This is a genomic window from Mycobacterium sp. E3305, from assembly GCF_001666785.1.
In the GTDB taxonomy this organism is placed as follows: Bacteria; Actinomycetota; Actinomycetes; order Mycobacteriales; family Mycobacteriaceae; genus Mycobacterium.
This window is the reverse complement of sequence record NZ_LZJA01000122.1, coordinates 1-42,917: the sequence shown is the minus strand read 5'-3', so window position 1 is coordinate 42,917 and position 42,917 is coordinate 1. Positions and strand designations below refer to the sequence as shown.

Below are 42,917 nucleotides of genomic sequence, written 5' to 3'. Positions count from 1 at the left end.
CGGCGCGCCTCGATGCACGCCTGGTACCGGCCGCGCTCACCTGCTGGGTGGTGACCGCCGCCGGCATCTGGTGGCCGATCGGCAGGCCGGTGGCGGCGTGCTGTGTGGTGTTGGCCGCCGTCTCCGGCCTGCTGGCCTGGCGCGCCGCGGCCGATTCGCCGGGGCACGGCTGGTCGTGGTTGTCAGACACGGACCAGGGCGCGCAGCTTCTCCAGGCGCGCCGGGCCGATGCCGTCGACGTCGGCGAGCTGGTCGACGCTGGTGAATTTGCCGTTCGCCTGCCGCCAGGCGACGATCGCCGCGGCGGTGACCGGTCCGACGCCGGGCAGCGTGTCCAAATCCTCCGCGGTCGCGGTGTTGAGGTCGAGCACCGCATCCGCCTTCGGCTTCACCGAACCCGTCCCGGGCCGCGGCGGCTTCGACGTCGGTGTCGAACCGGCAGCCACCGAGCTGCCCAACGCCGTCGGCTGCCCGGGGCCGGGGGCCAGCCCGACGACGATCTGCTCGCCGTCGCCGAGCGGGCGCGCCATGTTCAACCCGACGGTGTCCGCGCCGTTCACCGCGCCGCCCGCCGCCTGCAGCGCGTCCGCGACCCGCGCGCCGGGCGCCAGGGTGACCAACCCGGGGCTGTGCACCAGGCCCACCACGCTCACCACCACGGGCCGGTCGGGCCCGGGGGGCACCGACGGCTTTGGACCGGCCGTCGACCCCTTCTCCACCGGCGGCAGCTTCGCCGACATCACCGGCGCCGGCCGGTCGTGAAGCAGCGTGAACACCGTCACCAGGACGGCCAGCGCGGCCACGATCGCCAATCCGATGGCGCCGGTCCGCCCCGGGTCGGCGCGCAGCCTGGCCATCCAGCCTCGATCCGGGGACGCGTCCGGCAGCCAACGTGGCAGCAGCGAATTCTGGTCCTCGTCCGCCGCCGGTGACATCGACTCCGCGCCGTCGGGCTCGGCGTCGGGTTCGGCACCGAGTCGCCGCTGGAGGCGCTCGGCGGGAAGTTCTGTCCGCATGCGCCGACCGTAGGTGCGGCGACCGCCAGCTGGGCCCCGCCGGGCGGCGCCGCGACCGGCAACTGTGGACTAAACCGAGGCTGTGCACAACCGCTCTACGCGATGGGTCAATATGGAACCAAGAACGCATCGCCAGAACCGGGCATCCATCCGACGCTGGTGGCCACGTTCACCCCCGACGACAGGAGGCCGCCGTGCAACTGGCGCTCACACCGGAGGAAGCCGCGTTCCGCGACGAACTCCGCACGATCTACACCACGAAGATCCCGGAAGAACTGCGCGAGCGGGTGCGCAAGGGCTCGGCAGAGGTGAACCACGACGACATCGTCACCAGCCACAAGATTCTGCACGAGCACGGCCTTGCGGTGCCGAACTGGCCGGTCGAGTGGGGCGGCAAGGACTGGACGCCCACCCAGCACCAGATCTGGGCCGACGAGATGCAGCTGGCGTGCGTCCCCGAGCCGCTCAACTTCAACACCAAGATGGTCGGTCCGGTGATCGCCGAATTCGGTTCGGAGGAAGTCAAACAGCGCTTCCTGCCGCCGACGGCAAGCCTCGACATCTGGTGGTGCCAGGGCTTCTCCGAGCCGGAGGCGGGTTCGGACCTGGCGTCGCTGCGCACCACCGCGGTGCGGGACGGCGACAGCTACGTCGTCAACGGCCAGAAGACCTGGACCACGCTGGGCCAGTACGCGGACTGGATCTTCTGTTTGGTGCGCACCGACCCGCAGGCGCCCAAGCGTCAGGCCGGCATCTCGTTCCTGCTGTTCGACATGAAGACGCCGGGCGTCACGCTGCGGCCCATCAAGACGATCGACGGCGGCCACGAGGTCAACGAGATCTTCTTCGAAGACGTCCGAGTGCCCGCGAATCAGCTTGTTGGAGAAGAGAATAAGGGCTGGACGTACGCGAAGTTCCTGCTGGGCAACGAGCGCACCGGCATCGCGGGCGTGGGCCGGACAAAGGTGCGCCTCGCCGAGGTGAAGAAACACGCCGCCGCCACCGGGGTGCTCGAAGATCCCCTGTTCGCCGCGCGGCTGGCCGAAGCCGAAAACGAGCTGCTGGCACTGGAACTCACGCAGTCGCGGGTGGTCACCGACTCCGCGAACGGACAGCCCAACCCGGCGTCGTCGGTGCTCAAGCTGCGCGGCAGCCAGCTGCAACAGGTGGCCACCGAACTGCTCGTCGAGGTGGCCGGCCCCGACGCGTTGCCGGCCGACGGCGAGGACATCTCGTCGCCGTCCTGGGCACAGCACAGCGCGCCGCACTACCTCAACTACCGCAAGACGTCGATCTACGGCGGCAGCAACGAAGTGCAACGCAACATCATCGCGTCCACCATCCTGGGATTGTGAGGCAGCCATGGACTTTCAGCTGAGCGACGAGCAAGGCCTGCTCCGCGACACGACGCGCGAACTGCTGGCGCGCACCTACGACCCGGAAAGCCGCAACAAAATCATCGACTCCGATCTCGGGTGGAGCCGCGAGGTGTGGAGTCAGCTCGCCGACACCGGCATCCTCGGCCTCGGCTTCGACCCCGACGAGTCGGGCCAGATCGAGATCGCGGTCGTGCTCACCGAAATCGGGCGCCGGCTCGCCCCGGAACCGGTCCTGCATGCCGCGCTCGGGCCCGGCGCGCTGATCGCCGAGTTGGGCAGCGAGGAGCAGAAGCAACTGCTCGACGAGGTCGCGGGCGGACAGCGGTTGCTGGCGTTCGCCCACCTGGAACCGGGCCAGCGCAAACCGTCCGCCGACGTGGCCACCAAGGCTGCGCGCCAAGGCGATTCGTGGACACTGAGCGGACGGAAGAACCCGGTGCTGGCCGGCGACTCCGCCGACACCCTGGTGGTCAGCGCCGCCCTGCCGGACGGCGGCACCGGGCTGTTCCTGGTCGACGCGGCGACGGTCACCAGGCATCCGTACCCGACGTTCGACGGACAACGCGGCGCCCAGATCGATCTGGACTCCACTCCGGCCGAACCCCTGGGGGAAGCGGCGGACGCGGCGCAGGCCATCCGCGGTGCTGTCATCCGCATCCAGTCGGGGCTGTGCGCCGAAGCGGTCGGAGCGATGGAGGAAGCGCTGCGACTCACGACCGATTACCTGAAGACCCGCAAGCAGTTTGGGGTCACGCTCAACAAATTCCAGGCACTCACCCAGCGGGCCGCCGACATGTACGTCTCGCTGGAACTGGCCCGCAGCATGAGCCTCTACGCGTCGATGTCGATCGCCGACGGCAACCTGGACCCGGTGATCGCCTCGCGCGCCAAGTTGCAGATCGGCCGCGCGGGCCGGCACATCGCGCAGGAATCGATCCAGCTGCACGGCGGAATCGGCGTGACCGCCGAATATCCGGTGGCCCACTATGCGGCCCGGCTCACCGCGATCGAGCACACCCTGGGCACCTCCGGCGAACACCTGCACACTCTGATCGACCACATCGGCGACTACGACTTGGTCCGGCTCTAGCCGATGACAGAGCTGTCCGACAGGGTTGTCTCCTTCCTGTCAGCCGGCACCCGCACCGGGATGCTGGGGTACGTCACCGCCGACGGCCGGCCGCTGGTGACGCCGGTGTGGTTCGTCGTCGACGATGGGCAGCTGGCGTTCACCACGGGCCGTGACACGTCGAAAGGCCGTGCCCTGGCGCGTGATCCACGAACGGTGATCTGCGTCGACGATCCTCATCCGCCGTATTCGTTCGTTCAGGTGCAGGGCGTCGCGGCGGTCGGTGACGACCCGGCCGACGTGTTGGACATCGCCACCAGGACCGGCGCGCGGTACATGGGCGCCGATCGCGCCGAGGAATTCGGCCGCCGCAACGCCGTTTCCGGCGAGCTCGTGGTGCGGCTGCGTCCCACCAAGGTGATCGCCGGCTTCGATATCAGCGACTGAGTTTCCACCCGTCAAAGGAGACGCGATGAGCAAGCCACCGACCGACCGTCCGCTCAAGGTGATCCAGTGGACCACCGGGAACATCGGGCGGCGTTCCCTGCACGCCATCATCGGCAGGCCGGACATGGAGCTGGTCGGGGTGTACGCGCACGGGGCGGACAAGGTCGGCGTGGATGCCGCCGAACTGGCCGGCTGGCCGGAACCGACGGGCGTGCAAGCGACCAACGACATCGACGCGCTACTCGCCCTGGGCGCCGATGCCTGTTGCTATAACCCGTTGTGGCCCAACGTCGATGAACTGGTCCGGTTGCTGGAATCCGGCGTCAACGTGTGCTCCAGCGCGGCGTGGATCACCGGGGGCAAGCAGACGCCCGAGGACCGCGAGCGCATCGCCGACGCCTGCAAGCGGGGCGGTTCGACCATCTTCGGCAGCGGCGCCCACCCGGGCATGACCAACATGGTGGGCATGGTCCTGTCCGGCGCCTGCGAACGCGTCGACGAGATCCGCATCACCGAGTCGGTGGACTGCTCGACCTACGAATCGGCGGAAACCCAGACGGCGATGGGCTTCTCGCAGGACCCCGATACTCCTGGGCTGGCCGAAAGCGTGCGGCGCGAAAGCGAGGTCTTCGCCGAATCGGCCGCCATGATGGCCGACGCGATCGGGGCGAAGCTGGACCGGATGACGTTCGACGTCACCTTCACCGCCGCCACCGGCGATTCCGATCTGGGCTTCATGACGATTCCCGCGGGAACGGTGGGCGGGGTTTATGGCTACCACCGCGGCTGGGAGGGCGACCGCAACGTGGTCAGTGTCGGGTTCAACTGGACCATGGGCGATCACGTGGTGCCGCCCAAACCGCTGGAGCACGGCCACGTCATCCAGGTGTACGGGCTGCCCAACATGCGCACCGTCCTGCATTGCCTGCCACCCAAGGATTGGACTGAGCCGGGGTTCATGGGATTGGGAATGATCTACACGGCCATGCCCGTCACGAACGCGGTCCCGGCCGTGGTGGCCGCCGGGCCCGGGATCGTCACGCTGGCCGATCTGCCCCCGGTCACCGGCCGCGTGGCCCGCTAGGCCCGACCCCATATGCAGTTCGCCACATCGAAGGCCCCCGGAGGAACGCTTGCGTGCACTAAGGTTTAGAGTGCTTAGCTGAGCAAATAGTCGAGAAGACAGCGATGTCGTCGACGACGTTGGTGAGCTTTGCGGCAATGCCCGGACGGCGGGTGAGCGGAAGGCGGTCAGGTGGTGGCTGGTCACGACTCGGGTCCACGTACCGGCACCATGACCCGTGTGCTCAAGCGGGCGTGGATACCACTGTTGTTGGTGGTCGTGCTGGCCGTTTCGGCGTTGATCGTTTCACGGCTCCACAGGATCTTCGGCTCTCAAGACCTCAACGCGAACGCCGGCAAGGGGATCGAAATCGTGCAGTTCAATCCGAAGGTCGTCGTCTACGACATCACCGGCCCGCCCGGGGCCACCGCCAACATCAACTACTGGGACGAGAACGCCAACACCCACCAGGTGAACGCGGCACCGCTGCCGTGGTCGACCACCATCTCGACGACCTTGCCATCGGTCAGCGCCAACATCATGGCGCAGAGCGACAGCGGTGAGATCAGCTGCAAGATCACCGTGGACGGCGTCGTGCGCGAACAGCGGAGTTCCGACGGCCACAACGCGCAGACCTTCTGCCTGGTGAAGTCCGCATGAGCAACACGAGCAACGAGACCCAGCGTGACCTGAGCGCGGCCGACACCGGCCCGATCAGCACCAGGGGCCTGTCCAAGGCCGAGCGGGGGCACCGCCCGTACCTGCCGCATGCGATCCGCATCTTCGCGGTGCCGATCATTTTGGTCTGGCTGTTCGTAACGGTCCTGGTGAATGTCATCGTCCCGACACTGGAAAAAGTTGGTGAGGCGCACTCGGCGCCGATGACCCCGCTGGACGCGCCGTCGATGAAGGCGATGATGCGCCTGGGCCACAATTTCCACGAATTCGACTCCAACAGCACGGTGATGATCGTGTTGGAGGGCCAGCAACCGCTGGGCCCCGACGCGCACCAGTACTACGACAAGCTGATTCGGCAACTCCGCCAGGATCCCAAGCACATTCAGCACATTCAGGACTTCTGGGGCGACCGACTGACGGCCGCGGGTGCGCAGAGTGCCGACGCCAAGAGCGCCTATGTGCAGGTGAACCTCGCCGGTAACCAGGGCACGACGCTGGCCAACGAGTCCGTGGACTCCGTCCGCAAGGTGATCGAGGAGAACAAGGCGCCACCGGGCGTGAAGGCCTACGTCACGGGCCCGGCCGCCTTGTCCGACGATATGCACATCATCGGTAACGCCAGCCTGGCCAAGATCACGCTGTTCACCCTGGGCGCCATCGCGATCATGTTGCTGCTGGTCTACCGGTCCATCGTCACTACGCTGGTGCAGCTGTTCATGACTTTTGTCGCGCTGGCGTGTTCGCGGGGGGTCGTCGCGGTTCTCGCGTACCACAACGCATTCGGGCTCACCACCTTCGCCGCCAACATCCTCACCATGCTGGCGATCGCCGCGGGGACGGACTACGGCATCTTCCTGATCGGCCGCTACCAGGAGGCGTTGGCCGCGGGCGAGGACCGAGAAACCGCGTACTACACCACATTCAAGGGCGTCGCGCCGGTCGTCTTGGGTTCGGGCCTGACGATTGCGGGTGCCACGTATTGCCTCAGTTTTTCGCGGCTGCCGTGGTTCAACACCATGGGGGCGCCGGTGGCGATTGGCATGATCGTGGTGGTGCTGGCGGGCGTCACGCTGGGGCCCGCGGTGGTCTTCGTCGGCAGCCGCTTCCACTTGTTCGAGAGGCAGGCGAAGCGTGGCCGGCTGTGGCGCCGGGTGGGCACCGCCGTAGTGCGTTGGCCCGCACCGGTTTTGGCCGTGAGCGCCGCGGTTGTGCTGGTCGGCATGATCGCCCTGCCCAGCTTCCACACGAGCTACAACGACCGCCATTACCTGCCCCTGTCGGCCCCGTCCAATCAGGGACAGGAGGCCGCGAACCGGCACTTCTCCGAGGCACGGATGAATCCCGACCTGCTGATGGTCGAGTCCGATCATGACATGCGAAACCCGGCCGACATGCTGGTGCTGGACCGGGTGGCCAAGAACGAGATGCGCACGCTGGGCATTGCCATGGTCCAGGACATCACCCGGCCGCTGGGCATTCCGATCCAGCACAGCTCGATACCGTTTCAGAACAGCGTCCAGAGTCAGACGACGATGCAGAACATGAGCTTCCTCAAGGAACGCATCGCCGACATCCTCCGGATGGCCGACGACCTGCAGACCCAAATCGAGACCACGCAACGCCAATACGAGGTGTCGCTGGACCTGGCCAACGCCGCCGACGACAGCGCCAAGACCACCGCGGTGACGTCGCAGATCACCGACACCCTGCGCGACCACATCGCGGATTTCGACGACACCTTCCGGCCGATACGCAGCGTCTTCTACTGGGAGCGGCACTGCTACGACATTCCCGTGTGCATCGGGCTGCGGTCCCTGTTCGACACGTTCGACGGGTTCGACCAGCTCGCCGAGCAGTTCCACTACCTGACCACCGACATCGAGCACACCGCCAAAGCCTCACGCGACCTGACTGCGCTGTTTCCCACGCTGATCACCACGCTGAAAACCACCAGGGGCATCACGCTCACCCTGTATCAGACGTTCAAGGCGATGATCGACCAGATGGAGGCGATGAGCAACACCGCGATCGTGATGGGCCAAAGCTTCGACGCGTCGAAGAACGACGACTTCTTCTACCTGCCGCCCGAGGCGTTCGACAACCCGGACTTCCAGACCGGCCTTCGAATGTTCTTGTCGCCGGACGGTAAATCGGCGCGGTTCTTCATCACGCATCAGGGCGATCCGATGTCGCCGGAGGGCATCGCGCAAGTCGACGCCGAACGCACCGCCGCGCAGGAGGGTCTCAAGCAATCGTCGCTGTCCGACGCCCGGGTCTATCTGGGCGGGACCGCCGCAACGTTCAAGGACATGGCCGACGGCGAGAAGTACGACCTGATGATCGCCGTGGTGTCCGCCCTGACGCTGATCTTCATGATCATGCTGCTGCTCACCCGGAGCGTGGTTGCGGCGTTGGTGATCGTCGGCACCGCGGCCAGCTCGATCGCGGCGTCGTTCGGCCTGTCCGTGCTGATTTGGCAGGACCTGTTCGGCATCAGGATCCACTGGATCGTGATGGCGCTGTCCGTGATCATCCTGCTGGCCGTCGGATCCGACTACAACCTGTTGCTGGTCTCCCGGTTCAAAGAGGAGATCCATGCCGGCCTCAAGACGGGAATCATCCGGTCGATGGCGGGTACCGGCGGGGTGGTGACCGCGGCCGGTCTGGTGTTTGCGTTCACCATGGCGGCCATGTTGGGCAGCGACTTGCGGGTGCTGGGGCAGTTCGGTTCGACGGTGTGCATCGGTCTGTTGCTCGACACGCTCGTCGTGCGCACGCTGCTGATGCCGTCGATTGCGACGCTGCTGGGCCGTTGGTTCTGGTGGCCGCAGGTGGTGCATCCGCGGGGTGACAACGCCCGGCGACCGGTGCCCGCCGCCGTTTAGGGCTGCACGACAACCGCGACGGCTCCGGCGCCGACGTGCAGCGCGAGCACCGGCCCCAACGGGGTGATGATCGCCGGCTCACAGGCCGGCAGCCGCCGCGCCAGCGTCGCCGCCACGTCCTTGGCGCCGTCCGGGTTGGCGACGTGATGCACCGCCAGGGCGGCGGAACCGTCGCCGACGACCTCGCAAACCCGGTCGATCATCGCCTCCGTCGCGTGGGTGACGGTGCGTACCCGTTGCGCCAGAACGAGTTTCCCGTCGTCGATGCGCAGCAGCGGCTTGAGCGCCAGCGCGGTGCCCAGCCACGCCTTCGCCCCGCCGATCCGCCCGCTGCGCCGCAGGTTGTCCAGTCGATGCACCACCATGAACGCATGGGTCCGCCGTGCGGCCGCATTCGCCGCCTCGGTGACGGCGTCGAGGTCACCGCCCGCGGCCGCGACCCGCGCGGCCGCCAACGCGACGAAGCCGGTGCCCATCGCGGTCGACTTCGAGTCGACGACCCGCACGTGCGGGTCCAGGTCGGCGGCCGTCCGTTGCGCGGCACCGCAGGTCCCCGACAACGCGGACGAGATGTGCACCGCCACCACGCCGTCTCCGCCGCTGTCGCCCAACGCTTGCTGATACGCGTCGGCCAGTTCGGCGGGTGTGGCCGCTGCGGTGGTCGCGTGGCGCTGGTAGACGTCTTCGGGGATCTCGTCGACTCCGTCACGCAGATCGACGCCGTCGAGCAGAATGTGCAACGGGACGACGCGTATCGCCCATTCGTCCAGCAGCTCGGCGGGCAAGCGCGCCGACGCGTCGGTCACCACAACGACAGTCACGGGGATTACCCGCGCGGCTTGTCGGTCGGCACGCCAGCCTCGGCCAGCGCCTTGAGCATCAGCTCGGCAACCGCTTGGTGCGCTTCGAAGTTCCAGTGGATGCCGTCGGGATTGCCCCGGCCGGACATGATCTGTTCGGCGACGGCGGCTTTCAGGTCGACCAGCGGCACATCGTGGGTCTGCGCCCACTCGGTGATCGCCGCCGCCGTTCCCGGCCGGCCATGGTGGGCGTGGGCGTAGGTGTCGGCGATGTGCACCGAGGGCAATGCCGCCACGATCGGGATCCCCGGGCGATTGAAATCGATTGCGCCGCGGGTCTGTTCGAGGTATTCAACGCTGAGATGTGGGGGCAGCGCCGACCGGGCCACCGGTGACAGCCGGGGCTGCAGCCAGCCGTAACCGTCGCGAACCCAGCGCCGCAAGCGAGGCGGACGCACGTAGCGGATCAGTTCCCGCAGCGCGGTCGGCAGCACCGACGGCAGCGAATCCATGCCGCCGGTGGCGAAGATGACGGCCCCCGCCCTGGGCAGCGCCGCCCACGCGCGCGGGTCCTGGGTGGCCGCCCACCAGATATCGCGACAGGTCCAGCCGATGCGGCCGATGAGCTCGACGTCCCAATCCAGTTGTTTGGCAACGATGTTCGGCCAGATCCGGGGGTCGTCCGCGGGCAGGCCACCGGTGGGCCCGTAGTACGCCAGTGAGTCGGCGAAGATCAGCAGAGTCGGACGCGCCTCAGAGGACATCGTTGGACACCTGCGCCGAAGCGTTCCACACGTCGAGGCGCCACCGGATGGCGTCGAAACCCGCGTCCTGCTCGTCGGAGTGACCGGACAGCTGAACCCAGCTGGCGTTTCCCATGCCGCCCAATACCGGCCAGTTGGCGACCGGGAGTTTCAGCAGGGCGGCCGACAGCGCGGCGATCAGGCCGCCGTGGGCCACCAGCACCACCGGCCGCTCGGCTTGCTGTGGATCACCCCAGTCCGGTTCGCCGGACACCAGTTCGGAGACGAGTGGCACGCTGCGGGCGGCCACATCGACGCGGCTCTCGCCGCCGTGCGGCGCCCAGGTGGCGTCCTCGCGCCAGGCCAGCCGCGCGCCCGGAGCCTGCGCGTCCACCTCGGTATGCGTCAACCCCTGCCAGTCGCCGAGGTGGGTTTCCCGCAACCGTTTGTCCACCCGGATCGGCAGGCCGGTCCGCTCCCCCAGCCTGATCGCCGTGTCGTAGGCACGATGCAGGTCCGACGACACGATCAGCAACGGCTGCAGCTTGCCCAGGACCTCGGCGGCGGCGACCGCTTGGGCGCGACCGAGCTCGCTGAGTTGGGAATCCAGTTGCCCCTGCATCCTGCTGCCGGCATTGAACTCGGTTTGCCCGTGCCGCAACATGATCAGCCGACGAATCGTCATGGCGCGCCCACCGAGCCGTCGGGTTCTTCGGTTAGATCCACGGGCACCACCGGGCAGTCGCCCCACAACCGGTCCAGGGCGTAGAAGTCGCGGTCGTCCTGGTGCTGGATGTGCACGACGATGTCGCGGTAGTCCAGCAGCGTCCAGCGCCCTTCCCGGGTGCCCTCCCGGCGCGCCGGCTTGTAGCCGGCCCTGCGCATCTTCTCCTCGACCTCGTCGACGATGGCGTTGACCTGCCGCTCGTTGGACGCCGAGGCGATCACGAAGCAGTCCGTGATGACCAGCTGGCCCGACACGTCGATCACGATGACGTCGTCGGCCAGCTTCGATGCGGCCGCACCTGCGGCCACGGTCGCCATGTCGATGGCCTCCTGCGTGGCGCTCATGTGTTGTTCCCGGCGGGCAGCGTTGATCGGCTCACGGAGTCCTTCGATTGGTCGCCGGCGCGATACAGCCGGCGCTTGGAGACGTATTGCACGACGCCGTCGGGCATCAGGTACCAGAGGGGCCGGCGTTGTTCGGCGCGCAGCCGGCAATCGGTCGACGAGATGGCCAGCGCCGGAATCTCGACGAGGGTGAGCACATCCTCGGCCAGCTCGCCCAGCACGCCGGTGATGTGTTCGCGCCGCAGCTCGTATCCCGGCCGGCTGACGCCGACGAACCGCGCCAAGTCGAACATCTCCTGCCAGCCCTGCCACGACAGGATTGAGGCGAGCGCGTCCGCGCCAGTGATGAAGTACAGCTGCGAATCCGGGTTGAGGGCGTGCAGATCCCGCAGGGTGTCCTTGGTGTAGGTGGGGCCTGCGCGGTCGATGTCGACCCGGCTGACCGAGAAGCGCGGGTTGGACGCGGTGGCGATCACCGTCATCAGATACCGGTCCTCCGCCGCGGAAACGTGCCGATCCTTTTGCCAGGGCTGGCCGCTGGGCACGAAGACCACTTCGTCGAGGTCGAACAGGTCGGCGACCTCGCTGGCGGCAACCAGGTGCCCGTAATGGATGGGATCGAACGTCCCACCCATCACACCCAGCCTGCGCAGCTCCTTTTGCACGATTTGCCAGCTTACTTGAGGCGACGCCGTCGCCCGATTTCGTCACACCGGCCACAGCAGGTCCACGCGAGAGGCTCCCGCCTGCGGGCGCCACGCTGGCGTGACACACGGCGCTCGCGATCACGCTGGCGTGACGCTCGCGGGCCGTGCCCCGGTGCCCCGTGCGCCGCGACGAGCCGGCCCTACACCGGCAGCAGCTGGTCGATCACCGCGGCCAACTGCTTGGCCGACCGGCATTCGTGCATCGTGATGACCTCTTGATAGCGCGGCACCGCCGAGTCGCCGCTGCCCCACAGGTGCTTGGGTTCGGGATTCAGCCAGTGCGCGTGCCGGCTGGCGGTCACCATGTGGGAGAGCAGCTCGGTCTCCGGATTGCGGTAGTTGGTGCGCCCGTCACCGAGCACCAGCAGCGAGCTGCGCGGCGACAGCACGTTGGGGAACGCCTGCGCGAACGACGCGAACGCGTTGCCGTAGTCGGAATGCCCGTCGCGGCTGAACACACCGGCCTCCCGGGTGATCCGCTGGATCGCCACGGCCAGATCGGCTTCCGGCCCGAACATGTGCGTCACCTCGTCGGTGGTGTCGATGAAGGCGAAGACCCGAACTCGCGAAAACTGTTGGCGCAGAGCGTGTACCAGCAGCAGGGTGAAGTGGCTGAACCCGGCGACCGAGCCGGACACGTCACACAGCACCACCAGTTCCGGCCGCGCCGGGCGGGGCTTGGCCAACACCACATCGATCGGCACGCCGCCGGTGGACATCGACTTGCGCAGCGTCTTGCGCAGATCGATCACACCCGCGCGGGACCGTCGCCGCCGGGCCGCGAGCCGGGTGGCCAGTGTGCGCGCCAGCGGCGCCACCACCCGTTGCATCTGGCGCAGCTGTTCACCCGAGGCCCGCAGGAACTCGACATTCTCCGAAAGCTGTGGGATGCCGTACATCTGGACGTGATCGCGGCCGAGTTGCTCGGCGGTGCGCCGCTTGGTCTCGGCGTCGACCAGCTTGCGCAATTGCGAAATCCGCTGCGCGGCCATGGCTTTGGCGATCTGCTCCTGCGTGGGCGTGGGCTCGTCACCATACGGGGCGAGCAGCCCCGCCAGCAGCTTGCCCTCCAGCTCGTCCAGCGCCATGGCTTTGAGCGCCTGGTACGACGAGAAGGACGGGCCCCGGCTGGAGCTGTACTTCCCGTAGGCCTCCACGATGCGCGCGATCATCGCGACGAGCCGCTCGTCCATGTCGGCGAGGTCGGGGTTCTCGTTGAGCAGGTCCAGCAGCATCTGGCGCATCGCCTCGACGTCGTCGGGCGGCAACGAGTCGTCGCCTTGTGACCCGTCGGCTCCTTCGTCGGTGACCACCGCGCGTGCGCCCAGCGCCGCGGGGAACCACAGGTCGAACATGGCGTCGTAGGTGTCACGGTGATCGGGTTGGCGCAGCACGGCGCAGGCGATGCCCTCGCGCAGCACCTCACGGTCGCTCAAGCCCAGGGTGGCCATCACGCGGCCGGCGTCCACCGTCTCGGACGGCCCCACCGAAATGCCAACTCCGCGAAGCGCTTCGACGAAGCCCACCAGGTGGCCCGGCAGCCCGTGCGGGGCGAGCGGCCGGGTGGGTCGGATGCGGCGGGCGGCCATCAGTTCAGCCGGAGCTCGCCGCTTGCGCGCTGCTGATCGGACTGATGCTTGAGGACGACGCCCAAGGTGGCGGCAACGACGGCGTCGTCGATGGTGTCCAGGCCCAGCGCCAACAGGGTGCGACCCCAGTCGATGGTCTCGGCGATGGACGGCACCTTCTTGAGTTGCATGCCGCGCAACACGCCGATGGTGCGCACCAGCTCATCGGCGAGGTGCTGGGGCAGCTCGGGCACCCGCGACAACAGGATGCGGCGCTCCAGCTCGGGACTGGGAAAGTCGATGTGCAAGAACAGGCAGCGGCGCTTGAGGGCCTCGGACAGCTCCCGGGTTGCGTTGGAGGTCAGCACGACGAACGGCGTCCGCTCCGCGGTGATCGTGCCCAGCTCGGGGACCGTCACCGCGAAGTCGGACAGCACCTCGAGCAGCAGGCCCTCGATTTCGATGTCGGCCTTATCGGTTTCGTCGATCAGCAGCACCGTGGGCTCGGTGCGCCGGATGGCGGTCAGCAGCGGCCGCTGCAGCAGGAACTCCTCGCTGAACACGTCGTCCTTGGTCTGATCCCAGTCCCCGGAGCCGGCCTGAATACGGAGTATCTGCTTGGCGTGGTTCCACTCGTACAGGGCGCGCGCCTCGTCCACCCCCTCGTAGCACTGCAGGCGGACCAGTCCCGAGTCGGTCGCCTGGGCGACGGCGCGAGCCAGCTCGGTCTTGCCGACACCGGCCGGACCCTCCACCAGCAACGGCTTGCCGAGCCGGTCGGCCAGGAATACGGCGGTGGCGGTGGCGGTGTCGGGCAGGTAACCGGTCTCGGCCAACCGTCGCGAAACGTCGTCGATGTCGGCGAACAACGGCTTGGGCCGGGCGGGCACGCTCACTATCTCGGTTCTCCTAAAGCACTTTCGTCGCGGTCAGGCGGGCCGGACTTGCCCGTCACCCCACGCGATCCACTTGGTCGAGGTCAACTCCGGCAGCCCCATCGGGCCGCGCGCATGCAATTTCTGGGTGGAGATCCCGATTTCGGCGCCGAAGCCGAACTGCTCCCCGTCGGTGAACGCCGTCGACGCGTTGACCATCACCGCCGCCGCATCGACCCCGTCGCTAAACCGTTGCGCGGCAGCCATATTGCTGGTCACAATCGCCTCGGTGTGCCCCGTCCCGTACTCGTTGATGTGAGCGATCGCGGCGTCGATGCCGTCCACCACGGCGACGGCGATGTCCATCGACAGGTACTCGCGGCGCAGGTCGTCCTCGGCGGCGTCCGCCGAAACCCCGCCGTGCACGGTCACGCCCGCGTCCTCGAGGGCCGACACCAACCGGGGCAGCGCCTTCTTGGCGATCGTGGCGTCGACCAACAGCGTCTCGGCGGCATTACAGACGCTGGGGCGGCGGGTCTTGGAGTTCAGCAGGATTCGTTCCGCGAGGTCCAGGTCGGCTCCTTCGTGCACGTACACGTGGCAGTTGCCGACACCGGTCTCGATGGTGGGCACCTGCGCGTCGCGAACCACCGCGTCGATCAGGCTCGCTCCGCCGCGCGGAATCACCACGTCCACCAGGCCGCGGGCCTGGATCAGGTGCGTCACCGTGGCGCGATCGGCGGCCGAAAGAAGTTGCACCGCATCGGCGGGCAGGTCCTCACTGACCAGCGAGGCGCGCAGCACCTGCACCAGCGCCTGATTCGACCGCGCCGCCGACGAACTCCCGCGCAACAGCACCGCATTGCCCGACTTGAGCGCCAGGCCGAAGGCGTCGACGGTGACGTTGGGCCGGCCCTCGTAGATCATGCCGACGACGCCGAGCGGCACGCGCTGCTGCCGCAGGTGCAAACCGTTCGGCAGGGTGTACCCGCGCAGCACCTCCCCGACCGGGTCGGGCAGCCCGGCGACCTGGCGCAGACCGGCGGCGATCCCCTCGACGCGTTTGGAGTCCAGCGCCAGCCGGTCGAGCATCGCGGTGGGTGTGCCCGCGGCTTCGGCAGCGCTGAGGTCGTCGGCGTTGGCGGAGAGAATCAGATCGGTGTGAGCCGCTATCGCGTCGGCCGCGGAGCGCAGCGCCTGGTCCTTGGCCACCGTCGGCAACAACGCCAGGACGCGAGAGGCGACCCGGGCGCGCCGGGCGGCATTGTGGACCTCGCGACGCAAGTCAGGAAGCGATGGTGCTTGCAGACTCATTGAACCAGGGTATCGGGCCTTGACCGGCCCAGCGCGGCGGCCCGGGTATTACGCCATCCGCTCCGCACGTAACGCGCCGGGACCGAGATTTCAAGCGTCGGCGAGTCAGCGCCGCGGTTTGGCCGGCTGCTGTCGCTCGACACCGGCATGGCCGGCCCGGTCGCGGCGGCCCGCCTCTCGCACCTTGGCCTGCCGCTCATCGATCAGTCGCCCTAAGTCTTGAAGCAGCAACGGTTTACGCATCACGAGGTGCTCGAGGTGCTCACGCTCGATCTGCAGCGCCGTCACCTCGTCCAGCGCGTAGGCGCCGGCCAGGTTGGGTTGACGGGTCAGCGCCGTCAGGCCGAGGAACGATCCCTCGTCGAGGATGCTGGCAGGCACCACCGACCCGTCCTCGGTCGTCGCCGTCAGCCGGACCCGCCCGGCGACCAGGAAGGTCATGCCCGAGGACACCTGACCGGCGGACTCGATGATTTCGTCGGCACCGTAGCGGACGAGCTTGGCGTACGGCACCAGCGATTGCTGATCGGTGTGACTCAGCCGCAACGCCGGGGCGACCACCGTGCGCAGCGCTTTCTCCACGCGCTGCTTGGTGGAGTAGTTGTCGTCGGCGCCGTCCAGCCGCAGGCGCGACCGCCGCGCGGCGTACCAGACCCAGCGCAGGAAGGTGGCTTCGGTGGCTTCCGCGTCGGCGGGCGACGTCAGCCTGATGGTGGTGCGGTACTGGGCGCCGCCCAGCGCGACGGTGGTCGGCAACACCTCCGGTCTGCGGGCCGGCAGCGCACCGGCGACCCGCGTCAACATCGCGCACACCTTGTCTGGGGCATCGCCGGCCGCGAACTTCGTGGTGATTGCACAGTCGTATGCCCGCGACGGGCGACTCAGGTTCGTGAACGACGTGCTGGCCAGCATCGAGTTGGGCATGATGCGGATGCCGCTGCCGGTGTCGATGTGGACGGACCGCCAGTTCACTTCGACGACGCGCCCCCGCGTGGTACCGGTGTCCAGCCAGTCGTTGATCCGGAACGGCTGCTCGAAGAGCATGAACAAGCCGGACACGACCTGGCCCACGGAGTTCTGCAGCATCAACCCGATGACCACCGAGGTGATGCCCAGCGCCGTGAACAGGCCGCCGATCCGGACGCCCCAGATGTAGGAGAGCATCACCGCGAGCCCGACGCCGATCACTCCGAAGCGGGCGACGTCGATGAAGATGGCGGGCAACCGCTTGCGCCAGCTTTCGTCGGGCGCGCCCTCGAACACGGTGGCGTTCAGGGCCGACAGCACCAGCACCAACACCAACAGGCCGAAGATCGTGGTGAGGATCCGCACCGAGCCATCCCCGGCCGGGATCTGCGACGCCTTGACGACCAACAGCAGCAGTGCGCCCAGCGGCAGCAGATAGTTGCGCAGCAGGCTGACCTGCCTGGCCAGGTGGCTTCTCCGCCGGACCAGCGCGCGGTGCAATTCGGTGAGCAGGATCAAACAGACCGGGAATCCCAGCGCGACCCCGATCGCCCAGTAGAACCACGACGATTCGAACAGGTTCATGATCGCTCCGACAACCGGTAGATCGCCTGGTCCGTTCCGCCGACCGAGATGGTTCCCGCGGGCGCGAACTGGCGCACGTCACGCATCGCCTCGTACACCTGCGATGTGACGTAGATGCCCGATTGGTTTGAGCCGCTCTGCATTTGGTAGGCCAGGCTCACCGCGGCGCCCCACATGTCATACACGAGCCCCGAGCGGCCGACCAGTCCGCTGATGACGTTGCCGGTGCTGATGCCCACTCGAAGGCGCAACTCGTGACCCGTCTGGTTGTTGAACCGCTCGATGATGTGGCGCATTTCGAGCGCGAAGTCGACGCTCCGGTGAATGCTGTCCAGCCGCGGCGTGACCACGCCGCAGCTGGCGAGGTAGCCATTGTGGAAGGTGCGGATTCGCTCGACGCCGAGAGATTCGGCGGCCGAGTCGAATTGCCGGAAGAGTTCGTCGACGATCCCCACCAGCTCGTCGCCGGATATGCCGACGGAGACCTCGTCGAGCCCGACGATTTCGGCGAAGATGACGGCCACGTCCTGGTGTTCCTGCGCGATGGTCTCCTGTCCCTCGCGATATCGCTGCACGACGGACTCGGGCATCAGCGCCAGCAACAGGCGGTCGTTCTCCCTGCGCTGTTCGTTGAGCAACTCCTCCTTGATCGCCAGGTTGCGGCTCATCTCATTGAAAGCCGCAGTCAGCTCGCCGATTTCGTCGCGCGTCTTCACCGGGATGTTGACCTCGTAGTCGCCCGAGGTGATCTTCTGCGTGCCGGCCTGCAGCCGACGGATCGGGCGCAACATCAGCTGGGCCAGCACCATCGACGCCACGCAGATGGCGAAGATCATGATCGACACGGCAAGCACGAGCGTTCTGCTGAACCGGCCGAGGCGAGCGAACGCGTCGGAGTTGTCGCGCGTCGCCAGGATCGACCAGTGCAGATTGGAGTTCGGCACCGTCAGCGGGGCGTAGGCCTCCAGTTCCCTGTTGCCCAGATAGTCGGTGGCGCTGAGGACTCCGGTTTGTCCGCGCTGGGCGGCGCGAAGGCCCGCGGTGGGCACCGGCTGCACCAGCGTCGTGCCACCGAGTCGGATGGCTTGCTCGACGACGTCGGGCGGGGTGCCGGACGCCACGGCCTCGCGTTTGTACTCGGCGGGATCCTCGAGGAAAAGCCTTGAGTCGGAACGCATCAGGTTATCTGGACCGGCGAGGTAGGTCTCGGTGGCCGGGCCCATCCCGGCGGCCTCCCAATGTTTGTCGGCCGTCATGATCTTGTTGATCTTCGAGATCGGCAGCGGCAGCGCCATCACGCCGTTGAATCTTCCGTTCATTCCCACCGGCGACACCACCCACGCCGTCGGGGCGTCGAGCTGCGGCTGGTACGGCTGGAAGTCGGTGATCCAGACGAAGTCGAGATCGTTGGAGCGCAGGGCCTTTTGGTATGCGTCCCGCAGATTGGACTCGCGGTACGGGCCGGTGAGGATGTTGGTGCCCAGATCGGGGCCCTTGTTCACCGAGTACACGACGTTGCCCTGCATGTCCAGCAGCAGCGCATCCGGGTACTCGAAACGGGTGACGATGTCGCGCATGTAGAAGCCGTAGCGGCCGCTGGCCGCCGACCAGGCGCTGCCGTCCCCCGCGTCCTCGACCTTCCTCGCCTCGGCGATCGATGGGTACTGCGCGGTGTAGTTGGCCTGAAGGTACTTCTGCGCGTTGGAACTCGGGAAGATCGCGTTGCGATCGAGCTCCTCACCGGTGATGCGCTTGATCGGCTTGATCATGTTGTTGTCGTAGTAGTTGACGAGGGCCTGCTGTTGGGCCGGGGTGATCGTCGCGTTGGACAACTGCGCGAAGCCATCGGTGAACGCCGTGGTCGCCTCGACGATGCTGAAGCCGCCGCTGTACACGATCAGCGAATTCGTGACCTCTTTGAACAGTGACTGCACCTGCCGCGCCTGGGACTCGCGCAGTTCGGTGAGTCGCTCGGATTCGACCTGGCGCAACGCGTTGCGGCCCGACGACGCCCCGATGAAGGCGATCACCCCGATCGACAGGATGCTGCACAACAGCAGCGTCAGCAGGAGCTTGGATTGCAGGCCGATCCGGAAGAGCCGACGACGGCGGAACTTACGGCCTCTACGGGCCTCGCCCGATTGCGCCACAACCGTTTCGGCCGGGTCGGGTGCCGGGGCGGGCGCAGGTGCGTTCTGGGAAGCCGGCTCAGCGTCTCGTAGCTCGCTCGATGTCACTCGACTTCGCCCTTCCTCGGACAGGCAGCATCGCTCACGCAGCACACTAGCGCGCGCGCCTCGAGATATGGGCGATTGCGGCAAAGCGTTCAAGGCGAAGAACGCTCGGGCCTTCAACAACCCGACTGAGTGCACCTATCCTTGGCGCTATGAGCGACGCCTGCGCGGACGGTTGCGGCTGCGGCCCCAGCGACGTGGCGACCGTCCGGGGCGCCGAGCCCGACGCCGCTTGGACACGCGCCGCGCGCCGGGCGCGATGGCTCGCGTGGGCGAGCCTGTGCTGGATGTGCGCGGAGGGCGCGCTCGGGCTGTGGCAGGGGTTCGCCGTCGGGTCCATCTCGCTGATCGGCTGGGCGCTCGGCAGTGCCGTCGAGGGCTTGGCGAGCGTGATCGTCGTGTGGCGGTTCACGGGTGACCGCACGCTGTCGGAGACCTCGGAGCGCCATGCCCAGCGCGGGGTGGCCGTCTCGTTCTGGCTCATCGCGCCCTACATCGCTCTCGAATCGGTCCGGAATCTGCTCACCGGGGCCCGACCCGGGACGACGGTGATCGGGATCGCCTTGACCGCGGTGGCGCTGGTCATGATGCCGCTGCTGGGATGGGCCAAGCGGCGGCTCGCCGGCCACCTGAACTCGCGGGCCACCGCCGGGGAGGGCACCCAAAACTATTTGTGCGCCGCGCAGTCCGCGGCGGTGCTGCTGACGCTGGCCGTCATCGCCGTGTGGCCGGGCGGCTGGTGGCTGGACCCGGCGGTCGGCCTGGTCATCGCCGGTGTTGCGGTCCGCGAGGGATTTGTGGCGTGGCACGGCGAGGACTGCGGATGCTGATGCAAGAGCCAAAATCGCGGCGCCGCAGACTGTTTGGCGGTTGCAATCGACTGACGTCGGCGTAATGGCGCGAGTCTGCGTGGTCGGCAGCGTGAACATGGACCTGTCGCTGCGCGTCGACACCCTCCCCCGCCCCGGCGAGACGGTGCTGGCGTCGTCGCTGACCTCCGCGCCGGGCGGCAAGGGGGGCAATCAGGCGGTGGCGGCGGCGCGTGCGGGTGCGCAGGTGCAATTCGTCGGAGCGGTCGGCGACGACTCGGCCGCGGCGCGGTTACGCGCCCACTTGCTGGACAACGGGGTGGCTCTGGACGGCACCGCCGCAGCGCCCGGGCCGAGCGGCACGGCGATCGTCGTTGTCGACGCCGACGCCGAAAACACCATCGTGGTGGCGCCCGGGGCGAACGCGCGGCTGACGCTGGACCGCGCCGCCGCGCGCGGCGCCATCAGCGGCTGCGACGTCTTGTTGACGCAGTTGGAGATCCCCGCGCAGGCGGCGGCGACCGCGGCACAGCTGGCCCGTTCGGCCGGCGCGGTCGTCATCGTCAACGCCTCACCGTCCGGGCAGGACCCCGGCTCGTTGTCCGACCTTGCCGCCGCGGCAGACGTGGTCATCGTCAACGAGGCCGAGGCCGACGAATGGCCGTGGCGCCCCGATCACCTGGTCACCACCCTGGGGGCGCGCGGCGCGCGGTACGCAGGTGTCGACGGCGACTTTGTGGTGCCCGCTCCGGCGGTGGCCGCGGTGGACACCACCGGCGCCGGGGACGTGTTCGCCGGTGTGCTCGCGGGAAGCTGGCCACCCCATCCGGGCTCGCCCGCCGGACGGCTGCACGCGCTGCGACGCGCCTGCGCCGCGGGGGCGCTGGCGACGCTGGTAGCCGGTGCCGGCGACTGCGCACCGGATGCCGAAGCGATCGACGCGGCGCTGCAATCGCTGGCCTGACCTGCGGTTGGCAGCAGTTGGCAGCGTCCGGCGTCGATCTGGCAGTGGTTCGCGGGCAACGTCGGTGGCGATCGTTTTCAGCCATCGAGAAAGGAACATCATGTCCGCTACCACGATTGATCGCACGGGCACCCGGGACGGCCTGCTGCGCCTGGCCATGCGCGCCGACGCCGCCATCAGCGGGCTGGTCGGCCTGGCCGGCATCCCGCTGGCCGGCCGGCTCGCCGAGCTCTCGGGTACCACGAAAGCGTTCGAGTACGGGATGGGCGCCTTCTTGCTCGGCTACGGCGTGCTGGTGTTCGGGCTCGCCAACCTGCCGTCGGTGCGCCGCGCCGGCATGGCCGTCATCATCGGCAACCTGCTCTACACCGTGGCCGCCGTGGTGCTGGTGCTCACGGACGTCTTCCCGCTGACCTCGGCCGGCGTCGCGTTGAACCTGGCGGCCGGGGCCTACACGCTGGTGTTCGCGGAGCTGCAATACCAGGGCTGGCGCCGCGCGAGGGCGTGAGCCGGGCCGTTCGTGGCCCGTCCGGCGATCCCGGGCGGGCCCGCAGCACGTTATTCCTCGGGAATCTGGCGGTCGATCTCGTCGAGCCAGATGCGCGCGGACATGTCCGACGGGGCGCGCCAGTCACCGCGGGGCGACAGCGCGCCGCCGTGCGACACCTTCGGGCCGTTGGGCAGCGCCGAACGCTTGAATTGGCTGAACGAATAGAAGCGCTGCACGAAGACCCCGAGCCAATGCCGAATCTCCTTCAGCGAGTAGGTCGGTCGCTTGTCCTCGGGGAATCCCGGCGGCCAGTTGCCCCGCTCGGGGTCGCTCCACGCGTGCCAGGCCAGGAACGCGATCTTCGACGGCCGGAACCCGTAACGCAACACGTGGAACAGTGAGAAGTCCTGCAGCGCATACGGTCCCACCTTGTCCTCGCTGCTCTGCAGCTCTTCCTCTTCGCCCTTCGGGACGAGCTCCGGGGAGATCTCGGTGTCAAGCACCGACTCCAGCACGTCGGTGACGTCGGATTCGAACTGGCCGGACGAGATCACCCAGCGGATCAGGTGCTGGATCAGCGTCTTCGGGACACCGCCGTTGACGTTGTAGTGCGACATCTGATCGCCCACCCCGTAGGTCGACCAGCCCAGCCCGATCTCGGAGAGGTCGCCGGTGCCGAGCACGATTCCGCCGCGCTGGTTGGCCAGCCGGAACAGGTAGTCGGTGCGCAGGCCCGCCTGCACGTTCTCGAAGGTGACGTCGTAGACCTTTTCCCCACGCCCGAACGGGTGGTCCATCTCTTTGAACATCACCATCGCGGTCTCGGTGATGTCGATCTCGGCGAAGGTGACACCGAGCGCGCGGCACAGCTCGATCGCGTTGCGTTTGGTGCGGTCGCCCGTCGCGAAACCGGGCAGCGTGAACGCGAGAATGTCGCTGCGCGGCCGTTCCTCCCGGTCCATCGCGCGCGCGGCGACGATCAGCGCGTGCGTCGAATCCAGGCCGCCGGAGATCCCGATCACGATCTTCGGGTAGTTCAGCGCGCGCAGCCGCTGCTCGAGCCCCGAAACCTGGATGTTGTAGGCCTCGTAGCAATCCTGTTCCAGGCGTTCGCGATTGGCCGGGACGAACGGGAAACGCTCCACGTCGCGGCGCAATCCGAGGTCGCCGGCCGGCGGCTCCAGCCGGAAGTCGACGCGCCGGAACGACTCGGCCGCCCCGCGATGGTGGCGCCGGTTGTCGTCGAACGTCCCCATTCGCAGGCGTTCTGAGCGCAGCAGGTCGAGATCCACATCCGCGACGCTGCGTCGCTCCCCTTTCGGGAAGCGCTCGGACGAGGCCAGCAGTTCGCCGTTCTCCCAGACCATGGTCTGACCGTCCCAGGCCAGGTCGGTGGTCGACTCGCCCTCGCCCGCGGCGGCGTAGACGTAGGCGGCCAGGCAGCGCGCCGACGCCGAGCGGGCCAGCAGGCAGCGGTCTTCGGCGCGGCCAATCGTGATGGGACTGCCGGACAGGTTCGCCAGCACCGTCGCGCCGGCCAACGCCGCCTCCGCACTGGGCGGGATCGGCACGAACATGTCCTCACAGATTTCGACATGCAGGACGAAGCCGGGGATGTCGGAGGCGGCGAACAGCAGGTCGGGGCCGAACGGGACGTCGGCGTCGCAAATCCGGATGGTGCCGCGCTCGTCATCTCCCGGCGCGATCTGGCGTCGTTCGTAGAACTCCCGATAAGTGGGCAGGTACGACTTGGGCACCACCCCCAACACGGCGCCACGGTGAATCACCACCGCGGTGTTGTAGATGCGATGGCGATACCGCAGCGGGGCGCCGACGACGAGGATCGGTAGCAGATCGGTCGAGGACGCGACGAGGCTCTCGATCGCGGCCGTCACGTCGTCGAGCAGGAGGTCCTGCATCACGATGTCCTCGATCGAATACCCGGACAGCGTCAGCTCGGGGAACACCGCCACCGCGACGCCGTCGTCGTGGCACTCGCGCGCCAGCCCCAGGACCGACTCGGCGTTGGCCGCCGGATCGCCGATCGTGGTGTGATGGGTGCACGCGGCAACCCGGACAAAGCCCTGGCTGTAAGCGTTGTAAAAGTCCATCGCCCTTCCATTGTCGCCTGACCGGTGTCAACCCGCGGCCGCCGGGTATCCCCTCCATCATGAGCGATACTGCCGTCGTGGTGGTCGACATGATGAACACCTATCAGCATCCCGACGCTGAAGAATTGATACCCAATGTGGGCAAGATCATCGACCCGCTGGCCGATTTGGTCCGGCGCGCACGGGAATCCGACGACGTGGACCTGATCTACGTCAACGACAACTACGGCGATTTCGCCGCTCAGTTCTCCGACATCGTCAGCTCCGCGCTCGACGGAGCCCGGCCCGATCTGGTGAAGCCGATCGCGCCGTCCGGAGACTGCCGCGTGATGACCAAGGTGCGGCACAGCGCCTTCTACGCGACCGCGCTGGCGTATCTGTTGAACCGGCTGGAGACCAAGCGGCTGGTCATCGCCGGGCAGGTCACCGAGCAGTGCATCCTCTACACCGCACTCGACGCCTACGTGCGCCACTTTCCCGTCGTCATCCCGACGGACGCCGTGGCCGGCATCGACACCGACCTTGCCGAGGCGGCGTGCAAGATGATGGAGAAGAACATGTCGGCCGAGATCACCACGGCCGCCGACTGCCTCGGTTAGTCAGGCGCGCCAGACCCGAAGGCCCGCCCTGGGAGAGCCACCCGGCGCGATCAGGCAACGAATTTCGGTGGCGGAAGCAGCCTGCGGGTCGCGCGCGTCGTCAGCCCCGGAGACGAGCCCCAAGGCCCCATGTCGCTGCAGTCCCAGGCGTAGGCGGGCACACCGTCGCGGAGCAGCGGCGCGAGCTCGGGTATCGACAATTCCCTCGCGGACCAGGAGTACAGCTGGTCAAGTCGTGGCCGGATGACGCCGAGGTCGAGAACACGACCGAATCCGCTTTCCCGGCCGACGTACCAGTCCAGGTCCTCCCGCAGCGGGTAACGGTCCGGCAGCACCCTCGACAGCTGCAAGAAGATGCCGGTGACTGCCAGGCGCGGGTCGCCCAACAAGGGTGCGAGCGGTGACAGCCAGCCCAGCGCCAACCGCGGCGCGGCCACCAACGCGTGCGCGAAGAGGACCCGCACCAGCACCAGGTTGATGAAGAAGCGTTCGACGCGCGACTCGCCCTCGGCCAACTCATGGTTATCCAGGTAGGCCCTGACGATGATGGCGTTGTGGGCCCGGTACCACGTTCGCACCGACGGCCGGCGGATGAACGTCACCGAGTCGGCGACGCTCGACGAGGTGGTGGGGCCGCCCAGGCCGAGCACGTGGGCGCGCGCTTCGGCGGTATCGCGCAAGAGTCGGTCGTTGATCGCACGCCACCAGGGACTGCCCGGCGCCGCGGCGTCAGTGGGGTTCAGCACTCCGCGACGCAACTCCCAGCGCATGAACGCCAGCGCCGCGCGCCGGTAGGGCAGACGCCGCTCGTCCCAGCCGGCCGGTGTCTCGTAGAGGGTCCGCAGCAGCGCGAGCCGCGCCATCGGGTCATCACGCACCGAAGCGAGCTGTCCCGCGGCATGCTCGGCGGCTGTGGCCATGGCAACAATCAACCACATTGCGCCCGGTGACCGCTTGTGAAGGCAGACGTCCAGAGCTCGACGCCCCGTACCCTCGAACAGGTGACCACCCGCCGCGCCGAATCGCCGGAGCTGGTCGCGTTGCTGACCGGTCGCCGGATCGCGGTGCTGACCGGCGCCGGCCTGTCCACCGACTCCGGCATCCCCGACTACCGCGGACCCGATTCGCCGCCCAGCAATCCCATGACGATCCGCCAGTTCACCTCGGATCCGGCGTTCCGGCAGCGTTACTGGGCGCGCAACCACGTCGGCTGGCGACACATGGACGACACGCTGCCCAACGCCGGGCACCGGGCGTTGGCCGCCCTCGAGCGCGCTTCGGTGGTGACCGGGGTGATCACCCAGAACGTCGACCTGCTGCACACCAAGGCCGGCAGCACCAACGTCGTCAACCTGCACGGCACCTACGCGCGGGTGGTCTGCCTGGGCTGCGGCTACACCATGAGCCGCGCCGCGCTGGCCGATCAGCTCGAATCGCTCAACCCGGGATTCGTCGAACGCGCCGGAGCGGGCGGCGGTCTGGCCGTAGCCCCCGACGCCGACGCCGTCGTCGCCGACACCACGTCGTTCCACTACCTCGACTGCCCGAGCTGCGGCGGCATGCTCAAACCAGACATCGTCTACTTCGGTGAGAGCGTGGCCAAAGCGGTTGTCGACCAAGCCTATTCACTGGTGGAAGAAGCCGACGCGCTGCTGGTCGCCGGCTCCTCGCTAACAGTGTTCTCGGGCTACCGGTTCGTGCGTCATGCGGCAGCGCTCGGCACGCCGATCGCCATCGTCAACCGCGGTCCTACTCGCGGGGACGACCTGGCCACCGTCAAGGTCGACGGCGGCTGCTCCGAGCTGCTGACGTTGCTCGTTGACGAATTGTCGCCGATCGCAATGCTTTAGAACGTGCACGGCATGCTGCGAATGGCGTGCACGAAATTGCCCGCCACGTAGGCGGGATCGCCCGCCTGGATGTCCGGCAGCTGGCGCAGCAGCTCCGCGAAGATGGCCCGCAGCTGTGCGCGGGCCACATGGGCACCGAGGCAGAAGTGCAGCCCTCCCCCGCCGAACCCGACGTGCGGGTTGGGACTGCGGCTCAGATCCAATCGCTCCGGATGGTCGAACACCTCGGTGTCCCAATTGCCGGACGGATAGAACATCACCACCTTCTCCCCCGCCCGGATCGTCTGGTCGCACAGCTCGAAATCCGTTGCCGCCGTGCGCCGGAAGGTCATCACGGGACTGGCCCAGCGGACGAATTCCTCGACGGCCGTTCCTATCCGGTTGTCGAAATCCTCCAGCAACCAGGCTCTTTGATCTCCGAAGTCGGTCAGCGCCTTCATCGCGTGGCTGGTGGTCTGACGGGTGGTGTCGTTGGCGGCCACGGAAAGCAGCACGAAGAAGGCCGCCACCTCCGCGTCGGTCAGCCGGTCGCCGTCGACCTCGGCGTTCACCAGGCCGCTGAACAGATCGTCGCCGGGATGATTGCGGCGCTCGGCCGCCAGCGCGCCGGCGACCTGGTGCAGGTACCCCTGATTTTCGAGCAGAACCTCCAGGGGGTGGCGACCGTCGAGGTAAATCGGGTCGGCCCAGGACACCAGCGCGTCCGCGGCGTGCGCCACCCGCTCTCGCTCCGATTCCGGAATCCCCACCATGTCCGACAAGGTGCGGATCGGCAGTTGCTTGGCGCAGTGCTCGACGAAGTCCGCCCCGCTGCCGGCCGCGCGCAGCTCCTCGACGATCGCCCTGGCGTTCGCCCTGATCGAGTCCTCGATGCGCCGGATCTGGCGTGGGGTGAACGCGGCGCTGACCAGCTTGCGCAGCTTCGTGTGCCGCGGCGGGTCCATCGCGAGGAACGACTGCGACGCTTCGAGGAGTTCCACCGGGATGTTCTCGAACATGACGCCCTGGCCCGAAAGGAACACCTCGTTGTTGCGGCTGACCGTGGCGATGTCGGCCCGCCGGGTGACCGCCCAGTAGCCCGGATCCGCGGGATCGGGCATCAGCGCGTCCTCGACCGGCGGATGCCAGCTCACCGGCCGCTCGGCCCGCAGCACCGCGAACGATCGTTCGCGGTCGGCCGCCGTCGTCGACCAGAACGCGCGGGAGGACAGGTCGATGGGGTCGTAGGGGCGGCCGGGCTTTTCGCTGCCCGACGTTCCGGTCATCACGGTCATGGCGATCCTCCGTTGCGTATGACCTCGGTCACAGACTCCAGCGACACTATTCCTAGACATCATGTCTAGTCAAGTTGTCCAAGATGGCTCTATGCTGGGGGAATGCCATCGGTCACCCGGAAGCCGCAGGCCAACCGCGAGCAGGAGCGACAGCAGCGGCGAGAACAGATCGAGCGCCGGTTGCTGGACGCCACCGAGCGACTGATGCGCGACGGCGCCAGCTTCACCGAGCTCAGCGTGGACCGACTGTCGAGTGCGGCCGGTATCTCGCGCGCGAGCTTCTACATCTACTTCGAGGACAAAGGCCACCTGCTGCGCCGCCTGGCCAACCAGGTGTTCGCCGACCTCGCGGACAGCGCCGACCGCTGGTGGAGCGTGGCGGGTCGGCACGATCCCGGCGACGTCCGCGCCGCGATGGACGGCATCATCGCCAGCTATCGGCGACACCAACCGGTACTGGTCGCCCTCAACGAGATGGCCGGCTACGACCCGCTGGTCGCGGCGACCTACCGCAACCTGCTGACCGCCGTCACCGGGCGGATGACGCGGGTCATCGAAGACGGCCAGGCCGATGGCTCGATCCGGGCCGAGTTACCCGCGGCCACCACCGCCAGCGCGCTGACTTGGATGGTCGAGCGGGCGTGCCAACAGAATCTGCCGACCTCGCCGGCCGATTACGACAGCGAACTGGCCGCCACGCTGGCCGAAATCGTCTGGGGTGCGCTGTATCTCAAGCCGACCTCGGATCGCTGATGCGCGGGGTGTGACGAACGCGATATAGTTAATACCCTAACTATTCGCCTACCATGCAATTATGGCATCGCTGGCCGTACCGGAGATCGACCCGCTTTCCCTCGAACAGCAGGTCTGTTTCGCGCTGAGCGTGACCAACCGGGCCGTTTTGGCGGTCTACCGGCCGCTATTGGAGCCGTTGGGGCTGACCCATCCCCAGTACCTGGTGATGCTGACCCTTTGGGACCACCAGAAGGCGGCAGGGGCACGGCGGAAACCGCTGTCGGTCAAGGACATCGCGACCACATTGCAGATGGATTCCGCCACCCTGTCGCCGATGCTCAAGCGCCTGGAAGCGCTCGGCCTGATCACCCGTACCCGAAGCGCGGTCGACGAGCGCTCCACCGAGGTGAAGCTCACCGAGAGCGGCGCCGCCTTGCGTCGCCGTGCGCTCAAGATCCCACCCGCCGTGGTCGAGCGCCTGGGCGTCGACATCACCGAACTTCGGCACCTGCACGAAGTACTTACCCGCATCAACACGGCCGCCCTGGCAGCGGGCGCATTACAGTCCTGACCCGTCCGCACTAGGAGCCACCATGACCGACACCAAACCGAACGTCTGGCAACGCATCACCTACTCGTACGGTCGATGCCTACCCAGCTCGATGCGCACCTGGGTGGCCAACGACCTGGCCGGCCCGGGAGCCGTGCGCAGGCACATGATTCGCTGGGCCATCCCGCCGCTGTTCGTTCTCGCACCGTTCTGGCTGCTGCCCGCGTCGCTGTATGTGCACTCTGAGATGACGGCGCCGCTCTACATCTGGGCCCTGCTGATCTCGCTTGCGCTGAACAAGGTTTGGCGCCGGCACCGGCTGGCGCAGCACGGTCTCGACCCGAACCTGGTCGATGTGATCAAGAACAAGAAGCAGGCCAAGATGCACGAGGACTACGCCCGCCGGTTCGGGCCGCGGCCCGAATCGGCCGCCTGGCAGGACAACAGCAACCCGTTCAGCTAGCCGCCCTATACGGCCACGAGGTCATCGGCGTGCACCGCGGGCCGGCGGAGTTCGCCCGGCAGCTCTGAGGTCGACCGGCCGATCATGGTCGCCAGTTCGGTGGCGTCATAGGCCACCACACCCCGGGCCACCATGGCCGTGTCCGGGCCGCGCAATTCGACGACGTCCCCGGCGTAGAACCGGCCCGACACGGCGGTGATACCGGCGGCCAACAGCGACCGACGCTGGTCCACCACCGCGCGCACCGCGCCGTCGTCGAGGATCAGCGCGCCGGCCGCCTCGGCGGCATACCGCACCCAGAACCGGCGAGCCGACATCCGGGCCGGCCGTGCGGCGAAGACCGTGCCGACCGATGCGTCGGTGAGCGCGGAGGCGGCGTCGGACGCCGCGGCCAGCAGGACCGGCACCCCGGCGTCGGCGGCCAGCAATGCCGACGACATCTTCGACACCATTCCTCCGGTCCCGAGGTCGCTGCCCGGGCCGGCGACCACACCGGACAAATCCGCCGCCCCGGAGACTTCCCCGATGAACCTGGCACCCTTGATTTTTCGGGGATCGGAGTCGTAGAGGCCGTCGATGTCGGAGAGCAGCACCAGGGCTTCGGCACCGACGAGGTGGGCCACCAGCGCCGACAGCCGATCGTTGTCGCCGAACCGGATCTCGTTGGTGGCCACCGTGTCGTTCTCGTTGACGATGGCCACCGCGTGCAGGGCGCGCAACCGGTCCAGGGTGCGCTGGGCGTTGGTGTGCTGGGCCCGCATCGAGATGTCGTGAGCGGTCAGCAGCACCTGTCCCACCGTGCGGCCATAGCGCGCGAACGCCGCGCTCCACGCGTTCACCAGCGCAACCTGCCCGACGCTGGCCGCCGCCTGTTTGGTCGCCAAATCCTTGGGGCGGCGGGCCAATCCGAGCGGTTCGATGCCGGCGGCGATGGCGCCCGACGAGACGATGACGACGTCGGTGCCCGCCTTCATGCGCGACTCGATGGCGTCGGCCAGCCCGGCCAGCCGGCCGGCGTCGAACACGCCGGACTCGGTGGTCAGCGCGTTGGTCCCGACCTTGACCACCAGGCTGCGCGCGGTCCGGATGGCCTCACGCTGAGCTGTCACGGTGCGCCCCGCCTCATCGCTTCGCTCTGCGTCGTCACCGGCGGTCACGACTCGTCACCGCGCTCGCGACGCTGCCGCCGGGCCGCCTTGCGCTCCGAGGCGCCCGTGCGCTCGCTGCGTTCCAGCCGCACATCGGTGCCCCGCCCCGACACCGCGACGTGTTGTCCCGCAGGCGTTTGCGGCTCCCAGTCGAACGTCATGTCCCCGATGGTCACGGCGCACCCGGGTTGCGCGCCCAGCCGCAGCAGTTCCTCCTCGACACCCAGCCGGGCCAGGCGGTCGGCCAGATAGCCGACGGCTTCGTCGTTGTCGAAGTTGGTCTGCCGGACCCAGCGCTGGGGCCGGGCACCGGTGACCACGAAGCCGCCCTCGCCGTCCGGCTCGACGGAGAAGCCGCTGTCGTCCACCGGAACCGGACGGATGACCGGCCGGCGCGGCACGATCTCCGGCTGGGCCTCGTTGTACTCCGAGATGATCCGCCAGAGCCCGAATATCAACGGCTGCAGGCCTTCCCGGGAGACCGTCGACACCAGGAAGACGGGCCAGCCGCGCTCGGCGATCTCATCGCGGACGAACTCGGCGAGCTCGCGCGCCTCGGGCACGTCGATCTTGTTGAGCACCACCGCCCGTGGCCGCTCGGCGAGGTCACCCAGCGTCGTATCCCCTTGCAGGGTCGGCTTGTACGCGGCGAGTTCGGCTTCCAGGGCGTCGATGTCGGAGATCGGGTCGCGGCCGGGCTCCGCGGTCGCGCAGTCGACGACGTGCACCAGAACGGCGCAGCGCTCGATGTGCCGAAGGAAATCCAGGCCCAGGCCGCGGCCCTGCGACGCGCCGGGAATCAGGCCCGGCACGTCGGCGACGGTGAACGTGTGCTCGCCCGCCGACACCACACCGAGGTTGGGCACCAGCGTGGTGAACGGGTAGTCGGCGATCTTGGGCTTGGCCGCCGAGATCGCCGACACCAAGGACGATTTCCCGGCCGAGGGAAACCCGATTAGACCAGCGTCGGCGACGGTCTTGAGTTCCAGCGTCAGGTCCCGGGTCTCACCCTCCTCGCCGAGCAGCGCGAAGCCGGGGGCCTTGCGCGCGCGTGACGCGAGCGCCGCGTTGCCCAGGCCACCGCGGCCGCCGGCCGCGGCCTCGAAGCGGGTGCCCGCCCCCACCAGATCCGCTAGCAGGCGGCCGTTTTCGTCCAGCACGACGGTGCCGTCGGGCACCTTGACTTCCAGATCCGCACCGGCCGCCCCGTCGCGGTTGTTGCCCATCCCCTGTTTTCCCGACGGCGCGGTGACGTGCGGATGGAAGTGGAAGTCCAGCAAGGTGTGGACCTGCGGGTCGACGACGAAGACGATGCTTCCGCCGCGGCCGCCGTTGCCGCCGTCGGGACCGCCCAGCGGCTTGAATTTCTCGCGGTGGACGGACGCGCAGCCGTTACCGCCGGAACCCGCGCGCGCGTGAATGACGACCCGATCGACAAATCGAGGCATCGAATACCAGCCCTTCGAATGTCACGCCAGGGCGAAAACACCTCTTGAAGCCGCCGCAGCGTTGCCCCGCACGGGGGCGGTGCCCCCGGCTCGCGGCGCCTAGACCTGGGGCGTGATGCTGACGGTTTTGCGTCCGCGCTTGACGCCGAACTCGACGGCGCCGGCCGCCTTGGCGAACAACGTGTCGTCGCCGCCACGCCCGACGTTCACGCCGGGGTGGAACTTGGTGCCACGCTGGCGAACGATGATCTCGCCCGCCTTGACGATCTGGCCGCCGAACCGCTTCACGCCCAGCCGCTGAGCAGCGGAATCGCGGCCGTTGCGCGAGCTGGAAGCGCCCTTCTTGTGTGCCATGTCTGTCGCCTCCCGCTACTTGATCCCGGTGACCTTCAGGACCGTCAGCTGCTGACGGTGTCCCTGACGCTTGTGGTAGCCGGTCTTGTTCCTGAACTTGTGGATACGGATCTTGGGGCCCTTGGTGTGCTCGAGCACCTCGCCGGTCACCGCCACCTTGGCCAGGGCCGCGGCGTCGGTGGTGACCTTCGCACCGTCCACGACCAGGGTGACGGGCAGCGAGACGTTAGCGCCCGGGTCGGAGTCGAGCTTCTCGACCTTGACCACGTCCCCGACGGCGACCTTGTACTGCTTGCCGCCCGTCTTGACGATTGCGTAGGTCGCCATCGTTACTCCTGCCTTCTTTCCTCTGCTCAGCCGGTTCTTCGGCGCTTCGCGCGCGAGCCACCGGCGTGGGCGTGGTGGGTCTGGGTTGCGGGTCCGCGCCGACTGCCCGGGAGCCCCGCTGTCGCCGGCCAAAGTCCGAACGGCCTGGCGACAACTGTCCTAGGGTACTTGACCAGCGGCTAAAGGGTCAAACCGGCCCGGTCAGTCCGCATGGATCGGCGGTCCCGCCGGCCTACCGGCCGCGCGTCGCCGCCGCGGACGTCCGAACCCCGGTCCGGCGTCGACGGACCCGTCGTCGTCGGAGTCATCGGAGTCGTCCTCGACGTCCAGGTCGTCGTCGTCCATTTCCAGGTCGTCGTCATCGTCACCGAGGTCTTCCTCGTCGTCGAGGTCATCGTCGTCGTCCTCGTCGAGGTCATCGTCGGACTCGTCGTCGGCGTCTTCGTCAGCGTCTTCGTCGGACTCCTCGAAATCCCCCTGATCGGTGTCCTCGACGTCGGCCACGTCCCGTTGCTGCTGCTCGTCGGGCTCGTTGGCCGCTTCCTCGGCGGACTCGTCGGGTTCTTCGTCGTCGGGGCCGTTCTGGGTGGAGCCGCCGGCTGCCATCGCCTTGAACATCGGGTGTTCGCCGGGGGCGTGCGCCGGCACCTTGGCCACCACCGGCTCTTCGGCGCGGTTCTTCTTGGAGCGCCTGCCGCGGCGGCCACCGGATTCGGACTTGCGCCCGTTCGAGGGAGCCGAGTCCACCGGGTCGGTGTGCAGCAGGATCCCGCGGCCGCCGCAGTGGGTGCAGGACGTCGAGAAGGCCTCGATCAGCCCCGTTCCCAGCCGCTTGCGGGTCAGCTGGACCAGGCCCAGCGACGTCACCTCGGAGACCTGATGGCGGGTGCGGTCGCGCGCCAGCGCCTCGGTCAGCCGCCGCAACACCAGGTCGCGGTTGGACTCGAGAACCATGTCGATGAAGTCGATGACCACGATGCCGCCGATGTCGCGCAGCCGCAATTGGCGGACGATCTCCTCGGCCGCCTCCAGGTTGTTCTTGGTCACGGTCTGCTCGAGGTTGCCGCCGGAGCCGGTGAACTTGCCGGTGTTGACGTCGACCACCGTCATGGCCTCGGTCCGGTCGATCACCAGCGTGCCACCCGAGGGCAGCCACACCTTGCGCTCCATCGCCTTGGCGAGTTGCTCGTCGATACGGTGCACGGCGAACACGTCCGGACCGGCCTGGCCTTCGGGGCCGCTGGGCGGCTCGTACTTGCTCAGCTTCGAAACCAGATCGGGCGCAACGGAATTCACATAGTCGGTGATGGTCGTCCACGCCTCGTCACCGGAGACGATCAGGCCGGCGAAGTCCTCGTTGAACAGGTCGCGGATGACCTTGACCAACACGTCCGGCTCTTCGTAGAGCGCGACGGCGGCGCCGGCGGCCTTCTCGGTGATCTCGGTGGCCTTGGCCTCGATCTGCTTCCACCGCTCCTGCAGGCGGGTGACGTCGTTGCGGATGTCGTCCTCTTTGACGCCCTCGGACGCGGTGCGGATGATCACCCCGGCATCCGACGGCACCACCTCGCGCAGGATCTCCTTGAGCCGTTGGCGTTCGGTGTCGGGCAGTTTGCGGCTGATCCCGGTCGACGACGCGCCCGGCACGTAGACCAGATACCGGCCGGCCAGCGACACCTGTGTGGTCAGCCGGGCACCCTTGTGGCCGACGGGGTCCTTGCTGACCTGGACCACGACGTAGTCACCCGGTTTGAGCGCCTGTTCGATCTTGCGGTCCGACCCGCCCAGTCCCGCGGCTTCCCAGTTGACCTCGCCGGCGTAGAGCACGCCGTTGCGGCCGCGGCCGATGTCGACGAACGCGGCCTCCATCGAGGGCAGGACGTTCTGCACGATCCCCAGGTAGATGTTGCCCACCAACGAGGCGGACGCGGCCGACGTGACGAAGTGCTCGACGACGATGCCGTCTTCGAGGACCGCGATCTGGGTGTATCGCGCCCCCTGGTGCGGCGGCTCGGTGCGGACCCGGTCGCGCACCACCATGATCCGCTCGACGGCCTCACGGCGCGCCAGGAACTCCGCCTCGGTCAGGACCGGTGGGCGGCGCCGTCCGGCGTCGCGGCCGTCCCGGCGCCGTTGCCGCTTGGCCTCCAGCCGGGTGGAGCCGTCGATGCCCTTGATCTCGGCGTTGGACGAGCCGTTGCCGCCGTCGTTCTTGCCGTTGCGCGGCGCCCGCTCGTGCACCACCGTGTTCGGCGGGTCGTCCGGCGACGAGTTTTCGTCACCGTCGTCGCTCGAGCCCGATTTGCGGCGCCGGCGCCTGCGGCGGCGGCGGCTGGCGCCCTCCGGCGAACCGTCGTCGCCGGTGTCGGAGTCGTCGGAGTCGTCGGAGTCGTCGCCCTCGTCGTCCTCGGCGTCGGAGGAGTCGCCCCGGCCGGCCTTCTGGCCCCGCTGCTGCGGTTCGTCGTCGTCACCGGCTTCGCCCTGGCCGTCGGGACCGCCCTGCTCACCGCGGCCTCGGCCACGACCGCGACGGCCACGCCGCCGCCGCCGGTTGGCCGGTCGATCGGTCTGCTCGTCGTCTTCGTCGTCGACGTCGGAATCGTCGGAGTCCGAGTCGTCGTCGGCGTTCCCGTCCTCTTCGTCGGCCTGCATCGGCTGCGGCGCGACGAACAACGGCATGTAATGCGGCCGCTCGGCGGCGTTCTCAGGGGCCGCCAGCATCAGCCGGGATTCGGGTTCCTCGGCGTTTTCGCTGGTCGCGTCCGCGTCGGCGGCTTCCGCCTCGGCATCGGGCTGGGCCGCCAGCAGGTCGCGGACGCGGACCGCGTCCTCGCGGTCCACCGTGGAGTGCGCGCTGCGAATCCGCCCGTCGAGCGCGCTCAGCGCGTCCAGCACCCGCTTACTGGTGGTTCCCAGCGTCCGTGCCAGCGAATGGACTCTCAGGCGGTCCGGCAGTTCGTCGTGCCGTGTCGGCTCTTCGGATGACTCTGTGGATGGTGCACCGTCTACCACGTATTCTCCTCAAGCCCCCGGGCGCGTCCTGCGACGCGGCCACGCGAGGGCTTCGCTATGGGCCCGGGTGACTTCTCCCGGACTTGTGATGGTCTCGCCCCGAGCGGTTCGCGGGGAACGCACTCGGCGCCGTGCTGAATGACGGCCTGACATGCCGCGCACCAACGCGGGATCGCGATGATCGCGCTTGTCTAAGTCTTCATTCGGGTGTCCGACACCGGTCCGGCGACGTTCACCCTCCGTCAGTATCCCACATCACTCGGCGAGCCCACCCGCCCCTGAGCAAACGCGTCCCGAGCGGGGCCGCGCGGCGGCGTTAGCTGGGGTCCCCGGCGTCGGGAAACCAGAGTGCGATTTCGCGCTTCGCGGACTCGGTGGAATCGGACCCGTGCACCAGGTTGAACTGCGTCTCCAGCCCGAAGTCGCCCCGGATCGTCCCCGGGGTGGCCTTCTCCACCGGGTCGGTACCGCCCGCGAGCTGCCGAAACGCGGCGATCGCCCGCGGTCCCTCGACGATCGCGGCCACCACGGGCCCCGAGGTGATGAACTCCAGCAGGGATCCGAAGAAGGGCTTGCCTTCGTGCTCGGCGTAATGCGCGGCGGCCAGGTCCTCGCCGACGCGCCGAAGCTCCAGCGCGACGATGGTCAGGCCCTTGCGCTCGATCCGGCTGAGGATTTCCCCGATCAACTGCCGCTCGACGCCGTCGGGCTTGATCAGTACGAGGGTCCGTTCGGTCACGGCGCACAGCGTACAGAACCGGGCGGCGATCTCCTCGGGTGGCGACCGCGCCCGGCCCTACCGCTGACGCCGCAGCACCTCGGCCCGGAAATACGCGATCAGCGCCCACAAGCCGGTGAACAGCACCCCGACGAAGCCCACGCCCGGGTACACCGCGAAGCCGACGAGTAGGAGCAGCTGAGCGGCCAGGTTGACCCAGATCGCCCACGGTTTGCGCTGCAGTCCGCCCAGCACGATGAGCAGGCCGGCCACGCTGACCAGGTAGCCCAGGGACACCGAGGTCAGCCCGCCGCCCACCGCGCCCACCACCGGAATCGCCAGCAATACGACGATCGCCTCCAGCAGGAGCGTCGCGGCCATCACCGCGCCGAAGCTCTTCCAGGGGTCGGGCCGGTCGGGATCGGTCATTCCGGATCCCGGCCAAAGAGGGTCCGCGCCGCCCCGGCGGTGACGACCGAGCCGGTAATGACGATCCCGGTGCCGGAGAACGCCTCCGCGTCGGCGTCCAGCGTCGCGTCGTCGACCAGCGCGGTCGCGGCGTCGATGGCGTCGCGCAGGTTCTCGGCCGAAACCACCCGTTCGGGGCCGAATCGCTCCCCGGCCGCCAGCGCCAGCGACTCGACGTCCAGCGCCCGCGGGGACCCGTTGTGGGTGACGACGACGGCGTCCAACACCGGTTCGAGCGCGCCAAGGATGCCGTCGACGTCCTTGTCGGCCAGCACGCTGAGCACACCGACCAGGTAGCGGAAGTCGAATTCCTCGCTCAGGGTCTGCGCCAGCGCGGCCGCGCCGGCCGGGTTGTGCGCGGCGTCGATGAACACGGTGGGCGCGCTGCGCATGCGCTCCAGCCGGCCGGGGCTGGTGACGGCGGCGAAGCCGGCCCGCACCGCCTCGACGTCGAGCTGCCGCTGAGCGCCGGCGCCGAAGAAGGCCTCCACCGCCGCGAGCGCCACCGCCGCGTTGTGCGCCTGGTGTTCGCCGTGCAGCGGCAGGTACAGGTCGGAGTACACCCCGCCGAGGCCCTGCAGTTCCAGCACCTGGCCGCCGATCGCGACCTGACGGCTCAAGACCGCGAACTCCGAATCCTCGCGGGCCACCGCGGCGTCGGCGCGCACCGTCTGGGCCAGCAGCACCTCCATCGCCTCGGGGGCCTGGCGCGCGATGACGGCGACGGTGTCCGGCGCGCCGTCAGGTGCTTTGGTGATGATCCCGGCCTTCTCGCCGGCGATACCGGCGAGGTCGTTTCCGAGGTACTCGACGTGGTCGATGCCGACCGGGGTGATGACCGCCACCGGGGCGTTGACGACGTTGGTGGCGTCCCACCGCCCGCCCATGCCGACCTCGATGACCGCGACGTCGACGGGTGCGTCGGCGAACGCAGCGAACGCCATCGCGGTCAACACCTCGAACTTGCTCATCGCCGGTCCGCCCGCGGCCTGCGACTTCGCGTCGATCATCTGCACGAAGGGCTCGATCTCCCGGTACGTCGCGACGTACTGCGCGGGGGTGATCGGGCGCCCGTCGATCGCGATGCGCTCCACCGCCGATTGCAGGTGCGGGCTGGTGGTTCGCCCGGTACGCCGGTGCAGCGCGGTCACCAGCGCGTCGACCATGCGCGCGACCGAGGTCTTGCCGTTGGTGCCGGCGATGTGGATCGAGGGATAGGCCAGTTGCGGCGAGCCCAGCAGGTCCATCAGTGCGCTGATCCGGGTCAGGCTCGGCTCGATCTTCGTCTCCGGCCAGCGTTGGTCCAGCAGGTGTTCGACCTGGAGCAGGGAGGCGATCTCGTCGGGGGTCGGGGCCAGGCTGGTGGCGCCGTGATCTTCGCGGCCGGGCTCGGACCAGTCGGAGGGCTCGCTCACTGCAACCCGGCCAGCCGCGCGGTGATCCGGTCGGTTTCGTCCTGGGCCACGCGTTGGCGGTCCCGGATCTTGCCGACGACGTTCGGCGGGGCCTTGGCCAGGAAGTCCTCGTTGGCCAATTTGGCGGTGGTCGAGGCCAATTCCTTCTGCGCCGCGGCGAGATCTTTCTCCAGGCGGCGGCGTTCCGCGGCGACGTCGATGGTGCCCGAGGTGTCGAGTTCGACGACGACCGTGTTGTCCATGTTGGGCCCGAGCCGCACCTCCAGAGACACCGACGGCTCGAAATCGTCGCCCGGCGCGGTGAGCCAGGCCAGCGATGTCACCGCGGCCACCTGGGCGCTCAGATCCGCGCCGTCCACCCCGCCCAGCCGCGCCGGCACTTTCTGCCGGTCGGCCAGGCCTTGGTCGCTGCGGAACCGGCGGACCTCGGTGACCAGCCGCTGCATGTCGCTGATCCGTTGCGCGGCAACGGGATCCAGCTCGATACCCGACGACTGTGGCCAGTCGGCGATCACCAGCGACTCCTGGTCGGTCAGCGCCTGCCACAGCGCCTCGGTGAGGAATGGGATCACGGGGTGCAGCAGGCGCAGCAGGGTGTCCAGCACGGCGGCGAGGACGGCGGTGGTGTGCGCGCCCCCCTCGGCCAGCTGCGTCTTGGCCAATTCGACGTACCAGTCGCAGAATTCGTCCCACGCGAAGTGGTACAGCGCCTCGCAGGCGCGGCTGAACTCGTAACCGTCGAGCGCCGAATCCACCTCGGCGCGAACCTCTTCCAGCCGTCCCAGGATCCAGCGGTCGGCATCGGTCAGCTCGTTCTGCGCCGGAAGCGGCGCGAGCTGGGCCCCGTTCAGCAGCGCGTAACGAGTGGCGTTGAAAAGCTTGGTGCAGAAATTGCGCGACGCGCGCACGGCGTCCTCGCCGACGGCCAGGTCGCCGCCGGGGCTGGCGCCGCGGGCGAGCGTGAACCTCAGCGCGTCCGCCCCGAACATGTCCACCCAGTCCAGCGGGTCGATGACATTGCCCTTGGATTTGCTCATCTTGCGGCCGAATTCGTCGCGGATCAGCCCGTGCAGGAACACGTCGGTGAACGGCACCTGCGGGCCGCGCCGGCCGTCCAGGGTGATGGCGTCGTCGCCCCCCACGAACGTGCCGAACATCATCATCCGCGCCACCCAAAAGAACAAGATGTCGTATCCGGTGACCAAAACGCTTGTCGGGTAGAACTTTTCCAGTTCCGGGGTCTTCTCCGGCCAGCCCAGTGTGGAAAATGGCCATAGCGCCGACGAGAACCAGGTGTCCAGCACGTCGGGGTCCTGCTCCCAACCCTCCGGCGGCGTCTCGTCGGGCCCCACACACACCTGTTCCCCGTTGGGCCCGTACCAGATCGGGATGCGATGGCCCCACCACAGCTGCCGCGAGATGCACCAGTCGTGCATGTCATCGACCCACGCGAACCAGCGCGGCTCCAGGCTGGCGGGGTGAATCACGGTGTCGCCGTTGCGAACCGCGTCACCGGCGGCCTTGGCCAGCGATTCCACCCGCACCCACCATTGCAGCGACAGCCGCGGCTCGATCGGCTCGCCGCTGCGCTCGGAGTGCCCGACGCTGTGCAGGTAGGGGCGCTTCTCCTCGACGACGCGGCCCTGGGCGGCCAGCGCCTCGCGCACCGCGACCCTGGCCTCGAAGCGGTCCATGCCGTCGAATTGCGTTCCCGTGTCGGCGATCCGGCCCTTGGTGTCCATGATCGAGATCATCGGCAGTTGGTGCCGCAACCCGATCTCGAAGTCATTCGGATCATGCGCCGGCGTGACTTTGACTGCGCCCGTGCCGAATTCCGGGTCGACGTGCTCGTCGGCCACGATCAGCAGCTGCCGGTCCAGGAAGGGATGCGGCAACGTGGTGCCGACGAGGTCGCGGTAGCGCGCGTCGTCGGGGTGGACCGCGATCGCGGTGTCGCCGAGCATCGTCTCGACCCGCGTGGTGGCGACCACGATGTGAGGTTGCGAGTCGTCGAGCGAGCCGTAGCGGAACGACACCAGCTCGCCTTCGACGTCAAGGTAGTTGACCTCGAGGTCGGAGATCGCCGTCTCGAGCACCGGGGACCAGTTCACCAGCCGCTCGGCCTGATAGATCAGCCCCGCGTCGTAGAGCCGCTTGAAGATGGTGCGCACCGCCCGTGACAGGCCCTCGTCCATGGTGAACCGGTCGCGGCTCCACGCCACCCCGTCGCCGAGCCGGCGCATCTGGCCGCCGATGGCGCCCCCGGACTCGCGCTTCCAGTCCCACACCTTCTCGACGAACAGCTCCCGGCCGAAGTCCTCCTTGGTCTTGCCGTCGACCGCGAGCTGCTTTTCGACCACACTCTGGGTAGCGATGCCCGCGTGGTCCATGCCCGGCTGCCACAACACCTCATATCCCTGCATGCGCTTGCGGCGCGTGAGGGCGTCCATCATGGTGTGTTCCAGCGCGTGACCCATGTGCAGGCTGCCGGTGACGTTCGGCGGCGGCAGCACAATGGAGTACCCGGGTTTGGCACTGGTCGGGTCGGCCTCGAAGTAGCCCGCATCGAGCCACTTCTGGTAGATAGCGCCTTCGGCCGCAGCGGGATCCCACGACTTCGGCAGGTCGGTGGCGGGGCTGCGGCTGGCGGTCACCCGTCAATTCTAGGGAGCGCCGTTCACCCCGATGTAAGTGCCTGAATCGCCGGTGAGGCAGCTCACTATGGCAGTCGGTCGACGTGCAGTGTCACACCGGCGGCGGGGAACCTGGCCAGCAGCGCGTCGCCCATGGCGGCCGCGGGAGTGAGGACGCCGCGCAGGTCGGTGAGCTTGTCACGGTCGAACGCGAGCGCAAGGCCGCACTCCCCCAGCAGCACGGAGGTCGCCTTGTAGCCGGGGTCTCCGCGCTGCTCCATGCGCGCCACGTATCGCGCGCCGGTGGTTGTGGTGGTGTAGGTCTCGACGCGGTAGTAGCCGCGCTCGCGGACCGCCGCGCTGGGCCCGGTGCCGGGCTTCGGGATGACGCGCTCCACCAGCCGGCGCGGCAGCAACTTGAAATAGCGGCTGCCCAACTCCATGCTCGCGTTGCCCACGCCGCTCAAGACGGCGGATCCCACCGGCGCCAGGGGCGATGATCCCAAGCTCATGCTCTCGGTATAACGGAACCGCCGGCCGTAGGCCCAGTCCAGTAACGCGTTGCTGCGCCTGACGATTCGCGTGTTGGCCGGCGCCATCATGAATCCGCCGGTCCACACGCCGGCCAGTTCGGGCGCGATCTCGCGGCCACGACGCCAGGGCAGATCGGGCTGGCGGCCCAACTCCGGTTCGGCGGCGCGATCGCCGCTCAGCGTGTAGGGGTCGGCCAGCTGGCGCCGGATGTCGGGATCCCCGGAGGCGGCGTCGAGAACTTCCAGGAGCGAGGCGATGGTGCCGCCGGACAGTCCGCCGGACAGCGAACGCACGACGAAATCGGTCTCGGCAAGCTCGCCCGCGCCGTCGTCGCGCGCCGCGAGATACAGCGCATACACCGTGAGATCCGACGGAACGGAATCGAATCCGCACGCGTGCACGATGCGGGCGCCGGTGTCGGCGGCCTGCTTGTGGTAGGAGTCGATGCTGTTGCGGATGAACGGCGGTTCGCCGGTCAGGTCGGCGTAATCGGTGCCCGCCGCGGCGCACGCGGCCACCAGCGGAAGCCCGTAGCGGGTGTAGGGGCCGACCGTGGTGATGACGACCTGGGTGCGGGCCGCCATCTCGTTCAGCGTCGACGGCGACGACGCGTCGGCGGCGATCAGCGGCCAGGACTGGGCGGACTCGCCCAGTGTGTCGCGGACGGCCCGCAGCCGCTCGGTCGACCTGCCGGCCAGCGCCACCCGCGTGCCCGGACCCGACCGTGCCAGGTATTCGGCGGTCAACTTCCCGACGAAGCCGGTCGCCCCGTACAACACGATGTCGAATTCGCGCGGCGTTGCGGTCACGCGCCCGACGCTACCGGACCCGCAGATAAGTAATGCCGGGCCCAAGGCCCGGCATTACTTATTAGTGCGATGGTCAGCCGCGGCGTCCGCAGACCGGCCAGGCGCCGATGCCCTGCGAGTGCAGCACGTTCTCGGCCACCCGGATCTGCTCCTCGCGGCTCGCGCCGGCGGGAGAGCCCGACCCGCCGTTGGCGCGCCAGGTGCTCGGGGTGAACTGCAGGCCGCCGGAGAAGCCGTTGCCGGTGCTGATTCCCCAGTTGCCACCCGACTCACACTGCGCGATGGCGTCCCAGTTCACGCTGTACGCCCGCACCGGCGGAGGCGGCGGGGCTTCCGGGCCGGGAGGCGGCGGCAGGTTCGGGTCGAAGCCCGCGGGTGCCGGCGGTGGGGCGTCCGGGGCCGCGGACGGCGAAGTCGCGTCCGTGGCCGGCGGTAACACTCCGCCGGGCGAATCGAGCCCACCGCTGTCGTGCCAGGACAAGCCGGCACGTTCCGAAGCAGGTTTCCGCACCAACCAAAACCGTCAGCCCACCCCCGTGGGCTTGCTTTGGCGCGCGCGCACCGCGAAAGGAAAGATATTGAAGAACGTCCGTAAGACGCTCGTTCTTGCCGCGGTCACGGGCACCCTCGTGACCATCCCTTCGGCGACCGCCACCGCGGAGCCGACGGGCTTCGACCCCAACATGGCGCCCGCCGGGGCCCCGGACGCGCCCCCGCCGCCACCGGCGCCGGACGCGCCTCGAAACAGACGGTGTTCGCGTGATCGTCATGGCCGGACGGCACCAAGCCGTCGCCCGGTTCAGCCG

General features: G+C 68.4%; 39 protein-coding genes and 1 pseudogene. 15 read left to right on the top strand and 25 right to left on the bottom strand.

Going from position 1 to position 42,917, the window contains the following annotated elements; genetic code table 11:
* A pseudogene (locus A5701_RS28840) lies at positions 1-158 on the top strand (competence protein); the annotation flags it as partial.
* A 24-nt stretch (positions 159-182) separates the two neighbouring features.
* Here A5701_RS28840 and A5701_RS11060 read toward each other — a convergent pair.
* On the bottom strand, positions 183-1,016 hold the full coding sequence (locus tag A5701_RS11060; RefSeq protein WP_067752546.1) for a ComEA family DNA-binding protein: 834 nt from the start codon (positions 1,014-1,016) through the stop codon (positions 183-185).
* A gap of 194 nt (positions 1,017-1,210) precedes the next feature.
* Here A5701_RS11060 and A5701_RS11055 point away from each other — a divergent pair, with 194 nt between their 5' ends.
* From A5701_RS11055 to A5701_RS11030, 6 genes are all read left to right on the top strand, one after another.
* Positions 1,211-2,371 carry an acyl-CoA dehydrogenase family protein gene (locus A5701_RS11055; protein ID WP_067752544.1) on the top strand — a complete coding sequence of 387 codons (1,161 nt, stop codon included), beginning with the start codon at positions 1,211-1,213 and terminating at the stop codon, positions 2,369-2,371.
* A 7-nt stretch (positions 2,372-2,378) separates the two neighbouring features.
* Positions 2,379-3,485, top strand: coding sequence for an acyl-CoA dehydrogenase family protein (locus tag A5701_RS11050; protein WP_067752536.1), 1,107 nt, complete (start codon positions 2,379-2,381; stop codon positions 3,483-3,485).
* A gap of 3 nt (positions 3,486-3,488) precedes the next feature.
* A complete protein-coding gene (locus A5701_RS11045; RefSeq protein WP_067752535.1) occupies positions 3,489-3,911 on the top strand; it encodes a PPOX class F420-dependent oxidoreductase in 423 nt (140 codons plus the stop codon).
* 25 nt (positions 3,912-3,936) lie between these two features.
* Positions 3,937-4,995 (top strand): dihydrodipicolinate reductase, encoded by a 1,059-nt coding sequence (locus A5701_RS11040; protein ID WP_067752533.1) that lies wholly within the window; start codon positions 3,937-3,939, stop codon positions 4,993-4,995.
* Positions 4,996-5,205: 210 nt separating this feature from the next.
* Entirely contained in the window at positions 5,206-5,634 is a 429-nt protein-coding gene (locus A5701_RS11035; RefSeq protein ID WP_067752531.1) for an MmpS family transport accessory protein, read from the top strand.
* Positions 5,631-8,537: an RND family transporter gene (locus tag A5701_RS11030; protein WP_067752526.1), complete on the top strand. Its 2,907-nt coding sequence runs from the start codon at positions 5,631-5,633 to the stop codon at positions 8,535-8,537. Before A5701_RS11035 ends, A5701_RS11030 begins: the two co-directional genes overlap by 4 nt.
* Here A5701_RS11030 and A5701_RS11025 read toward each other — a convergent pair.
* From A5701_RS11025 to A5701_RS10980, 10 genes are all read right to left on the bottom strand, one after another.
* Entirely contained in the window at positions 8,534-9,358 is an 825-nt protein-coding gene (locus A5701_RS11025) for a DegV family protein (protein WP_067752523.1), read from the bottom strand. The genes A5701_RS11030 and A5701_RS11025 overlap by 4 nt on opposite strands.
* 5 nt (positions 9,359-9,363) lie before the next feature.
* Positions 9,364-10,101, bottom strand: coding sequence for a diglucosylglycerate octanoyltransferase (octT, locus tag A5701_RS11020; RefSeq protein WP_067752519.1), 738 nt, complete (start codon positions 10,099-10,101; stop codon positions 9,364-9,366).
* Positions 10,091-10,765 carry a glucosyl-3-phosphoglycerate phosphatase gene (gene gpgP / locus A5701_RS11015; protein ID WP_067752517.1) on the bottom strand — a complete coding sequence of 225 codons (675 nt, stop codon included), beginning with the start codon at positions 10,763-10,765 and terminating at the stop codon, positions 10,091-10,093. Before gpgP ends, octT begins: the two co-directional genes overlap by 11 nt.
* Positions 10,762-11,151, bottom strand: a complete 390-nt coding sequence (rsfS, locus tag A5701_RS11010) for a ribosome silencing factor (RefSeq protein WP_067752515.1) — start codon at positions 11,149-11,151, stop codon at positions 10,762-10,764. The genes gpgP and rsfS overlap by 4 nt, the downstream gene beginning before the upstream one ends.
* Positions 11,148-11,804 (bottom strand): nicotinate-nucleotide adenylyltransferase, encoded by a 657-nt coding sequence (gene nadD / locus A5701_RS11005; RefSeq protein WP_255369132.1) that lies wholly within the window; start codon positions 11,802-11,804, stop codon positions 11,148-11,150. Before nadD ends, rsfS begins: the two co-directional genes overlap by 4 nt.
* A 194-nt stretch (positions 11,805-11,998) precedes the next feature.
* Positions 11,999-13,447, bottom strand: coding sequence for a VWA domain-containing protein (locus A5701_RS11000; protein ID WP_067752513.1), 1,449 nt, complete (start codon positions 13,445-13,447; stop codon positions 11,999-12,001).
* On the bottom strand, positions 13,447-14,322 hold the full coding sequence (locus A5701_RS10995; RefSeq protein ID WP_067752510.1) for a MoxR family ATPase: 876 nt from the start codon (positions 14,320-14,322) through the stop codon (positions 13,447-13,449). Before A5701_RS10995 ends, A5701_RS11000 begins: the two co-directional genes overlap by 1 nt.
* Positions 14,323-14,355: 33 nt before the next feature.
* Positions 14,356-15,615: a glutamate-5-semialdehyde dehydrogenase gene (locus A5701_RS10990; RefSeq protein ID WP_067752508.1), complete on the bottom strand. Its 1,260-nt coding sequence runs from the start codon at positions 15,613-15,615 to the stop codon at positions 14,356-14,358.
* A gap of 105 nt (positions 15,616-15,720) precedes the next feature.
* Positions 15,721-17,166, bottom strand: a complete 1,446-nt coding sequence (locus A5701_RS10985) for a mechanosensitive ion channel domain-containing protein (RefSeq protein ID WP_067752505.1) — start codon at positions 17,164-17,166, stop codon at positions 15,721-15,723.
* Positions 17,163-19,403 (bottom strand): adenylate/guanylate cyclase domain-containing protein, encoded by a 2,241-nt coding sequence (locus A5701_RS10980; protein ID WP_067752503.1) that lies wholly within the window; start codon positions 19,401-19,403, stop codon positions 17,163-17,165. Before A5701_RS10980 ends, A5701_RS10985 begins: the two co-directional genes overlap by 4 nt.
* Positions 19,404-19,552: 149 nt before the next feature.
* Here A5701_RS10980 and A5701_RS10975 point away from each other — a divergent pair, with 149 nt between their 5' ends.
* The 3 genes from A5701_RS10975 (at position 19,553) to A5701_RS10965 (ending at position 21,681) form a co-directional block, all read left to right on the top strand.
* Positions 19,553-20,230 (top strand): cation transporter, encoded by a 678-nt coding sequence (locus A5701_RS10975; RefSeq protein ID WP_082969722.1) that lies wholly within the window; start codon positions 19,553-19,555, stop codon positions 20,228-20,230.
* Between the two features lie 64 nt (positions 20,231-20,294).
* Positions 20,295-21,173 carry a PfkB family carbohydrate kinase gene (locus A5701_RS10970; protein WP_067752501.1) on the top strand — a complete coding sequence of 293 codons (879 nt, stop codon included), beginning with the start codon at positions 20,295-20,297 and terminating at the stop codon, positions 21,171-21,173.
* 100 nt (positions 21,174-21,273) lie between these two features.
* On the top strand, positions 21,274-21,681 hold the full coding sequence (locus A5701_RS10965; protein ID WP_067752556.1) for a hypothetical protein: 408 nt from the start codon (positions 21,274-21,276) through the stop codon (positions 21,679-21,681).
* Positions 21,682-21,731: 50 nt separating this feature from the next.
* On the opposite strand, the gene A5701_RS10960 is transcribed toward A5701_RS10965, so the two are convergent.
* A complete protein-coding gene (locus A5701_RS10960; RefSeq protein ID WP_067752497.1) occupies positions 21,732-23,774 on the bottom strand; it encodes an NAD(+) synthase in 2,043 nt (680 codons plus the stop codon).
* Between the two features lie 59 nt (positions 23,775-23,833).
* Here A5701_RS10960 and A5701_RS10955 point away from each other — a divergent pair, with 59 nt between their 5' ends.
* Positions 23,834-24,373 carry a cysteine hydrolase family protein gene (locus A5701_RS10955; RefSeq protein WP_067752495.1) on the top strand — a complete coding sequence of 180 codons (540 nt, stop codon included), beginning with the start codon at positions 23,834-23,836 and terminating at the stop codon, positions 24,371-24,373.
* A gap of 50 nt (positions 24,374-24,423) precedes the next feature.
* Here the strand turns inward: A5701_RS10955 and A5701_RS10950 are convergent, their stop codons facing one another.
* A complete protein-coding gene (locus tag A5701_RS10950) occupies positions 24,424-25,293 on the bottom strand; it encodes a hypothetical protein (RefSeq protein WP_067752485.1) in 870 nt (289 codons plus the stop codon).
* 81 nt (positions 25,294-25,374) lie between these two features.
* Between A5701_RS10950 and A5701_RS10945 the strand changes: the two genes are divergently transcribed.
* Positions 25,375-26,223 (top strand): NAD-dependent deacetylase, encoded by an 849-nt coding sequence (locus A5701_RS10945; RefSeq protein WP_067752553.1) that lies wholly within the window; start codon positions 25,375-25,377, stop codon positions 26,221-26,223.
* On the opposite strand, the gene A5701_RS10940 is transcribed toward A5701_RS10945, so the two are convergent.
* Complete coding sequence (locus tag A5701_RS10940) at positions 26,220-27,497, bottom strand: cytochrome P450 (protein ID WP_067752482.1); 1,278 nt, start codon at positions 27,495-27,497, stop codon at positions 26,220-26,222. The genes A5701_RS10945 and A5701_RS10940 overlap by 4 nt on opposite strands.
* A gap of 102 nt (positions 27,498-27,599) precedes the next feature.
* Here A5701_RS10940 and A5701_RS10935 point away from each other — a divergent pair, with 102 nt between their 5' ends.
* From A5701_RS10935 to A5701_RS10925, 3 genes are all read left to right on the top strand, one after another.
* On the top strand, positions 27,600-28,250 hold the full coding sequence (locus tag A5701_RS10935) for a TetR/AcrR family transcriptional regulator (RefSeq protein ID WP_067752479.1): 651 nt from the start codon (positions 27,600-27,602) through the stop codon (positions 28,248-28,250).
* A gap of 61 nt (positions 28,251-28,311) precedes the next feature.
* The gene (locus A5701_RS10930) at positions 28,312-28,803 is read left to right on the top strand and encodes a MarR family winged helix-turn-helix transcriptional regulator (RefSeq protein WP_067752477.1); all 492 of its coding nucleotides are present in this window, start codon (positions 28,312-28,314) and stop codon (positions 28,801-28,803) included.
* Positions 28,804-28,825: 22 nt separating this feature from the next.
* On the top strand, positions 28,826-29,245 hold the full coding sequence (locus tag A5701_RS10925) for a DUF5313 domain-containing protein (RefSeq protein WP_067752474.1): 420 nt from the start codon (positions 28,826-28,828) through the stop codon (positions 29,243-29,245).
* 5 nt (positions 29,246-29,250) lie between these two features.
* On the opposite strand, the gene proB is transcribed toward A5701_RS10925, so the two are convergent.
* The 11 genes from proB to A5701_RS10870 form a co-directional block, all read right to left on the bottom strand.
* On the bottom strand, positions 29,251-30,354 hold the full coding sequence (gene proB, locus A5701_RS10920) for a glutamate 5-kinase (RefSeq protein ID WP_067752550.1): 1,104 nt from the start codon (positions 30,352-30,354) through the stop codon (positions 29,251-29,253).
* A 44-nt stretch (positions 30,355-30,398) separates the two neighbouring features.
* Positions 30,399-31,841, bottom strand: coding sequence for a GTPase ObgE (obgE, locus tag A5701_RS10915; protein WP_067752471.1), 1,443 nt, complete (start codon positions 31,839-31,841; stop codon positions 30,399-30,401).
* Positions 31,842-31,940: 99 nt separating this feature from the next.
* Positions 31,941-32,195, bottom strand: a complete 255-nt coding sequence (gene rpmA / locus A5701_RS10910; protein ID WP_067752467.1) for a 50S ribosomal protein L27 — start codon at positions 32,193-32,195, stop codon at positions 31,941-31,943.
* Positions 32,196-32,210: 15 nt separating this feature from the next.
* Positions 32,211-32,522: a 50S ribosomal protein L21 gene (rplU, locus tag A5701_RS10905; RefSeq protein ID WP_007169506.1), complete on the bottom strand. Its 312-nt coding sequence runs from the start codon at positions 32,520-32,522 to the stop codon at positions 32,211-32,213.
* Between the two features lie 201 nt (positions 32,523-32,723).
* Positions 32,724-35,534, bottom strand: coding sequence for an Rne/Rng family ribonuclease (locus A5701_RS10900; RefSeq protein WP_067752464.1), 2,811 nt, complete (start codon positions 35,532-35,534; stop codon positions 32,724-32,726).
* Positions 35,535-35,850: 316 nt separating this feature from the next.
* A complete protein-coding gene (gene ndk, locus A5701_RS10895; protein ID WP_067752461.1) occupies positions 35,851-36,273 on the bottom strand; it encodes a nucleoside-diphosphate kinase in 423 nt (140 codons plus the stop codon).
* A 57-nt stretch (positions 36,274-36,330) separates the two neighbouring features.
* Positions 36,331-36,681, bottom strand: a complete 351-nt coding sequence (locus A5701_RS10890; RefSeq protein WP_067752458.1) for a DUF4233 domain-containing protein — start codon at positions 36,679-36,681, stop codon at positions 36,331-36,333.
* Positions 36,678-38,135, bottom strand: a complete 1,458-nt coding sequence (locus tag A5701_RS10885) for a folylpolyglutamate synthase/dihydrofolate synthase family protein (RefSeq protein ID WP_067752455.1) — start codon at positions 38,133-38,135, stop codon at positions 36,678-36,680. The genes A5701_RS10890 and A5701_RS10885 overlap by 4 nt, the downstream gene beginning before the upstream one ends.
* Positions 38,132-40,789 (bottom strand): valine--tRNA ligase, encoded by a 2,658-nt coding sequence (locus A5701_RS10880; protein ID WP_067752451.1) that lies wholly within the window; start codon positions 40,787-40,789, stop codon positions 38,132-38,134. The genes A5701_RS10885 and A5701_RS10880 overlap by 4 nt, the downstream gene beginning before the upstream one ends.
* A gap of 65 nt (positions 40,790-40,854) precedes the next feature.
* Positions 40,855-42,111: a trans-acting enoyl reductase family protein gene (locus A5701_RS10875; RefSeq protein ID WP_067752448.1), complete on the bottom strand. Its 1,257-nt coding sequence runs from the start codon at positions 42,109-42,111 to the stop codon at positions 40,855-40,857.
* 73 nt (positions 42,112-42,184) lie between these two features.
* Positions 42,185-42,625 carry a transglycosylase family protein gene (locus A5701_RS10870; RefSeq protein WP_231968890.1) on the bottom strand — a complete coding sequence of 147 codons (441 nt, stop codon included), beginning with the start codon at positions 42,623-42,625 and terminating at the stop codon, positions 42,185-42,187.
* Positions 42,626-42,917: the final 292 nt, after the last annotated feature.

Coding starts and splice junctions, on each gene's coding strand:
- A5701_RS10890 (WP_067752458.1), bottom strand. CDS start 36,681: ATGACCGATCCCGACCGGCCCGACCCCTGGAAGAGCTTCGGCGCGGTG.
- A5701_RS10935 (WP_067752479.1), top strand. CDS start 27,600: ATGCCATCGGTCACCCGGAAGCCGCAGGCCAACCGCGAGCAGGAGCGA.
- A5701_RS11030 (WP_067752526.1), top strand. CDS start 5,631: ATGAGCAACACGAGCAACGAGACCCAGCGTGACCTGAGCGCGGCCGAC.
- A5701_RS10955 (WP_067752495.1), top strand. CDS start 23,834: ATGAGCGATACTGCCGTCGTGGTGGTCGACATGATGAACACCTATCAG.
- A5701_RS10970 (WP_067752501.1), top strand. CDS start 20,295: ATGGCGCGAGTCTGCGTGGTCGGCAGCGTGAACATGGACCTGTCGCTG.
- gpgP (WP_067752517.1), bottom strand. CDS start 10,765: ATGACGATTCGTCGGCTGATCATGTTGCGGCACGGGCAAACCGAGTTC.
- A5701_RS10930 (WP_067752477.1), top strand. CDS start 28,312: ATGGCATCGCTGGCCGTACCGGAGATCGACCCGCTTTCCCTCGAACAG.
- A5701_RS11000 (WP_067752513.1), bottom strand. CDS start 13,447: ATGGCCGCCCGCCGCATCCGACCCACCCGGCCGCTCGCCCCGCACGGG.
- A5701_RS10975 (WP_082969722.1), top strand. CDS start 19,553: ATGAGCGACGCCTGCGCGGACGGTTGCGGCTGCGGCCCCAGCGACGTG.
- rpmA (WP_067752467.1), bottom strand. CDS start 32,195: ATGGCACACAAGAAGGGCGCTTCCAGCTCGCGCAACGGCCGCGATTCC.
- A5701_RS10990 (WP_067752508.1), bottom strand. CDS start 15,615: ATGAGTCTGCAAGCACCATCGCTTCCTGACTTGCGTCGCGAGGTCCAC.
- A5701_RS10940 (WP_067752482.1), bottom strand. CDS start 27,497: ATGACCGTGATGACCGGAACGTCGGGCAGCGAAAAGCCCGGCCGCCCC.
- A5701_RS10985 (WP_067752505.1), bottom strand. CDS start 17,166: ATGAACCTGTTCGAATCGTCGTGGTTCTACTGGGCGATCGGGGTCGCG.
- A5701_RS11050 (WP_067752536.1), top strand. CDS start 2,379: ATGGACTTTCAGCTGAGCGACGAGCAAGGCCTGCTCCGCGACACGACG.
- octT (WP_067752519.1), bottom strand. CDS start 10,101: ATGTCCTCTGAGGCGCGTCCGACTCTGCTGATCTTCGCCGACTCACTG.
- rsfS (WP_067752515.1), bottom strand. CDS start 11,151: ATGAGCGCCACGCAGGAGGCCATCGACATGGCGACCGTGGCCGCAGGT.
- A5701_RS11035 (WP_067752531.1), top strand. CDS start 5,206: ATGACCCGTGTGCTCAAGCGGGCGTGGATACCACTGTTGTTGGTGGTC.
- A5701_RS11040 (WP_067752533.1), top strand. CDS start 3,937: ATGAGCAAGCCACCGACCGACCGTCCGCTCAAGGTGATCCAGTGGACC.
- obgE (WP_067752471.1), bottom strand. CDS start 31,841: ATGCCTCGATTTGTCGATCGGGTCGTCATTCACGCGCGCGCGGGTTCC.
- A5701_RS11060 (WP_067752546.1), bottom strand. CDS start 1,016: ATGCGGACAGAACTTCCCGCCGAGCGCCTCCAGCGGCGACTCGGTGCC.
- A5701_RS10965 (WP_067752556.1), top strand. CDS start 21,274: ATGTCCGCTACCACGATTGATCGCACGGGCACCCGGGACGGCCTGCTG.
- rplU (WP_007169506.1), bottom strand. CDS start 32,522: ATGGCGACCTACGCAATCGTCAAGACGGGCGGCAAGCAGTACAAGGTC.
- A5701_RS10960 (WP_067752497.1), bottom strand. CDS start 23,774: ATGGACTTTTACAACGCTTACAGCCAGGGCTTTGTCCGGGTTGCCGCG.
- A5701_RS11045 (WP_067752535.1), top strand. CDS start 3,489: ATGACAGAGCTGTCCGACAGGGTTGTCTCCTTCCTGTCAGCCGGCACC.
- A5701_RS10925 (WP_067752474.1), top strand. CDS start 28,826: ATGACCGACACCAAACCGAACGTCTGGCAACGCATCACCTACTCGTAC.
- A5701_RS10950 (WP_067752485.1), bottom strand. CDS start 25,293: ATGGCCACAGCCGCCGAGCATGCCGCGGGACAGCTCGCTTCGGTGCGT.